This is a genomic window from Pseudogemmobacter sp. TB195 (genome assembly GCF_058313095.1).
The window spans coordinates 1-41328 of the sequence record NZ_JBZEGG010000037.1 but is presented as its reverse complement, the minus strand read 5'-3'; the positions used below and the strand labels follow the sequence as shown (position 1 = coordinate 41328).

At 60.6% G+C, this 41328-nt stretch carries 30 protein-coding genes; 6 read left to right on the top strand and 24 right to left on the bottom strand.

Annotated features, from left to right (window positions below; genetic code table 11):
• The first annotated feature begins 182 nt into the window (after nucleotides 1-182).
• Nucleotides 183-1553: a hypothetical protein gene (locus tag AC4FS3_RS26180; RefSeq protein ID WP_491022952.1), complete on the top strand. Its 1371-nt coding sequence runs from the start codon at nucleotides 183-185 to the stop codon at nucleotides 1551-1553.
• A gap of 51 nt (nucleotides 1554-1604) precedes the next feature.
• Here the strand turns inward: AC4FS3_RS26180 and AC4FS3_RS26175 are convergent, their stop codons facing one another.
• From AC4FS3_RS26175 to AC4FS3_RS26145, 7 genes are all read right to left on the bottom strand, one after another.
• A complete protein-coding gene (locus AC4FS3_RS26175) occupies nucleotides 1605-3485 on the bottom strand; it encodes a relaxase/mobilization nuclease domain-containing protein (RefSeq protein WP_491022951.1) in 1881 nt (626 codons plus the stop codon).
• Nucleotides 3472-4059, bottom strand: a complete 588-nt coding sequence (locus tag AC4FS3_RS26170; protein ID WP_491022950.1) for a helix-turn-helix domain-containing protein — start codon at nucleotides 4057-4059, stop codon at nucleotides 3472-3474. The genes AC4FS3_RS26175 and AC4FS3_RS26170 overlap by 14 nt, the downstream gene beginning before the upstream one ends.
• A 618-nt stretch (nucleotides 4060-4677) precedes the next feature.
• Nucleotides 4678-6591, bottom strand: a complete 1914-nt coding sequence (cysN, locus tag AC4FS3_RS26165; protein ID WP_491022949.1) for a sulfate adenylyltransferase subunit CysN — start codon at nucleotides 6589-6591, stop codon at nucleotides 4678-4680.
• Nucleotides 6591-7499 carry a sulfate adenylyltransferase subunit CysD gene (gene cysD, locus AC4FS3_RS26160; RefSeq protein WP_283180221.1) on the bottom strand — a complete coding sequence of 303 codons (909 nt, stop codon included), beginning with the start codon at nucleotides 7497-7499 and terminating at the stop codon, nucleotides 6591-6593. Before cysD ends, cysN begins: the two co-directional genes overlap by 1 nt.
• A gap of 282 nt (nucleotides 7500-7781) precedes the next feature.
• Nucleotides 7782-8948 carry a nucleotide sugar dehydrogenase gene (locus tag AC4FS3_RS26155; RefSeq protein ID WP_283180220.1) on the bottom strand — a complete coding sequence of 389 codons (1167 nt, stop codon included), beginning with the start codon at nucleotides 8946-8948 and terminating at the stop codon, nucleotides 7782-7784.
• 322 nt (nucleotides 8949-9270) lie between these two features.
• Entirely contained in the window at nucleotides 9271-10395 is a 1125-nt protein-coding gene (locus AC4FS3_RS26150; protein ID WP_491022948.1) for a ParB/RepB/Spo0J family partition protein, read from the bottom strand.
• A gap of 44 nt (nucleotides 10396-10439) precedes the next feature.
• Nucleotides 10440-11840, bottom strand: coding sequence for an AAA family ATPase (locus AC4FS3_RS26145; protein ID WP_491022947.1), 1401 nt, complete (start codon nucleotides 11838-11840; stop codon nucleotides 10440-10442).
• 544 nt (nucleotides 11841-12384) lie between these two features.
• Here AC4FS3_RS26145 and AC4FS3_RS26140 point away from each other — a divergent pair.
• Both AC4FS3_RS26140 and AC4FS3_RS26135 read left to right on the top strand, forming a co-directional pair.
• Nucleotides 12385-13425, top strand: a complete 1041-nt coding sequence (locus tag AC4FS3_RS26140; protein ID WP_491022946.1) for a replication initiator protein A — start codon at nucleotides 12385-12387, stop codon at nucleotides 13423-13425.
• 471 nt (nucleotides 13426-13896) lie between these two features.
• Nucleotides 13897-14442, top strand: coding sequence for a WcaF family extracellular polysaccharide biosynthesis acetyltransferase (locus AC4FS3_RS26135; RefSeq protein WP_491022945.1), 546 nt, complete (start codon nucleotides 13897-13899; stop codon nucleotides 14440-14442).
• A gap of 6 nt (nucleotides 14443-14448) precedes the next feature.
• Here AC4FS3_RS26135 and AC4FS3_RS26130 read toward each other — a convergent pair whose 3' ends face one another.
• From AC4FS3_RS26130 to AC4FS3_RS26060, 15 genes are all read right to left on the bottom strand, one after another.
• The gene (locus AC4FS3_RS26130) at nucleotides 14449-15639 is read right to left on the bottom strand and encodes a glycosyltransferase family protein (RefSeq protein ID WP_491022944.1); all 1191 of its coding nucleotides are present in this window, start codon (nucleotides 15637-15639) and stop codon (nucleotides 14449-14451) included.
• Entirely contained in the window at nucleotides 15639-16718 is a 1080-nt protein-coding gene (locus tag AC4FS3_RS26125) for a glycosyltransferase (protein WP_491022943.1), read from the bottom strand. The genes AC4FS3_RS26130 and AC4FS3_RS26125 overlap by 1 nt, the downstream gene beginning before the upstream one ends.
• A 483-nt stretch (nucleotides 16719-17201) precedes the next feature.
• Entirely contained in the window at nucleotides 17202-18467 is a 1266-nt protein-coding gene (locus tag AC4FS3_RS26120) for a hypothetical protein (RefSeq protein ID WP_491022941.1), read from the bottom strand.
• Nucleotides 18464-19792, bottom strand: coding sequence for a lipopolysaccharide biosynthesis protein (locus tag AC4FS3_RS26115; protein WP_491022940.1), 1329 nt, complete (start codon nucleotides 19790-19792; stop codon nucleotides 18464-18466). Before AC4FS3_RS26115 ends, AC4FS3_RS26120 begins: the two co-directional genes overlap by 4 nt.
• Nucleotides 19789-20751 (bottom strand): aldo/keto reductase, encoded by a 963-nt coding sequence (locus tag AC4FS3_RS26110; RefSeq protein WP_491022939.1) that lies wholly within the window; start codon nucleotides 20749-20751, stop codon nucleotides 19789-19791. The genes AC4FS3_RS26115 and AC4FS3_RS26110 overlap by 4 nt, the downstream gene beginning before the upstream one ends.
• Nucleotides 20735-22354, bottom strand: a complete 1620-nt coding sequence (locus tag AC4FS3_RS26105) for a GMC oxidoreductase (RefSeq protein WP_491022938.1) — start codon at nucleotides 22352-22354, stop codon at nucleotides 20735-20737. Before AC4FS3_RS26105 ends, AC4FS3_RS26110 begins: the two co-directional genes overlap by 17 nt.
• Nucleotides 22354-23295 (bottom strand): GDP-L-fucose synthase, encoded by a 942-nt coding sequence (fcl, locus tag AC4FS3_RS26100; RefSeq protein WP_491022937.1) that lies wholly within the window; start codon nucleotides 23293-23295, stop codon nucleotides 22354-22356. The genes AC4FS3_RS26105 and fcl overlap by 1 nt, the downstream gene beginning before the upstream one ends.
• Nucleotides 23296-23328: 33 nt before the next feature.
• A complete protein-coding gene (gene gmd, locus AC4FS3_RS26095) occupies nucleotides 23329-24447 on the bottom strand; it encodes a GDP-mannose 4,6-dehydratase (RefSeq protein ID WP_491022936.1) in 1119 nt (372 codons plus the stop codon).
• Nucleotides 24444-25742 carry a WcaI family glycosyltransferase gene (locus tag AC4FS3_RS26090; RefSeq protein WP_491022935.1) on the bottom strand — a complete coding sequence of 433 codons (1299 nt, stop codon included), beginning with the start codon at nucleotides 25740-25742 and terminating at the stop codon, nucleotides 24444-24446. Before AC4FS3_RS26090 ends, gmd begins: the two co-directional genes overlap by 4 nt.
• A gap of 105 nt (nucleotides 25743-25847) precedes the next feature.
• Nucleotides 25848-26048 carry a hypothetical protein gene (locus AC4FS3_RS26085; protein ID WP_283180208.1) on the bottom strand — a complete coding sequence of 67 codons (201 nt, stop codon included), beginning with the start codon at nucleotides 26046-26048 and terminating at the stop codon, nucleotides 25848-25850.
• A gap of 13 nt (nucleotides 26049-26061) precedes the next feature.
• Nucleotides 26062-26739, bottom strand: coding sequence for a sugar transferase (locus tag AC4FS3_RS26080; protein WP_491022934.1), 678 nt, complete (start codon nucleotides 26737-26739; stop codon nucleotides 26062-26064).
• A 298-nt stretch (nucleotides 26740-27037) separates the two neighbouring features.
• Complete coding sequence (locus AC4FS3_RS26075) at nucleotides 27038-28396, bottom strand: polysaccharide biosynthesis/export family protein (protein ID WP_491022933.1); 1359 nt, start codon at nucleotides 28394-28396, stop codon at nucleotides 27038-27040.
• A gap of 33 nt (nucleotides 28397-28429) precedes the next feature.
• On the bottom strand, nucleotides 28430-29059 hold the full coding sequence (locus AC4FS3_RS26070; RefSeq protein ID WP_491022932.1) for a YjbF family lipoprotein: 630 nt from the start codon (nucleotides 29057-29059) through the stop codon (nucleotides 28430-28432).
• An 8-nt stretch (nucleotides 29060-29067) separates the two neighbouring features.
• Entirely contained in the window at nucleotides 29068-31197 is a 2130-nt protein-coding gene (locus tag AC4FS3_RS26065; protein WP_491022931.1) for a YjbH domain-containing protein, read from the bottom strand.
• A 193-nt stretch (nucleotides 31198-31390) separates the two neighbouring features.
• The gene (locus AC4FS3_RS26060) at nucleotides 31391-33535 is read right to left on the bottom strand and encodes a GumC family protein (protein ID WP_491022930.1); all 2145 of its coding nucleotides are present in this window, start codon (nucleotides 33533-33535) and stop codon (nucleotides 31391-31393) included.
• 540 nt (nucleotides 33536-34075) lie between these two features.
• On the opposite strand from AC4FS3_RS26060, the gene AC4FS3_RS26055 reads away from it, so the two are divergent.
• Nucleotides 34076-36064, top strand: a complete 1989-nt coding sequence (locus AC4FS3_RS26055) for an SGNH/GDSL hydrolase family protein (RefSeq protein WP_491022929.1) — start codon at nucleotides 34076-34078, stop codon at nucleotides 36062-36064.
• Nucleotides 36065-36183: 119 nt separating this feature from the next.
• Nucleotides 36184-37395 carry an acyltransferase family protein gene (locus AC4FS3_RS26050; protein WP_491022928.1) on the top strand — a complete coding sequence of 404 codons (1212 nt, stop codon included), beginning with the start codon at nucleotides 36184-36186 and terminating at the stop codon, nucleotides 37393-37395.
• A gap of 79 nt (nucleotides 37396-37474) precedes the next feature.
• On the opposite strand, the gene AC4FS3_RS26045 is transcribed toward AC4FS3_RS26050, so the two are convergent.
• Both AC4FS3_RS26045 and AC4FS3_RS26040 read right to left on the bottom strand, forming a co-directional pair.
• Nucleotides 37475-38941, bottom strand: a complete 1467-nt coding sequence (locus tag AC4FS3_RS26045; RefSeq protein WP_491022927.1) for a mannose-1-phosphate guanylyltransferase/mannose-6-phosphate isomerase — start codon at nucleotides 38939-38941, stop codon at nucleotides 37475-37477.
• 148 nt (nucleotides 38942-39089) lie between these two features.
• Entirely contained in the window at nucleotides 39090-39413 is a 324-nt protein-coding gene (locus tag AC4FS3_RS26040; protein WP_491022926.1) for a hypothetical protein, read from the bottom strand.
• Nucleotides 39414-40764: 1351 nt separating this feature from the next.
• Here AC4FS3_RS26040 and AC4FS3_RS26035 point away from each other — a divergent pair.
• A partial coding sequence (locus AC4FS3_RS26035; RefSeq protein ID WP_491022925.1) for a hypothetical protein occupies nucleotides 40765-41328 on the top strand: 564 nt, incomplete at its 3' end.

The window sequence follows — 41328 nt, the reverse complement described above, 5'->3', positions numbered from 1 at the left end:
GCAGGGGCCTGACGCCAGCAATGAACTGGCGAGCGCTGTCATCTGCGCCGAGTTTGGCTGCACGGCGCAGAAAGCGCACCCACAGAAACCAGCGCGCCTCGGACCATGCGCGAAAGCGGGACTGATAGTTTTTCCAGGTGCGCAGCTAGCAGTCGAGCATTGTTTCGGCCGTAGTGGCACGGGTGGGCGGTGCGGCCCTTTATACCGATCTTGTCGAGGTGAACCCGCCGCTGAATTTCTACTTCACCCTGCCCGCCATCTGGCTTGCCGATCTGCTGTCGATCGGTGACGGGAATGGCCAGTATCTGCTGCTCTCGCTGCTCTTTTTTGCCAGCCTGCTCTGGTGCCGCGCCATCATCCGGGCCGGGTTTGCCCTTTCGCCCTGGCGCGGCCTCTTCCTGCTGCTGGCCCTGGCGGCGGCAATGACCTTGCCGGCGCTAAGAGAATTCGGCCAGCGCGAGCATCTCCTGATCCTGCTGGTCATGCCCTGGCTGCTTCTCCAGGCCGCAGAAAAGCCCGCAAGCCGCCGACAGGAGATCGCCGCAGCGGTGGTCGCAGGTCTCGGCATCTGCCTCAAGCCGCATTTTGTGCTGATCCCGCTTGCCATCACGCTGGTTCAGATGGGGCGGCAGCATGCGTTGCGCCCGGTTTTCTCGGCCGCGAACCTCACCTTCCTGACGGTGGGCCTCACCTATGTGTCCTTTGTCGCGGTGATACATCCCGCCTATCTGACCACGATCGTGCCGATGGCCCGCGATATTTACGGCAGCTATGGGGCGCCGCTGTCGACAATTCTCTCCCGCGCCGGAACAGCGATAGTGCTTTTGCTGATGCTCTGTGTCCTGACTGCCGCAACACGCTATGGCAGGACGGGCGGGCAAGGTGCAGCGGGCGCCAGTCTGTTCATCGCCGCTGCGGTGGCGGCGTTGGCGATCTATCTGCTGCAAGGCACGGGGTTTCGCTATCACCTGATCCCGCTGAAATCCTTTACACTCGCTGCGGCGGCCTTGCTTCTGGTCAGCGCCCGCAAGATCAATCCGGTCGTTATCGGGGTGCTTTTCATCTTTCTGAAACCCTGGACTGATGCAGTCAGGGAAGGCTTCTATGCCAATGGCGCAGCATCGCAACTCATCCATATGGCCAGGGATCTCGGGCCGACCGACAGCCTGATGGTCTTTACCCCGCATGTGTATCTGGGGCCCGGACCAGCTCTGGCTCTTGAGGCGCAATGGGTCAGCCATTATCCGGCAAACTGGCTGGTTCCCGGAGCTGTCAACCGGCTTTCCCACACCGATTGCGATGCGGAGCCTGCCCTTTGCGCGCGTCTCAACGGATATATCGCGCGAAACCGTGCCGACAATATCGCCGATATGCGTCGCGTGCCCCCCGATCTGATCGTTTTCGACCGGCAGTCAGGCTATTTTGACAAACTTGGCTTCTCCTGGCCCGATTTTATGGCGCAGGATCCGGCATGGGCAGAGATCATCGCAGACTACAGGCAGGTCAGGGTGACAGATCGCGCAATCTATCTGCGCCGGACGGCCAGCCCCTGACGGTCAAGCCTCCCATTGCAATGGGGGAATGGGAAGACAGCAGGTGAAGCTTTATCCATGGGTGACCCCCTTCTCGCCGTGGGAAAGGGAGTGCCTCAGATCCTCGCAATGGCGCTCTTCCACGATCCGGTGGAGCACCAGGTCCATGGCCGGATCATTGGCATGAACACCCCTGGCCTCCAGCCAGGCCCGGGCCAGCTGCAGCTGCTCAAGTGCATTGGGGGTGATCCGTTCCAGCACCTTCGCGTTGCCGCGATGCAGATCGCGGAGTTCGCCCGACGTCAGGCGGTCATTAACCTGCTCGACAAACCGCTGCCGCGCCGCATCAGAGGTCAGATCGACCTTGCCATCGGCCGCCTGTCGCAAGGCGGATGCAAGCTGGGGCGCTGTCACATCCAGATTGCGGCGTTCCCTTCGGCCCTCCACATTGTCAGTCGAAACCTGATGTGTGGAAGGCTCCGGGACGCGCGCGCCCTCTTCCCTTTCCGGCCCTTCCCTCTCCACATCCTCGACGGCGCGAATGACGCGGGCCTCGGTCAATATATCCCCCAACTTGCAATGGACGAACTCAAGTCGATCCATCGCCTGATCGCGCTGCGCCCTGTCTCGCAGATCAAGCTGTTCCTCCTTTGCAATGGCCCGAAGATCCTGCGCCAGCCATTGCTGCTCCAGCGCGGCATTGCTCGCGCCCTCGCGCATCCGCGCCAGAACCGCCTCGCTGTCGATGCCGGCTCCCCGCACAGCTTCAGAAATAAGCACTTTCAGGCCTGGATCATCGAGCTGATCCCGGCGCGCTTCCACCCGGTTCGGTGTGGCATAGATCCCGTCCCGGGATGCCGGTTCATGCAATGTGTCGGAGCGATCCCCGAGGGGGCGCAGATGCGAAACCTCGCGCAGCACATCGGTCAGCTTGCGCTCGATCACCGGGCGTTCGGTCGCAGAGGCATGCCCGATCAGCCCTTCGATCTGACGGATGTTCTGCGAGAACCGGTCGATCAGGGCATCAAAATCATGCACGTCTTCACTCATATACAACACTCCGTCTGACTCGATACGATCACCCCGGGCCAGAACTTCCCCTGCCCGGGTCAGGGCGTCCGCCACATCATGGAAATTCGAGCGTGAGGCCTCGGCTGCGAGACCGCGATAAATCGCGGCGTTTCGCGCGACCTCAACCACGGCACGATCAAGATCGGCCCCCGTGCGGGGCCGCTCGGCCGCCGCCCTGCCCTCTGCCTGCGCTTTGCGGATCTCGACATCGCTGGCGGCGCGGGTGAGCACGCCGCGGTCCAGCCGCCGCGTGGCCTCGAGGCGCAATCCGCGACGTTCGGCGGCCTCGACCATGGCTTCGCGGAAAACATCGTAACTGAAGTGATGATCCTTCCCGAGGAAGAACATCTCGCCATCCTTGCTGCGGCGGTTCAGCACGATATGGGCATGGGGATGCGCGCGGTCCTCATGGATCGCCGCGATGTAATCGAACTGCGCGCCGTCCCCCTCGAAGAAGCGCTCGCAGATCTCGCGGGTGATCTCCTGCGCCTCAGAGGAGCGGGTCCCGATGGGAAAGGCCATCAGGAGGTGCGCGGTATGGCCCAACTTCGGCACATGTCGCTCGTTCCACTGGTTCTCGAAGCGCCGCGCCACCCGCTCGATCTCGCCGGGCGAGAGCAGCCTTTTGCCGTCATGCGTGCCGCGAGAATCGAGGATGCAGCTCGATTTCGTGGTGAGATAGGACAGCTGGGCGCGCAGCTGCGCACCGGTATGGCAACCGCCCTGCCGGATCGCCTTGAAGATAGCTGGGGAATGGCCGCGCGCCGCGCGGATCATCTGTGCCCGTTCGCCCAGGCCCCCGGAGGCAGAGCCCGAGACCTTGCTCCAGCCGCGATCAAAAAGCGCCGGGTTCACCGCCCTCACGGCATCAGCGCGAGCCATTGCGCGCCTCCCGGATCAGGGGCGCCAGCGCCTTGTCTACCTCCAGCCTGAGGGCCGCCCGCCGGTTGCGGCTCATCTCCTGGACCTGATCGGCGATGGTGAATATCAGCCCGGCCAATGCCTTGATCTCAGCCTTCTCCGACCCGGTCAGGACCGCCTGCTCGCCCCGAACACGCCCCTCGTTCAGGCGCCGGGCGATCTGGTTGATGTTGTTGCCGACCCGGTTCATCGCCGCGCCAAAGCTGCGCAGTTCCTCTGTCATGTGCTCATCCGGGGCGAGGAAGCCACCTGCGGACATCACCAGAGAGCGCAAAGCGTCAGTGCGATGTACGATACCTCGCGCCGATAGCTCCGCATCGAACCTGCGCAGTTCAGACCCGCTGAGCCTCAGACCGATCACCCGCTCCCGCCTGCCGTTCGAAATGCCCCGTCCCCGGGCATGGTGCACCGCATTGTAGACCGCCTTCAGGCTGACCCCGAACTGCTGCGCCAGATCGGCCGCGGACACGCCTTCGGACCGCTCTCTGGCGATCCTCAGACGCTCCTCTTCGGTCATGCGGCGGGCCGGGGACATTTTGAAGTTAACGCTCCTATTTCTTGCCAGGATCGTACAAGCCCGCCGACTCCCAGCACAAGTGGAGTCGGACCTATGGGATTGTACTCATTATAAAAACCGCCCCATAGGGGCGGTTTCACGTTGTCTGCGCACTGCATCACGCTCTCTGCGTTCTGGATCCTGTTTTATGGAAGATGCACCCTGTCCAATGCGCTCTGCGTCACGTCTTCGGGCATCTGCATCACGCCCCATGCGACCTGTGGTCTGCGGAATGGAAAGTGCCGGAAGGGAAAAGGGATCTGTCATCTGTCCATTGCACCACTTCATCTGGAGGATGCAGGTTGCGCGCCGCTTTCTGCTTTACCGGTGACGTCCCCGGGTCAGTCGTTCCGCCAGGGTCATTCAAGGGCTGTGCATCTGGCCCTGGACCCGATGCTCACAGATCTGAGCGGTACAGATGCAGGGCTCCCGGCCGCGCGAAACCTTCGCCCGCCGGGCAGTCCGGGACCCGACGAACCCGATATTCTGGTGTAACGCGGCAAAGCCCTCGCACCTGCGTCAGCGCCAGCCGGGCGACCTCAGGCGCAGCGAAACCACGGTGCCACCGGGGGAGAGGCTCTCCCGGTGGCACAGGTTTCAGCGGGCCAGCAGGGCCTCAATCACGCGGTCAGCGGCCTCTTCAGCCGTGAGCGAGACAGTGTCGACCACCAGATGCGGCGCCTCGGGGGGCTCATAGGGGCTGTCGATGCCGGTGAAGTTCTTCAGCTGACCCGAGCGGGCCTTTTTATAAAGACCCTTCACATCGCGCGCCTCTGCGACATCCAGCGGCGTATTGACGAAGACCTCGATGAACTCGCCTTCCGCCATCAGGTCGCGCACCATCTGCCGCTCGGCCCGGAAGGGCGAGATGAAGGCCGTCAGCACGATCAGCCCGGCATCGGTCATCAGCTTTGCCACCTCCCCCACCCGGCGGATGTTTTCCACCCGGTCGGCATCGGTAAAGCCCAGATCGCGGTTCAGCCCGTGGCGGACATTGTCCCCATCCAGAAGGAAAGTATGATGTCCAAGCGTATGCAGCTTCTTCTCAACGAGGTTTGCGATGGTCGATTTCCCGGAGCCCGAAAGCCCGGTGAACCAGACGACGGCCGGGCGCTGCCCCTTGAGAGCGGCATGGGCCTCGCGGTTGATGTCGACGGCCTGCCAGTGGATGTTCTGGCTGCGGCGCAGCGCGAAATGGATCAGCCCGGCGGCCACGGTCGCATTGGTCATCCGGTCGATCAGGATGAACCCGCCGAGATCGGGGGTCTTCGCATAGGCCTCGAACGGGATCGCGCGGTCGGTCGAGATATTCACCACCCCGATCGCATTCAACGCCAGCGTTTTTGACGCCAGATGCTCCAGCGTATTGACGTTGACCTCATATTTCGGCTCGGTGACGGTCGCGGTGACGGTCTGGGTGCCGATCTTCAGAAGATAGGGGCGGCCCGGCAGCATTTCGGCCTCTGCCATCCAGATCAGCGTGGCCTCGAACTGGTCGGCGACCTCGCAGGGCTGGTCTGCCACTGTGATGACATCGCCGCGCGAGCAGTCGACCTCATCATTCAGCGTGAGCGTGACAGACTGGCCCGCAACGGCCCGGGGCAGGTCGCCGTCGAGCGTCACAATCGCCTTGACGGTCGAGGTGCGGCCCGATGGCAGGATCCGCACCGCATCGCCCGGCGCGATGCTGCCGGTCGCGATCTGGCCGGCAAAGCCGCGGAAATCGAGGTTCGGGCGGTTCACCCATTGCACCGGCAGGCGGAAGGGCGCGTCCTGCAGGCGGGTGTCGTTAAGCGGCGCGCTTTCCAGATGCCGGATCAGCGTCGGCCCCTGATACCAGGACATATGCGCAGATCTCGTGACGATATTATCGCCCATCAGCCCCGAAATCGGAATCGCGAGAAAATCCTCCATCCCGATCTGTTTCGCGAATTGCGAATATTCGCTGACGATCTGATCAAAGCGTTCGGCGCTGTAGCCGACCAGATCCATCTTATTGACCGCCAGCACGATGTTTTTGATGCCCAGCAGGTTCACCAGATAGGAATGGCGCCGCGTCTGGGTCAGAACGCCCTGGCGCGCATCGATCAGGATCACGGCGAGATCCGCGGTCGAGGCGCCGGTGACCATATTTCGGGTATATTGTTCATGGCCGGGCGTGTCCGCGACGATGAACTTGCGCTTTTCCGTGGCAAAGAAACGGTAGGCCACGTCAATCGTGATGCCCTGCTCGCGCTCAGCCGCCAGCCCATCGACCAGCAGAGCGAAATCAATCGCACCGCCTTGCGTGCCGACCGATTTGCTGTCCTGTTCAAGGCTGGCCAGCTGATCCTCAAAGATCATCTTGCTGTCGTAAAGCAACCGCCCGATCAGGGTCGATTTCCCGTCATCGACCGAGCCGCAGGTGATGAAACGCAGCATGGTCTTATGCTGATGCGCGATCAGATAGGCGTCGATATCCTCGGCGATCAGCCGGTCTGCCTCATAGGCGTGATCCTGCAGTTCCGACATCAGAAATAGCCCTCCTGCTTTTTCTTCTCCATCGAGGCGGCCTGGTCATGATCAATGGCGCGGCCCTGGCGTTCCGATGTGGTGGTCAGCAGCATTTCCTGGATCACCTGCGGCAGGGTTCTGGCCTCGGATTCCACCGCACCGGTCAGCGGGTAGCAGCCAAGGGTGCGGAAGCGCACGGATTTCAGTTCAGGCACTTCGCCGGGGTTCAGCCGGAAACGGTCATCATCAACCATGATCAGAAGGCCGTTCCGTTCCACCACCGGGCGCGGCTCTGAAAAGTAGAGCGGCACGATTTCAATGCCTTCAAGATGGATATATTGCCAGATGTCGAGCTCGGTCCAGTTCGAGATCGGGAAGGCGCGGATGCTTTCGCCCGGGGCTTTCCTGGTGTTGTAAAGCTTCCACAGCTCCGGGCGCTGGTTCTTCGGATCCCAGCGATGGCTGGCCGAGCGGAAGGAAAAGACCCGCTCTTTCGCACGCGATTTTTCCTCATCGCGCCGCGCGCCGCCAAAGGCCACGTCAAAGCCGAATTTGGTCAGCGCCTGTTTCAGACCATCGGTCTTCCACATATCGGTATGCAGGCCGCCGTGGTCGAAAGGATTGATGCCTTTCTCCAGGGCCTCGGGATTTTGATAGACGATCAGATCCATGCCCGCCGCTTTGGCCGCGCGGTCGCGCAGCTCATACATGGCGCGGAATTTCCAGGTCGTATCGACATGCAGCAGCGGAAAAGGCGGCGGGGCCGGGTAAAAGGCTTTTTTCGCCAGATGCAGCATCACGGCGGAATCTTTCCCCACCGAATACAGCATAACCGGGCGGTCGGCATTCGCGACCACCTCGCGCATGATATGGATGCTTTCGGCCTCAAGCCGCTGAAGATGGGTCAGCGTGGTTTTTGCGGTCATTGCCCTGCCATAGCGCTCAGGAAAATTTTTCCCCTGATGCCATATCCACCGGGCAAAGCGAAGGCATGGGCGGGGCAAAGCCAGGGCGCGACTGCATTAAGGCCGGAAAATCCGGCGGGCGGCCAAATCCCGGAACGCAGTTTCATCAGCCCCCCCCGCGGCACGAAAACCCGCCCGCGGCGAGGGGGGAAGCCGGAATGGGATGTGTCGCACGCCCCAGAACCATTCCCCACAAGGCGTCTCTTTGCCCGGGAGATGCCTCAGGCAGAGAGAGGACTGCGCTCAGTCGGCGCCAAAAAGATCGCGGGTAAAGACCTTTTCTGCCACATCTTCCAGATCCGGGGTCTGGCGGTTGGTGACGATCATATCGGAGGCCGCTTTGAACGCCTCCAGATCGCGGATCACCTGACTGCCGAAGAACTGTTCATCGGCCAGGGCGGGCTCATAGACCACGACCTCGATCCCCTTGGCCTTGATCCGCTTCATGATGCCCTGGATCGAGCTTTGGCGGAAATTGTCTGACCCCGCCTTCATCACCAGCCGGTAGATGCCCACCACTCCGGGCCGTTTCGCAATGATCTGATCGGCCAGGAAATCCTTGCGCGTGCGATTGGCATCAACTACCGCGGCGATCAGGTTCTGCGGCACATTCGCGTAATTCGCCAGCAGCTGTTTGGTGTCTTTCGGCAGGCAATAGCCGCCATAGCCGAAAGAGGGGTTGTTGTAATGGCTTCCGATCCGCGGATCGAGACCGATCCCCTCTATCACCTGGCGGCTGTCCATCCCGCGCAGCATGGCATAGCTGTCGAGTTCGTTGAAGAAAGCCACCCGCAGGGCGAGGTAGGTATTGGCGAAAAGCTTGATCGCCTCAGCCTCATCGGGGTCCGTGAAAAGGACGGGCGCATCTTTCTCAATCGCCCCCTCGACCAGCAGCGCGGCAAAGCCCTCGGCCCGGGGCGACCGCTCGCCCACAATGATACGCGAGGGATGCAGGTTGTCATAAAGCGCCCGGCCCTCGCGCAGGAATTCGGGGCTGAAGATCACCTGCTTCGTCTCCAGCTCTTCGCGGATGCGGCGGATATAGCCCACCGGGATTGTCGATTTGACGACGATGGTGGCTGTGCTGTTCACCGCCATGACCGCGCGGATCACCGCCTCGATGCTGCTGGTGTCGAAACGGTCGGTTTGGGTATCGTAATTGGTGGGCGTGGCCACCACGACATAATCGGCCCCCTGGTAGGCCTCCGCCGCCTCCAGCGTGGCCGTCAGTGTCAGCGCGCGATTGGCGAGGAACTCTTCAATATCGGCATCGACGATGGGCGAACGGCCGGCATTCACCAGCGCCACACGTTCGGGCGAAATATCGACCGCGACAACCTCGTGATGCTGGGCCAGCAGCACCGCATTGGAGAGGCCCACATAGCCAAGCCCGGCAACGGCGATTTTCATAAAAAGTATCCTTTGGTGTTCACACGCCGGACAATCCTCCCGACCGGACAGAGGATCCGGCGGAAAAAGAAGGCGCGGCGGAGGTCATGCAGACATGTTCGGGTTCAATGCGGAAGGGGCAGGGCAAACAGCCTGAAACGGAAGCAAAGCACGTTACCCGGAGGTTTCGGGCAGGTTTCCGGCGCGGTCAAGGGGGTGCGCCCGGAGCCCTGGCCCTTCGCCAGGATGATCAGGGGTATGGCCCTGCCTGATGATGTTTTGATGACCCTTCTGCATATTCTCTGAGCGGGGGACATGAGCTGCCAAACTCTGCCGCCCTCCCTCAGCTGCCCCCGTTCAGAAGCCACTTCTCCAGCCGGTCGCGAAAGACCGGGTCGACGCCCGGCCCGGAAAGCGTCAGGGTCGGATGGGCGGGACCGCCTTTCACCGCAAGATAGACACCTGGACGCAGTTCCACCGCGGCTGACGACGGGGCGACGGGGGGCTCTTTCGGCGCACTTTTTGCCACGTCTTCCCCCTGACCCTTGGCAGGCGCCAAATGTTTCGCGCGCGAAACATTTGCCTCCACTTCGGCGACAAAGCTGTGCAACCGCAGGATCTCTTCGGCGGCATCAGGCGAGGGATCCCGGCGAAGATCCTGCAAAAACGTCTCTAACATGGCGGAATCATCCGCTTCTATCGCCTTTTCAAGCGCGAGGCCCAGCCGTTCCGGGATCGCCCGCGCAAAGCGCAGCACCGCATCCATTCGGTGCCAGATCACCAGGAAGGACCCGATCTTAGAGCGCCGGGCCCGGCTGGCATTGGCAAAAAGCCTTTGCAGAGCCTGTTTTTCCGTTTCGAACACCCCAAGTTCCACCGCACGCCCGGCAATCCGCGCCCGCTCGTAATAGGAAAGGCCGGCGCGGATCTCGTTTTCCTCGACCATCGCGATATAGGCATCGGCGGCGGTTTCAGGTTTGCGCACCAGCGCCAGCACATGGTCAAAACGGTCATTTCCGCTGGCACAGAGCCTTTTCAGCGCCGTCAGCCGCCGCCAGCCCGAGATCAGCCCATAGCGCCCGGGGGCGATCTCGCTGACCTCGACCGGGTTGCGCTGGCCATGTTCGGCAATCGACGAGATCAGGCCTTCCAGTTCCTCTTCATCAAGGTCGATCCGGTCGCGCACCAGATGATCCGCCTCGATCCCGGCCAGGGGCAGGCGCAACACAAGCCGTCCCTCGGCGCGGGCCCGGCTCATGGCTTCTGAAATCTCGCTCAGCGCCGCCTCGGCAGCCGATTCCGCCGCCACCCGCGCAATGGGAGGAGGCGCGCCAAAACTGCCTGCCCCCGGCGGCGGCAAGGCGGCCTTCACTTCGGGCGCCACGCCTTCAGAAACGTCACTGACATGGCTGTTTTCGTCTGTTTCCGGCGCAATTATTGCCGGGCCAAGCCGCTTGCGTCTGGCCATATCAGCCCCCTCTCAGCAAATGTTTCGCGCGCGAAACATATCCCTCATTCCCCGGCAGAAGCCGCCCGCTCATCGCGGCGCCAGATGCCATAAAGCAGCCGCTTGAATTCGGCCCAGGTGGTGTCAAAGGTCTCGCGGCCCCGGATATAGGTCTCACGGTTGAAGTCGCGGTAATCGGCTTCATAGATGCCATTGACCTGTTCGCCCGCCTGGCCGATCAGCGCGGTGAATTCCTGGCGCTGCGGGCTCATGGCGCCGCCAAGCCAGGTCTGCATGAAAGACGCCATCTCGGCCTGCTGCGCGCCGTCATAGCGGGTGATCACCGCACGCACCGCATCCCATTCAAAGGCCAGCTCCTCGCGCCCCAGGGCGCGGGCGGCGATGTTCTCCCCCTCCTCGATCGAGGCGAAGGTGGAATGGAGCATGTCGAAAAACCGCCCCGTGGAGTCGAATTCAAGAAAAGAGGCCCCGGTCGGCACCAAGAGCATATCCGCCGCCGCAAGGCCATTGATCGTCAGATAGCCAAGCGCCGGCGGCGTATCGAGGAAGATCAGATCATAGTCCTCCAGCAGCCCGCTTTCCGCGAATGTATCGGTCAGCGCATCCCAGAGCTTCCAGCCGCGCGACTGCATCCGCCAGACCGGGATCTGGAACTCGGCCCAGTAAAGATTCAGCTGGGCGCCGATCAGATCGATATTCGGCCAATGGGTCTTTTGCACCACGCTGCGCGGTTCGGTCTTCAGGGCTTCCGACAGGGTGGCATCCAGCGCCAGCGGCGCGTCACCGCGTTCGACCCGGGCCCGGTTGTCGTTTTGCAGATGACGGGCATAGTGGCGCGCGATCAGCGGAAAGGCGGTGCCCCATTCATCGGCAACCTTACCCCCGAAGATCGAGGTCATCGAGCCCTGGGCATCGAGATCGACCACCAGAACCTTGTAGCCATCCAGCGCCGCCGACATCGCAAGATGGGCGCAGGTCGAGGTCTTGCCGACGCCGCCCTTGAAATTTGCCACCGCGACAATCTTGGCCGGCAGACCCTGCGGGCGGTAGGGCTGATAGTCGCGGTTCTTCGCGCCTTCAGCCGCGAACCAGACGCGCAGCCGCAGCACCTCGTCCAGGGTGAACCATTTGGCACCGCCTTCGGTCTCGGAGCGGCCCTGGGGCAGATCGGGATTGCCCTTCAGCACCCGGCGGAAATGCCCCTGGGCCACGGGGATCAGATAGCGGGTAATTTCCCAGGTCGAGAAGAGGCGCAGGGACTTTCGCCCCTCCTCACCGAGGCCGCGCGTGGCCAGCTCATCGCGCCCGCGGGCCGCCAGACCTGCGATCCGCGACAGCTCGGCGGTGCCAACAGAGGGGCCAAGGCGCTGCAGCTCCTGATCGGGCGAGATGTTGAAATAGGGGGGCTGGGCGGGATCCGCCTCGCGGCTCGATTCGCGGGCCATTGCTGCCTCATGTGCGTGTTTTTTGGCAGCATACAGCAAAACATGCAACATGGAAGTAAAGAGCGCACATCTTCCGCATATCCCTATATTTCATAGTAAAATCAAATGGATACTTCGGTATCAGAGGTCTGGATCCTGGATGCGGCTCCAGACCCTGTCCGAATCTTTCTCAGTTAGTATCATGTTATTATAATAGTTAAGGCACGTGAGACTGATATTTATCTCATTGATATTGAATGAAATATCCGGATCTGAAAAGCTCCTGCCGACTCTGAAACCACGACAGGGTGACTCTGATCCCACGTTCAGGTGACTCTGATCCCACGATCCTGCCGGAGGTTTTTCCTCGCCAAACCCGAGGCCTGTGGATAAGTTAAGCGTCAATGAAACCACGAAGCGCGAAGCGGCCTCCAGAGGCCCCGGCAAAGGCTCTAGCGCTTCGCGGATAACCCATGTCAGCACCGCAAAGGGCGGCAGGCAGAGCGGGCGTCAGGCCCGCCATATGAGACCCCGGCAGCGGGGCTGAGGCGAGAGAGGCAGGCGGATGACAGGTCCGGGATATGGGGCGGGGGCTCTCCCCGTGCAGGGCGCCACATGGCTGCCTGACCGCCGCGCAGAGGCGGGTTTTTTCATTTGCGATCTGTTCGATGTGCTGCCCAAAGACGATATGGCCAGCATGGAACATCCGATCTTCTCGCTCTCGACGCGGCCCGACCGGCGCATCCTGAGCTATGAGAGGAACGGGTCAGAGATCACCGTGGTGCCCTCGGTCAAGGGGCTTGCGACGCTCTTTGACAAAGACATTCTGATCTATTGTATCAGCCAGCTGATGGCGGCGCTGAATGCCGGGCGCGAGATCAGCCGGCATTTGCGGCTGACCGCCCATGACCTGCTGGTCGCGACCAATCGCGAGACGAGCGGAGACGGCTATGCCCGGCTGCGTGAGGCTTTTGAGCGGCTGGCGGGCACCCGCATCACCACCAATATCGCGACCGGCGAGGGGCCGGAGGTCACCACCGGTTTCGGTCTGATCGAAACCTGGCAGATCGTGCGCGCGACCAAAGGCGGGCGCATGGTGCAGGTGGCGGTGACGCTGTCGGAATGGCTCTTCCGGGCGGTGTTGTCGAAATCGGTGCTGACGCTGTCGCGCGATTATTTCCGGCTCAGGAAACCGCTGGAACGGCGGATCTATGAGCTCTCGCGCAAGCATTGCGGGCGGCAGCCGGAATGGCGGGTCTCGATGGCGGTGCTGGCGCAGAAATCGGGCTCGGCCAGCCCGCTGAGGGTGTTTCGAAAGATGATGCGCGACATGATCGCGAGCGATCCTCTGCCCGATTACAGCCTCGCCGAGGAGGCGGGCGATATCCTGCTGGTGACGCGGCGCGACCTCGTGGTGCTGCCCGGGAGCGGGCCGGTCCTGAAAGAGGCCACGCTCAGCACGGCGCGGGCGCTGATGCCCGGCTGGGACATCTACGCGCTGGAGGCGGAATGGCGCGATATGTGGGCGCGCTCCGGCCGGCCGAGGCTGCGCTCGGCCGATGCGGCGTTTCTGGGCTGGCTGAAGAAGCGGTCGTCCCAAAACTAGCAGGCTTGATTGTTTTGACCTGCAAAATGAATGTGATGCAGGAATAGTGCTTGACTCCGTCTGCTTCCTTGAGTGTGTTTACCCAACCTCTGGCAAGCCGAAATGCCTGATCCATAAAATGAAATGCTATACCCAATTCAACGTATTCTCACGATCACAATGAAGAGAACCTAACCTGCATTATGCCGCCTTGACGGAAGCGGCCTAGTGTGGGTTTCCACTGTCTAGTGAGTATGCTCTGAAAATTATGGATGGATCTCGTTGGGGGATCACGAAGCGAGAAGCCAAAGGTATAGATACGATGATACGCGCGTGTGAACATCAAAGCCAAGAGACCTACGATATCCCACTTGAGCGTGACACCGTGGTGTTCAAAATTATGGTCGATATAGCCGTTCCGAAGCACATGTTCCCTTCATTTCATGAGGTCGGGGGTAGAGACTGCAACTTCGATATGTTTGGGTTGGACTGATGCCTCGCTGGCAGGATCTGTCCCTCTTTCAAGTTCCACCTGCGTTTCGTGGCCGTTCGGAATTTACTGTACAGATATGGTGGTTGGTGCAGGCGACGCTCGTACGGATGTCACCTCAGCCATTTTACGGCTGGCGGGTATTTTGGCTCCGGGCCTTCGGTGCCAAAATCGGAAAAAATGTGAAAATTCGACCTTCCGCTAGGATCACATACCCTTGGAAGGTCGAAATTGGTAGTAATAGCTGGCTTGGTGACCGAGCAGAACTCTATAGCCTCGATACTATCAAAATCGGGGAGAATGTCTGCATTTCTCAAGACTGCTATATTTGCACGGGTTCACACGACATGTTGTCGATCAATTTTAGATACAACTGTCTACCAATCATGATCGAAGATGAAGTTTGGATTGCTTCAGGATCGTTCATCATGCCCGGGGTGCAGATTGGAGCTGGATCGGTCGTTGCAGCACGTTCACTCGTGGTAAAATCCATTGGAAGCGCAGAGGTATATGCTGGACAACCTGCTCGAAAACTACGGGATAGGTGACAATCTTCAGTGCGTCCCGGTAGGGTTTAATCGGATGGGAAGGGTCTGGTACGCTAATAAGGCAAGCCACTGTTCACGTACACTTTCAAAAGAAAATTTCTTTTCTGCAAAGGCCATGCCATTTGCAGCTATCCCATTGCAAAAAACCTCATTTTCGATGAGCTGAGACAATCCAGTCATCAGCTCGCCTGATGTGAGTGCGATGATTGCTTCCTGTGAGCCAACATCAATACCTTCGAAGGCGACATTGGTTCCCACGCAAGCTAGGCCAAGCGCCATACACTGGATCGTGCGATTTTTTAATCCGGTTCCGATGCTGTCTAGCAGCACTCCGATGTCGAACTGAAGTGCAAAATCCCGGAAATCCTCCACCCAAGCTACATACTCGACGAAGCCACGCAAATCGTCAGGTAGAGCAAGACAGCGCTCGGTTCGGCCCAAGATCGTTATGTGGCAGCGATTCTGTAGAGGTTGTCCTCGTAGTCCCGCTATAAACTGCTCTAGTGCTGACACCATGTGTGGTTGACGTAGGTCTAATGGCACCAAGACTCGCGGTAGTCTGTTGTCTCGAGATCGCGGTGCGGTTACCCCGTCTATGAAGCCCTTGGGCAAGGTGACGGGTACGGAGGCTAGGTCTCTGAAACCATTCTGTTTGAGATAGTGCTTGTCGCTGGTCGAGACTACGTTCACGCAATGCCCCGAGCGCCGGATACCAGACTCGAGATGGCGTGCCATGGCGATCTTTAACTTTACGCCGAATTGTACGCCATTGCCTGATGAAAGCATCCTTTGACTGCGAAGGGATTGAGGATCGACCAAATTGATAAGCGCAGGTCGAGTCAGCCGCAAACCGAGTGCCGCAGCGAATGCTCCCTCGCAATAGACCGCATCCCAGGTCGGCGAGTCTGCCTCTGCAATGGCACGAGATGCTCCCCGAAAGGTGCGGTAGAGCGGTGTGGTAGCAAGGAATCCAGCTGCTAGGGTGGGCAGTGGCATGCGGATGATTTTGACGGGAGCTGCAGGGCCTACAATATCGCGCAGCTGAATCTCAGACACGCTGCTCGGATCTTTGCAGAACACTGTCACCGCGAGCTCGCACCCGCCCGACCGCAACATCTGCAGTAGTTCAATAGATTGGGCGTGTAATCCCTCGCGTGCAGGCAAAGTAATATCAGAGAAGATTGCGCAAACTTGCATCAATCGTGTCCTCTCAATGCTGTGGCTATCCCTGCCGCCATCGCTTCACAACTGTAGCTATTTCGACAGATCTCGACAATCTCCGGCCCACGATGCTGCCATTCAGTTTGCTCCGTGCTTATCCGAGAGAGGACTCTTGCCAGATCCACGGCATCGTCGGTCCGGAAGAAGACAGAATTAAAACCGTCGTGGGCAGCCTCGATCTCGGGGCTGTGGGGCTCGTCCCGTGATATTACCATAGGCACACCGAAGGAGTGGCTTTGAATAATAGATAGTCCGACAAAGCCAGGAGAGACGCTACACAATGCACGGGCATACGATGCGCGGATATAATCAAGATCTGTGATGTGACCGGAGAAGTAAACCCTAGCCTCGAGTCCGAGGTCCCTTACTCTCTGCTCAAGCGTAGCACGATTTGGCCCATCACCAATGATATGGAGAAATACCCCTGATTGCATACGGGAAAGTAACGCGAATCCCTCAAGCAGAATGTTAGGTTTTTTTGTATCTACCAGCCTGCCGACATAGAGAATGTCAGTGCGTGCACTTGTCGGGTCAAAGATCATCTCGGCAGCTGGAATCAGTGCATTTGGCGCAACAAATAGTTGTTTCTCAGGGTGAATTTTTCGGAGTTCGGCCAAATCTGTGCCGGTATAGCAGAGCAGGCCGTCAGCGAGGCTACGCATCATGTGACGCAGCTTTTCAGATCTCGACGTTCGGCCTCCGCGTGAAAAAGCATGTCCCCAAAGCACTGTGCGTCGTCCTAAAAGTCGGCGCAGCAGCAATAGCCCCCAAACATGTAATACCCGTGGATTGAGGTCGAGGATCAGGTTTTCACAACGAAGCAGCCGGGCAAATGGAGCAGACTGATACAGGATGTCCTTGGGTAGATAATGGTTTTTAACCGTTGAAAACTCAAGATCCGCTGGGCTCAATACCCGAATGCTGGGGTCATATGGTTTAGTTCCTGCAAGCAGATCAAGCTCTTGACCGAGCAACTTTCGTAACGCTATCATCGTATTAAGTCGGTAATCTCCTAGTGAGGCCAGCAGCATAGTGTATTTGACGGGGGTTAGCATCTACTCACCGCTTGTTGAAGGTATGAAGTCCGCGACCTTTGGTACGTTTGCGAATTCGAAAGTGTAGCCAAATCGAATTGGTGGCAATAGTCAAAAAGTATATTGTGGTAAATTGAAGCGCTGGATTAATTATAGTAGAGTCTTCAAGGGTTGATCGCAATGAATAATCCCATAGTGGATGAGCGCGGCACTATTTTGACAATAGATCGGAATAATTTCGAGAAGATCATTGGGTAGAAAAAAGAGTGCAATGAGCCAAAATAAGCCTAAGTTATACAATGGATATCCGAATAAATTAGATTTAGTGGCGCCATCATTTGTCGTATTATCTGCATATATTCCTATACATCTGGCTAAACTTTCGATTTTTCTGGCCACTTCGGTATGGTTGTTCACTGAAACGATTGTGCTCTGTGCACACGTGGTATAATCCTGCGAGGTTAAAGATTATTCTTACCTATCTTGATGGTTGCTTGCGATTATTTATGGGTTGCCATGGGGCAATAATCCATGCGTGTGGATCTGTTTGTCGGATCCACTCGTGCCGTGCGCAGACTGCGTTCTGGTCGAGCGAAACAATACAACGAATAGGAAAAGAGAATAGAGTGAAAATGGATTACCGATCGCGATCAGGTATCGATTAAAGAATGATTGTACTAGGGCGAACAATAATAGCCGACCGATCACCAAGCTGTCGCTTCTGGTTCTTTCACCCTGGCGCACCTGTTGGAGAGCTCCGGCAATCAATACGATGATCAGAAGTACTGAAAGCAGCAAGCCACATTCCAGAACGATGGTGATATATGAACTTTCTGTAGAAAAACCGATGTCTTCGGCAGTGGCGCTGCGTAGCCCGGTGCCAAAGAGGATTGTCGCCAAATCGCGTCCGGCGATCAGGTCAAACCCTTGACCCCAGAGGTTTGTGCGCCCAGTTCCTCCCGATTGAAGTCCTCGGGTTGCTGAGTTCAGATCGAGGATGCGTTCGGCATAGCCAATCACTTGGGTTCCAAGTCCGGTCCCAAATCCTAGAGCGATTATCATGATCGATACCACTCCCAGTACTCTGGCTCGCCTGAGTGTCAGTGGAAACATTCCGATGCTCCAGCCAATGCAGAGGCTAGCCATGAGTGCCAACAACCCTGCACGCGACGAAGCGGCCAGCACAAGGGATATGGAAAGCCCTGCCTGCACCCGATATATCATCCGCTGCCAGCCAGCGAGTTGTGAGCCTCTCGCCCAGAGGATGATAGCGCCCGCACCGAAGATATAGCCGGTCAGGTTTGGATGCAGCCCGAATGGAGTAAAACGCAGAAGCCCGCGTCCCTCCACATGCTGCGCGGAAATTCCGATGATGAAGCCCTGTAGATCTGATATGATGCCTGTGGGCACCATCACCGCATAACAAAAGGCTAGGGTGGCGAAAATCTGTCGGAATGGCAGCGCCCTAGTGATCACCATTGCAGGGACAACTGCCATAGCGAACATGAGCGCGAACATCATCGAATAGGTCACGCCGGACAAAAGTGCGGCAAGACAGGAGATAGAGGTGATCGAGAGCAATATAATTTCCATCGCTCCCAATGGTAGAGTCCGCACTTTGCGCTGTCCCAGTAGAATGAGCGCTAGGAGGGATAGCACTACAAGACTGCCGATTTGTGCTAGCAGTCCTATCCCTCCAGGCAGTACCGAAAGAAATGGTAGTGTGAACCCCAGAAACAACATGCAATTAGAGAGATTGTAGCGGCTCATGTCTTTGACCGCTGGCGCCGGAGCCAGATCAATTGCGCAACCATAATTGCTTCGGCAATTACCTGCGCAATCGCCGCAATGATCATATCTGCGGATAGAAAAGTCACGATAACCACCGCTGCAGATAGCACTAGGTAAAGCCATGCATAGCCAGCCTGCAGGTTCATTGCGATCAACCCTGCGGCCTGAGCGTTCCAGATCGCAAACATCACCGCAGCCAGCGACAGGAAGAAAAAGAGCATTTTCGGTGCAGAAAGATTGCCGTGCGAAATCCAGCCCAGAAGCCAAGGGCCAGCAAAGCACAGCACCAGCCCGAAGGGTGCTGTTGCCAGCACTGCCATACCGAGGTTCAGTCTGTTGAGCTGGCCTTCCAGTTTATGGTCTCCTGCGGTGATCGCATGGGTTAACTCGGGGATTGAAGGGCGCAGGAACAGACCAGAAAATTGTAATGGTATGCGGCTCAGTGTCCGCGCTGGACCAAAAGCGGCCACTACTGCGGGCCCTGAAGCCGCTCCAAGTGCTGTCACCATGCCCTGCAGCATCAATGCCCCGGCCATGGTCTGGGCCAAGGCTGCCAGAGAGGGCCGGGCAAGCCTTGCGACGGTCGTGCTATCCGCATGGCGTAGGCCGAACTCGATCCAAGGCTCGCGTCGTTTCAGGCAGATCACGAACAATCCGAAAGAGCATGACCGCATGATGGCCATGATCGCCAGAACCACAACGATCTCTTGGCCGCTCAGTACCAGCGTAACCATTACGGCTCCCTCAATCAGGATCATCGTGCCGTAAAAGCTCATCGACCAAGCAAAGGCATGGGTGGCGCGATAGGCGATGTTAACTACGCTCATCAGGCTGACGATCATGGAATAAATGGTGACTAGCACAACAGCCTTGGCTAGATCGCCAGCGGACAGCCCTGAAGTGCCCTCGCTATCGCTCAGCCCATAGCATATCGCGCCCGAAATCACCAAAAGGGCTACCAGAGAAACCCCCCCGCCGATAAAGGCGATGGTGCTTTGAAACACCCGGAGCCCCTCGCTGTAATCTTTCTGTGCGACACTGGCCGTAAGTGCTGCCCCCGCTGCCGTTCCAAAGCCAAAATCTGATAGCGCAATATAGGTAGGAATCGTCATCAGCATCAGCCAGAGCCCATAGCCTTCGGCGCCCCAAGCGTGAGTCATCACGGGAATCGACAGCAGCTGGACAAAAGTGATAGAACATTTGTCGTAGATGTTCGACAATACGCCGCGCATCATGCGACCGCGGGGTGTTGTGGACCGCAAGTCCCGCCAGAGTGCGACCACAGAAATGCGCCGTATCTTCATTTATCGTCCGCAAAAGGCAAGGCGTCGGACCAGTTGCGCAGACCTGTAAGCAGCCGTCGGCCCAATTCGGGGGTCGCCGGGTCAAGTCCCATAGCTACATTGCCGCGCGTGCGCCCAATCGCATGCGAGGCAACCAGTGTGATTCCTCCCACATTTTCTGCCATTGCGGCGCCGAGAAGAGCCTGCGCCAGCACGGCAGGATCTCTCAGATCAGCATCGCAAGCCGTGGCGAGATGGGCCCGCGCCGCTGCATCGGTTGCCAACCAGCGCCGCATTGGTTCCAGACCACGTTTCAGCGCCCGATGCGTAATGCGGAATGGCTCTGCGGCCCCTTCTGCCAATGGAGCGTCCAGTGCTGACCAACTGTATTGTACCACCGTGAAAATTTTCGGCCTAGCCGCGAGAATACGCGCCGTCTCGACGCGTGTGGTGGCAAGGCCGAGTGCGCCGAACTTGCCGGCCACACGCGCACTCTCCAGCGCAATCAGCAATTCATCGGTCAGATCTTCAAGCCGCAACTCATGCAAGGCCAGCACATCGATGCGCGATCTGCGCAAGTAACGCAGGCTATTTTCTAGTGAGGCCAGGATATGGGCAGGTGTGAAATCTCTGCGTCGGTTCGGCGGCTCGGCTGTCGGTGCAGTAGCACCGCGCAGCCGACGGCGCAGAGGGCCCAACACCGCTCGAGCCACAAGCTTCATCGCAGGTGCGCGCCGGCCCGGAAGTCCGGCCTTGGTTGTTATGGTGACGGAATCACCTTGCCCTTTCAACGCTCGGCCAAGAACCTCTTCCGAGGTGCCCATCCCATACAGTGGCGCAGTATCGAAATGGCGTGCGCCCGCATCAAGAGCGGCATGGATCAGTCGCTGATCATGGCGAATCGGGCTGCCTGCGGTCAACCAAGCACATCCAATCCCAATCGCGGTAGTGTTTAGCGGGCTTTCAGGCAGTTGTGGCATGGTGTCCCCCTATATCACCCGCTTCGGCGCGGTGGCGGATGATTAGATGTTCTGCCAGCCGCTGGCCGAGCGCGATCGCGGTGAAAGTGGGATTTGCAAAACCCGATGTGGGGTAGACGGCCTGCCCGGCAACATGCAGGTTGTCGGTGCCGAAAACCTTGCAATCACGGTCAACCACTCCCTCCTCGGGTCTTTCTGCCATTCTGGCACCACCCATATGGTGATTGGCATCATCTGCCCCGGCGAGATAGGCCGGATCCCGGGCAAGCAACTCTTCGCTCAGTGTGACTTTTGCCAGTCCCTGATCTTGAAGATAATCCTTCAGCAACAATGCAAAGCGCGCCATTGTTTCGATATCTTCCGGAGCGATCCGCCAATCAACATCGACCTCCGCCAACCCAAGCGGATCAACGCGCCCGCTGAGTGTGATTCGGCTTTCGTTCATTGGACGTTGTTCGGCCGTCATCCGCAGTTGAATGCCTCGGTCGGCGATATTCATGACTCTGCGATAGCGCAGATAGCGCAGGGCCATGGGCCCAACAAAACGCAAGGTTTTCAGTAGCGTCAGCGGATTATTCAGCGCTCCGCCCCGCAACCGCCCGCGCAAGAGCCCCTTTACTAGGATTTTCAGGTTGGCGAGATTTTCCGAAATCGAACTAGAATAGACGAAGTGTGATGAGATATCGAGAAGTGCTTCGGACTTTTGTGTTTGTGCGGATAGCCGTAACTTGGGAGCATATTTGACCCCACGCAGTACCGCATTGTCAAAGACTTGACCAAAGCGCTTGTGATCAATCGGTTCGATTGTGCCCGCCCACGTATCGACGTGATCCATAAAGCCGCGGCCAACCCAAGCGTTGTTCGCCCAAGGCACTGAGCTATTAGCTTTGGCTGCCAGCAGAAGCAGGCGCGAAATCTCGATCGTGCCATTCGCCAGAACGATCTGGCGCCCACGCAATACAGGCTTTGTGCCATCGGGCATATGCAACTCGACAGCATCGATCTGCATAGGTTGTGCCATCCGCAGCGCGCCCACCTGTGCTCCGGTGATGACATCCAGTTGCGCGAGCCCGCGCAGATCCTCGCGGAAGGCTATTGTGAAATTCGGCTCGCGCGCCCAGCGGGTAAAAAAAGGTTCGATCCCGCCTGTAGCTGGTGGTGGCGTGATGCCAAGGGCGTTCCAAACTTCCGCATCTTGGCGCACTACGTCGCCCATGCCGATTATCTCGAATGTTGCATCGAACCAAGGCGATACTTCAGAGGCGGAAATAGGCCAGTCCGCAGGTGCAACCCAGGGCCGGTGTTCGAAAACCACGGGATCAAATGGGACCAACTGGCCACCCCAGAAAGCAGTGGTGCCACCCAAGTTGCGAAAGCGGCCGAGATGCAGCCCCGGCAAGCTATGGCCGATGGCGCGGGCGCGGGCAAAAAAGCTTTGCGACTTCTGGTCCGGTCCGTCCGGTCCGGCCTCGATCAGCGAAACCCGAAGCCCTGCCCGCGCCAGCCGCACTGCCAGCGGGATGCCAACAGCGCCAGCGCCTACAACCACGACGTCAAAAAACGGGGCGGCTGCAAAATCATACTCGCTGGCTTGGAACAGCATCAGACCGCCTCGACAGTTTCGAGCCAGTAGGCATAGGTCTGAGAAATACCCTTCTCCAGGCTGCGCACCTGGTTCCAGCCCATTGCCTGCAGGCGTGAGCTGTCCATCAGCTTGCGCGGCGTGCCGTCGGGCTTGGTCGCGTCGAATACCAGTTCCGCCTCATAGCCTACCACTTTCGCGATGGTCTCGGCCAGTTCGCGGATCGTCACCTCGATGCCGGAGCCGACGTTGACATGCTCAAACCCGGAATAGGTTTTCAGCAGGAAGATCAGCGCATCGGCCAGATCGTCGCAATGCATGAACTCGCGCAGGGGCGTGCCCGAACCCCAGACCGTCACCGTCTCTGCACCTGAGACCTTGGCCTCATGGAATTTGCGTAGCAGCGCGGGCAGGACGTGAGAAGAGTTCAGGTCGTAATTGTCGCCCGGCCCGTAAAGGTTGGTCGGCATCGCCGAGATCCAGTCACGCCCATGCTGCTGGCGATAGGCCTGGGTCAGGCGGATCCCGGCTATCTTGGCAATGGCATACCATTCATTGGTCTGCTCAAGCGGGCCGGTCAGCATGCTGTCTTCCGGGATCGGCTGCGGCGCCAGTTTCGGATAGATGCAGGAGGAGCCGAGGAACAGCACCCGTTCGACATCATTCTCATGCGCGGCGTTCAGGATATTCGCCTCGATCATCAGGTTCTGATAGAGGAAGTCGACCGGGAAGTCATTATTGGCCTTGATGCCACCGACCTTTGCGGCGGCCAGCACGATGGCATCGGGTTTGGTCCTGGCCATCCAGGCTTTGACCTGCGCCTGGTCGACGAGGTCGACGACATCGCGCCCGGCGGTGATGACCTCGCAGCCTTCATCAGCCAGCCTGCGTACGACCGCTCCGCCAACCATGCCGCGATGGCCTGCAACCCAGATGCGTTTATTGGATAGATCGTAGCTCATGTGAGGCTCACCCGATGTCGCTGGCTGCATCCCTTATCCCTCCACACTCACCGGCACGTCATGCCCATGCTCCTTAAGCAGCGCGTGGCGTTGGGCGACGCGGAGGTCGGCGGATACCATCTCGGAGCACATTTCCTGCACGGTGATCTCCGGCACCCAGCCGAGGCGCTCTTGGGCTTTGGTGGGGTCGCCGAGCAGGGTTTCCACCTCGGCGGGGCGGAAGTAGCGCGGATCGATCCGCATGATGATATCGCCCGGCTTCACGGCCGGAGCTTTGTCGCCCGAGACCGAGACCACGGTTGCGATCTCGCTCACGCCCTCGCCGGTGAAGGCCAGTTCGATCCCCAGCTCCTGCGCCGACCAGGTGATGAACTGGCGCACCGAATATTGCACGCCGGTGGCGATGACGAAATCCTCGGCCACATCCTGTTGCAGCATCATCCATTGCATGCGGACATAGTCTTTGGCATGGCCCCAGTCGCGAAGGCTGTCGATATTGCCCATATACAGACAGGATTCCAGCCCCTGGGCGATATTCGCCAGCCCGCGGGTGATCTTGCGGGTGACGAAGGTCTCGCCGCGGCGCGGGCTCTCATGGTTGAAGAGGATGCCGTTGCAGGCATACATGCCGTAAGCCTCGCGGTAATTCACCGTGATCCAATAGGCATAGAGCTTGGCCACAGCGTAAGGAGACCGGGGCCAGAAAGGCGTGGTCTCGCGCTGCGGGACTTCCTGCACGAGGCCATAAAGTTCAGAAGTCGAGGCCTGGTAGAAGCGGGTCTTCTGCTCCAGCCCTAGGAAGCGGATCGCTTCCAAAAGGCGCAAAGTGCCGATCCCGTCGACATCGGCGGTATATTCTGGGGCCTCGAAAGACACGGCGACATGGCTTTGTGCGCCGAGGTTATAGACCTCGTCGGGCTGGACCTCCTGCAAGATGCGGGTCAGGTTGGAACTGTCGGTCAGATCGCCGTAATGCAGCCGGAAATGCGCATTCGAGACATGCGGATCCTGGTAGATGTGATCGACGCGCTGCGTGTTGAAAGACGAAGCGCGGCGCTTGATCCCATGCACTTCATAGCCCTTTTCGAGCAGGAATTCGGCCAGGTAAGAGCCGTCCTGGCCGGTGATGCCAGTGATAAGGGCCTTTTTCATGTCTGTCTCGTTCTGTTGATCAGGGGGGATTCCGTCGCTTTGGCGACAGGATGTGCAATGGGTTGGGGCTGGCCGGTCAGTTCATGGGCGGCAAGACGGAAGCGTTCCAAGATGCGCCTGTTGTCCCAATGTTCCAGAGCGCGGGCCCGGGCGGCATGCCCGCAGGCCTCGCGCTGTTCGGGGTTGTCGAGCATTGCGGAAATCGCCTCTGCCAGCGCGGCCGCATCGCCGGGCGGTGTGACACTGCCGCACTCTGCGATCTCATCGGCCAAAGCGGTGCCCGGCTCGGCAGTGGCCAGAACCGGGCGACCCGAGGCCAGCATATTCGTGAGCTTCGAGGGCAGCACCGACTCTGAGACGCCCGCGATCTGGGGCAGGAGATGCAGGCTCGCAAGGCCAAGCAGATCCCCCAGCCGCTCCAGCGGCTGCAGCGGGAAGAAGGAGATATTGTCGAGACCAGAGGAAAGCGCCTTCAGCTCATCGAGGAAAGGCCCCTGGCCGCAGATCACAAAGCGCAGATCCTTGCGATGCGCCAGCCGGCGCGCCACATCGGGAAGGATCTCAAGCCCCTGCTTATTCGCGATATTGCCAGAGTAAAGCAGCACATGCTCTTCGGTGATGCCGAATTCTTCCCGGTAGGGCGAAGGGCCGGTCAGGGGTGTGACATCATCCAGCCTGGCCCAGTTGCGCAGCTCAAAAATGCGGCCGGGCGGCAGGCCTTTCTCCGACAGTTTGCGCAGCATCGGGCCCGAGATCGTGCTGACCCTGTCAAAGCGGCGATGGATCCAGCGGTCGAATTTCCGGGCAAGGCGGCCGGCAAGGCTGGCCGGTTTCAGAAGACCGGTGGCAAAGGCGGCTTCGACCTCGAAATCCTGGACATGCAGCCAGCATTTCGCCCCGGAAAGCCGCGCCAGCGCCCAGGCGAAGGGGGCAGGCAGCAGCGCAGGTGCGATCACCAGCACCATATCGGGGCGCCCGATAAGGGCTTTCCAGGCCAGAACCGGAAAGGAGGTCAGCGCGAAGCTGGCATGGTGCAGAATACGCCGCGCGCCGGTGGGCTTTGCCGGCACGTAATGCGGACAGCGGATATAGCTGACCCCCGAAGGCAGTTCGCCCCGGCTCCAGAAAAAGCGCGAATGGCCGGGAAACACTTTCCAGGCCGGAAAATAGGGCTGGGCGGTGACCACGCTGACCTGATCGCCAGCCTCTGCCATCGCCTCGGCAAGGCCGGTTGTATAGAGCCCCGTCGAAATCATTTCGGGGGCAAAGTTTATACCAAGTATCAGCAGTTTCATGATTTTATCCCAGGCAGCAAGCCGAAAGATGTTCTGGCCGCTTGCCGGCTGCCTGGCTCATAGACGATTCCCGTCCCCGCATACAGGCCATCCTGACAGGGTCTCTCAGGTGCGCGTCACAAGCTGGAGCGAGGTGAAAACCACAAAGGTGACAGGCCATATCGTGCAAAGGGCAAAGCCCATCATGCGAAACAGGGGCGAAGAGATACCGTTGCGCCTTTGCTCGCGATAGGTCAGCGCGAGCGCAATCAGCGAAATCAGCAGATAGAGCACAACCGCCCCCTGGAACATCATTGTCTCTGTCATGCCATGTCCTCGCTTATTTCCCGGTCGCGCGCAGCACGACCCTGATGGTTTTCAGGATAAGGCCGCAGTCACCCCGAAAACTCAGGTGATGCTCGTAGTCTTCGTCAAATTGCGCCCTTGCCCGGAAAGAGACCGCATTGCGGTCCGAGACCTGCCAGGGGCCGGTCAGGCCGGGACGCAGCCGGTAATAGGCCTGGCCCGGATAGAGATCTTTCTGATCCAGCATCATCGGGCGCGGGCCGACAATGCTCATATCGCCACGCAGCACATTCCAGAGCTGTGGCAATTCATCAAACGAGGTCTTGCGGATCAGGCGGCCGATCCGGGTGATGCGGGGGTCCTGATCCAGCTTCTGATTGAGATCCCATTCGCGCCGGAGTTTCGGATCCCCGGCGAGACAGGCGGCAAGGGCCGCATCCGCATCACGCACCATCGAGCGCAGCTTCCACATGCGGAAGGTCCGGCCGTCTTTGCCAATTCTGGTCTGGCTGTAGAAAGGTGACCTGCCGATAAGCAGCGCAAGCACAACCAGCACCGGCACCACAACAGGCACGAGAATCAGGGCCAGAAAAAAATCCAGAAAGCGTTTGCCGTAAGAACGGTAAAAGCCCTTCCTGGTGGCGCCTGCGAATGGAATCGGGGTCCGTTCAGCGGTGGTCTTACAGGATGTCGACAAGGATCCGTCGGCCATGGGAAGTCCTAAACAAGTTGTTTTTCGAATTTTGCAAAAAAAAACTTGCTTACCAAAGCGCAGAACAGGAAAGAGCCCGGGTGATCCGGGATCAGCGCACAGCTTTTAATCGTTCCCGATTATTTATCAACGCCCATTTTTGTCACAGATTATGACGCCGGTACCAGCCAATGCCGCAATCCACATCATATTACAACCATTTTTAAACCATTAATATGACAGGGCCCTTGCGCGCGCCGCGCCAGAGAGGGCTGGCGGTATCTTTGTGCAAAAAGCCGGGCCTCTGCCCGGCTTTTGTTCAGTTTTCGGTCAGATTGTTCAGCGGAACCGTGATCAGGCTGGGCGTGATCTGCGAGATGACTCGGTCCCATTTGGTGATCGGCTGCTGCGCGATATAAACCACGTCATTCGGGCGCATCTCGAAGCGTGTCGCCAGCATCAGGCCCGCTGCGGCACCGGCATCAAGATGCCAGGCGGTCAGCGCGCCGAATTCACGCGGATCCGCCGAGCCGCGCAGCACGTAGATCTGTCTTGGATTGCCGGTCTTGGCCGCGATGCCGCCCTGATCGAACAGGGCATCGGCAAGGCTTGCGCTCTGGTCATAGGGCAGAGCCCAGCGACCCTGTTTGCCGACCTCGCCGGTCAGATAGACATAGTCCCGCTTCTCGGCCCCAAGCTCGAGCCTTGTGTTGAAATTCGCTCGCTGCTCTTCCAGCTCAGAGCGGCGGATGCCCACTTCCTGGCTGAGTGCGGTGATGGCCGAAGAGCGCGCGCCCTGCAGCGCGAGCTGTTCGGAGAAATAGGCCTCGGCGCGGGTCAGATCATAATCGCTGTCGACAAAGACCGTATCGCCGTCGATGAGGCGGGTTTTCTGATAGCTCTGGTTGCGCAGGAATTCGGTGACCGGGATCTCGTAAAGCGACCCGGCGCGGTAAATGCGGATCACTGCGGAGGAGCGGTCAGGCGCGGCGATGCCGCCCACCGCTGCCAGCGCCGTGTCCAGCGTCAGCGGTGTCAGCGTGACCGGCGCCACACCCGGCTTTGCCACCGCGCCACCGATCGGCACTTTGCGGGCGTTGAATTCGGCCACTTCGAGGCTGAAGCTCGGATCCATCTGGCGCTCAACGAGACGCTGGAACACCGCCGCTTCGGCATCCTCCAGCGTCATACCCGCGATGCGGACCCGGCCGACATCGGGAATGGCGATCGCACCGTCATCCTGGACGGTATAGCCTTGGCGGTTATTTTGCGCGGCCAGGAGGCCCGACAGCTCGGCCACCGAATTGGCGGGCGCCTTGGTCGCGAGCAAAACCACATCCCCGACCCCCACCTGATAGGGGGTCGCCGCGACGGCAGGCGGCAATCTGGTCGCGGGCACGCCCTGGCGTTGTTCGGGCTGGTTGGCGGGCGCGGGCAGGCCGCGCGCCATTGTGCCATGGGTGCCGGCGGTCGCGCTGAAGGCCGCGGGCAGCGCCCGCGGGCTATAGGCCTGCTGATTGGCGGCCAGTGTGGTTTCGGGCGTCAGGCCGATCACCCTGACCTTGGTGCCGTCCACCACGCCTTCGCGGATACTGGTGCTTTGATAGGCAACGCCGCAGCCTGCCAGCGACAGCGCAAGCCCGGCCATGAACGTGGCAAGCAAAGGAGGGTTACGCATCGGAGGCCTCACAGAAGGGGATAACGGGCTGGATCATGGCAGGAAGAGGATATCGACCGGACCCAAGCCCGGATCAAAGGTCTGAATGCTTTGCAGGATGCGGCCCTCCTTCACCCAATGGGTGCCGGAAAGCGCGCCACGCGGGCCATGGCAGGTCTCGTTGACTCGGAGCGCCGTGGTCCATTCCGCCTCGCCGATACGGACCTGTTCCGCCTGTGCGGGGAGAATGTCACAGATGTAAGAGCGGATCTCCAGCCGGTCCTCGCCGTCAAGCAGGCGGTAGATGCGCGGCACCTGTGCGCTGCGCGCCTCGCGGATCAGCGCTGCCGCGGCACCGGTATCGGCGCTCATCAGATCAGTGCCGATACCCCGGGTGCCGATGATCATGCCATCGCGCGTATAGATCTGCACATTATCCGAAGCCTGCCAGCGCCGCACGCCATCGCGCGCGCCCGCTTCATGCAAAAGCGCCGATTGCCCCGCTTTCGGGATCCGCACGATCAGGCGCGCAGCGCCTGCGGGCGCGGCGGTGACCGCCTCGCCGGGGGTGCTGCCGGCATAGCGGGCCAGCAACGCGTCGCGGGTCTGGCCCGAGCAGCTGCTCAGGACCAGGGCTGTCAGCATAAGGGCCAGCGGCATCTTCAAAGGGGTCATCGCCGTCATGCGCTGTCTCATCGCCAGAACCGCCCCCAGCCGATGCCCCGGGCCGCATCCGTCTCATCCCGGGTCAGCCCGTAAAGCCGGTTGCGGACACTGAGCCTTGCGCCGCCATCGCGCTGGATCGGGCGGATCACCTGACCCAGCCTTTGCTGCGTCGGCTGGCCCGTGACCCAGGACAAGGGCAGGCTGATGGTGATCCCCTTGTCAAACGAGCCCTCGCCGAAATCATCAAAGCTGATATCGGTAAGGGTGAAGAAGGCACCCACTTCGAACCCGTTCCCGAAGCGCCGCGTCAGGGTCAGGGTCGAGCCGAGATCGCCCGCGAGATAGCGGCCCGCATCAATCCGGGCAAGATAACCGCCCCCGAAATCGTAATAAAGCGAGGCGTGACCAGTCAGCACATCATAATCGAGAAAACCGAGCCCGCCGTCATAATCGCGCTGTTTCACATAGTTCAGCTCAACCCCAAGCGCATAGCGCCGCTCGACCGGCGCCCAGAGGAGTTCGCCCGAGACCCCGCCGAACATCTTCTCGAACATGCCGGCGCTGACGCGGCCATAGAGGTCCGGGCCGGGGCGGCTGAACCATTCGGCGGTGGCGAAGGCCAGTTTCGGGCCGGTGCTCTTGGCATAAAGCGGCGCATCCGAGCGCACATGCTGCTGGATCGAATCCGAGACGCGGGTCGAGGTGTCGATATTGCCCACCAGCTTTTGCCGGATCGCGCCCGAGAAATAGAGCCCGTTCCCCGGCGACCATTCGCCCAGGAGCTCGGCGCCGAAATCCATCCGCAGCGGATTATCAGGGTCAAAGATCGCGGTCTCGGTATAGGGCAAGAGCCGCAGCGAGGCCTGGCTTTCCAGATCCAGCCGCGGATCGGGCAGCGCGCCCTCGTCTGCCGAACTCAGCGAGTAAGCATCGCGGATATCGGCGCGGGCATAGATCTGCCAGGCACCGTCAGGGGCGAATTCCAGCTCTTCCAGATCCTGGCGCGTCAGGATGACATCCCTCACGGCCATGCCGTGCTCCATGCTGCGGATGCGGAACCGGGTGATCTCAGCCGGCAATACCGCGCTGAGGACGCGCGCGGTACGCCCCCAGGCCTGGGCCGTATTGGGCCATTGCCGGTTGCTGATCGCCACCGTCGCGGTGCCACCCTCGAAACTCAGCCCGTCAAGGCGGATGCCCTGATCCGAAAGCGTCTGCTCAAGCGCCGCGCGCCCTGCGCTGCCCGAGATATCGCCCCAGCTGGCCACGGTGGCAGCGCTGCCGCGCGAGATAGCGGGGGGCGCGCTTTCGTGTCCCGAAGGCGCGGAGGGGCGGGTCGGGTCCAGCACCAGCGTATAGCTCAGCGCGGCCTCGGAGCCATGCAGCACCGAAAGCCCGAGGATACCGCCATTGTCGAAGCGGTATTCCATCCCGAGATTGACCGGCGTGCGGTGGCGGTAGCCCAGGCGGGCAATCTCCTGATCCATCGCATCCGAAGAATATTCAAGGCTCAGCTGCAGCCGATCTGTTGCCTGCCAGTCCACCGCGAGAAAGAAAGCCGCATCGCCGCGGAAAAACCGGTCAAATCCCACGCGCCCGGTATCTGCGATGCCGGTGAAGCGGCCGCGATCATCGAAGCGGTCAGAGAGGATCGAAAGCGGATTTCGGACGCTGCCATAAGAGCCGAACCGGCCCCAGCCGATCCCGCCCGAGGCGCTGACCGTCTCACTGAGGGTTTTCGAGGCCACCAGATATTCGGCCGAAAAGATGCCGGTACCGCCAAAATCCTGCAACCCCACCGAAAGCGCCGGACGCCAGCCATCGGGATTTTCCGTCAGGATCTGATAGCGCAGGTCGAAGCTGCGGTCATAGAGCGAGCTGCCATCAGAGAAGTAATTGTCGAGATAGGAATACCGAAACACCCCGGTCACACGCGGGCTGATCTGGAAGGCCATGGTGGCGCGGCGGATATCGCGGCCAAACTGGTTCAGAGTAAAAGCAAAACTGCCATCGGGCATTGCCCAGGCCGAAGGCATGTCGATATGGCCCGGCACCCCATAGGAGGACAGACCCGGCATCCGCCGGTCATCGGCCTCCTGCGCTGCCACAGGAGCGGCGAGGGGGGCCGTGAATAAGGCGAAAGAGGCAAGAATCATCGCCCCCTTTTTCGGTGCGGATCTCGCGTTTCTCTCGTCCGAAAAGGGATCCGCTGGCAGGCGTCGCATCTTTTCCGTTTCCAACCATCCGCGTCACGACCGGAAAGGCCTGGGTGTCGCAGTATTTCTGTTCTCAAAATCCCCCAAAGCCCCATGGCCCGATTGCAGGCCCGCGGGTGGTCAGGCTCTTGCGCTATGAGATCTGTTTGCCTTCACCCGTATAATAATTTTTGCCGTAGCTGGCATAGGCACCATAGCTGTCGCCATAGCCGTAGCGCCGCATCCCCTGCGGGTCGACCAGCGTCAGCACAAAGCCCGCCGGCGTCACATTGACCAGCTCGAGCTGGTGCATTGCCGCCCGGACCTGATCGGTCGAGGTGCGGTCCCAATGCACGGCGAAAATCACCGCATCAGCCTGTTGCGCGATGATCCTGGCATCAGGCACGACAAGGACCGGCGGCGTATCGATCAGGATCAGATCATAGAGCCCGCGCGCCTGGGCGATCAGGTCAGCGAAGCGCTCGGAAGAAAAGAGATCCGCCGCATTGATCGTGATTTTCGATTCAGACAGCAGATCCCCGACTCCGGCAATCGACTGTACCGCCTCCGACAGCGGGATCTTCCCCTCGATCACCTCGGCCACGCCGGGTTTCCCCTTGCCGATCCCGTCGAAATACTCGCTGAGCGGCGAGAGGCGCATATCGCCCTCGATCACCAGCACCTTGCGACCCAGCATGGTCATATTCTGCGCCAGCGCCAGCGTCGTGGTGGTCTTGCCCTCACCGGGAACCGAAGAGGTGATCATGATGACCTGCGGCGCCTTTTCTGCCGAAGACAGCAGGATCGAGACCCTGAGATTGCGGATCGCCTCGGCGGCGGCCGAAGCCGGGTTGCGCGCCAGATATCCCAGAACGCCCTTGCGGCTGCGCTCATCAATCTTCGGCACCTGGGCAAAAACCGAGCGGCCGGTCAGCGCCTCAAGCTCTTGCGGCGTGCGGATCCGGTTGACCATCATTTCGCGCATCAGCACGATCCCGGTGCCGATCATCGTGCCAAGCACCAGCGTCATCGCAAGGATCAGGCTTTTGCGCGGGGCGGAAGGAGCACCAGGCATCACCGCCTGTGACAGGATCCGGCTGTCGGGGCGCTGAATCCCCTGCTGGGCGAGGGTTTCTTTCAGCTGGGTCTGGAACTGATCATAAAGCAGGCGATTGGCCTCGGCCTCGCGCAGCAGTTGCTCAAGCGTCACCAGGTCGCGTGACTGGCTCTCGAAATCAGCGGCAAGCTTCTGCTCCGCTTCGCGCAGCGAACCGTCCTGGGCTTCGACCCGCGCCAGATCCTGGCGGGCGAGCGCCGTCACCCGGGCAAGGGCCGCATTGAAGTTGCGCAGAGCCTCTGCAGGATCTGCCTGTGCGGATCCGGTCGTATCGGCTTCCGGCTGATCCGTCTGAAGCCTGTCAGCCAGACGGATCAGGGCCTCATCCCCGCTGGAAATCGCCTTTGCCATCGGATCAGTGGCGCTTTCGATACGCTCAAGACGCAACCTCAGATCCGCCGCCTGCCCGGTCTGCAATTCGATCCGGCGCCGGGTTTCCTTGAGCTGCCGGTCCAGCGCGCCAAGCGTCTCCAGATCAACCACGCTGGTGGTGGCCCGGAACTCGCGCACCGCCGCCTCGGAAACGTCGATATTTTTCTTCAGAACGATCACCTGCTCCGACAGCCAGGTGATTGCGGTCTCGGTCGCCTCGAAGCGGACCCGCATCTGATCATCAATATAGAGACGCGCGATCGTATCGGCGATCTTCGCGGATTTCGCAGCGGATTCCGTGGTGACGGCAATCTGGAACACAAGACTGTTGGGTACGTTGGAGATTGTCACCTGATCCAGCAGCGCAGTGGTCGCGGATGCACGCTCCTGCGCGGCTTGTTCTTCAGGCGGCAAGACCACCGGATCAGAACCAAGGCCGATGCTGCGACGCAGCGTCGTCGTCAGACCTTCGGGCTGCAAGGCGCCGTTGAACTCGGGATCTGCGGTCAGATCCAGCTCATCCACCACCCGTCCGATCAGAGTGCGCCCGCGCAGAACCTGCACTTCGGTGTTCACAGTCGAACTGTCGGTCGAAAGCCCGCCGAGGATCGCACTCAGCCCCATGCCGGAATTTTCGCGCGCGTCCAGCATCACGACGGCATTTGCTGAATAAAGTGGCACAGCCACACGCCAGGCATAAATACCGCCCAGGATCATGCAGCAAAGGGCAGCCCCAAGCACCACCAGCCTGCCGCGCCAGAGGGTCCGCAGCAGGGCCAGAAGATCGATCGTATCATCAGAGTCAGACATGGCACCCGCAGCTGTCGGCGAAGGGGAAGTGTTCACGTGGGGCCATTCTCACATAAAACATCATATATAAAGCCCGTTCAGCCATTTCAGATCAGGACCGCGCACCCACCCCCGGGAAACAAAACCTGCCACGCGGCCCAGGCCATCAGAAACGGCGTCATCGGGCAGGGCGACCCTAAACGAGCCACCCTGGCGAGACAACCCCTGCATGTAGCGAGGGCCCTGTAAATCCGGTATGTTCCGCCAGTCTGGCGATGGGCTTCGCTGTTGTTTTTCTGTGACCTTTCCGGCCGTTTCACAGCGTCTGGCGGCAGATGTCCCGCGCGGCTCCCTCTGCTCATCCGCACCGGGCCATTCACCCTGAACGGGACAGACAATGGCCGCAGCGGCCTGCGGATGCGGGGCAGCGTACGCTCTGCCAGGAAGAGATTTACCCCGCCCCGACAGGATCGCGGGCCAGAGCCGGATCCTGCCGCCTATCGGGATCCGGCAAGGGCGCCTTTCCCTGCGCCCCTGTTGCAACCGAGCCCGGAGCCCGCAATGCCCCTGACCAGCAGCCTGATCACCGGTCGCATCCCCCTGCCAACAGGCGAGGATTTTGCCGGGGTGAAACTGATCTTCACCCTCTCGGCCTGGGATCGCGAGGGCGAGGACATCCTGCTGCCGGCGGCGCTGACCGTCTCGCTTGATGACGCAGGTGTCCTGCCCGCGGGCTTCCGGCTCTGGCGCAACAGCGAAGGGCTGCATGGCACCCATTACACGGTCACGGCCCGCTGGGACGAACAGGACCGCGCGCGCGGTTCGGTCCCGCGGGAGGCATCGCTGGGCACGATCCAGGTCGGCGCTGCGCCGCAGCATGTGCTGGGAGATCTTCTGGGCAACGCTGTGCCGGCCGCCCCTTCAAGTTTCTGGGTCCAGGCCTCGCAGGCCGAGGTCGCAACGATTCTGGAGACTGCCGAAGCGCTCACGGGGTTCACCGCACCGGGCTATCTGGCAGCCGTGGGAAGCGCGCGCGATCTCGCCCAGACCGGGGCCGCCCAGGCCGCCAGTGAGGCCGCCCGCGCCGAGGCCGCCCGGATCGCAACCCAGACCGCCGCCCAGGCCGCCCAAGCCTCTGCCCGCACAGTTGTCAGCTGGAGCGCGCTCGCGGCGCTTCCCACCGCCGGGCTGACCTCCGGCACCGGTGCCGAAGTGCTCGACAGCGATACCGGCAGCCATACCGATCCCGTGGCCGGCGGCACGGTGGCCAATGCCGGGCGCTACAGCTGGCAGGCCAGCCCCGCAGGCTGGCAGCGGATCGGCGAGACCGGCCTCTCGGCCAGGGTGGCGGCCTCGGGCAGCAGCCTGACCGATCTCTTCACCCTCGCCGAATGTTCCCCCGGCTATCTCGCGATCGGCAATGGCGGCGTGGTCAATGACGGCTCGGGCAACTGGGAGATGAGCCAGCTGATGCGGATGGAGGCGGGCGTCAGCCTTGCCTTCGACATCTCGGCCCATAATGCCGTGGCCCATATCGCCTGCTATACCGCCAGCGGCGCCTTCATCGCGGGCCAGACCGGCACCACCGGCAATCCCACCCCACGCCAGGGCAGCTTTATCACACCCGCAGGCACCGGCCTGATCCGCATCTGCCGCGCCAGCGCCACCCATCCCGTGGTCGCCGCCCGCACCTACCCGAACAGCGCGCACGGCCCGGTGCCGGTCACCCGCTATGCGCTGGCCGCGCCCGCAGGCCTTGCCGGCAGCACCGACCGATCCTGCCGCAAGATCCGCCGCCGCCCGGTGCTGAACGCCGCCTCTAAAATCATCCTTTACGGCGACAGCCGCTTTTCGACCGATTACAGTTTTGCGAAAGACGCTTTCGAGGCCCAGACCGGCGCCTCGGTCTATAATGGGGGCTATTCCGGCCAGACCGCGGCCCAGACTGCGCTGAATGCGCGGCTGTCGCGGATCTGGGCCTATGAGCCCAATGTCATCATATATCAGCCCGGCGGAAATGATGACGGAGCGCCAGGCAGCGTTGGCACCTTCGACGGCTCCGTCTCCGGCGAAAGCCTCGTCACCCAGACGAATATCGCCAGTGACTATACCGGCACCCGGTTCATCCAGGCGGTTGATCATACGGTGCGGAAAATTCAGGATTACTATTACAATATCCGCAGCCGCGCCGCTCTGACCGGGGCCGAGACCGAGGCGGAAAAGACCGCAAAGATCGACGCGGTGAAAAAGCCGCTCCTCGTGCTTTGCACCGATCTGCCGCAAAAGCGCAGCACGGGCAGCTACTGGTCGCTGGAGGGGTCCTGGAGGCGCAAACGCGACGCCATTGCCGAGGTCGGGCGCAGGAACAACGTCCATACCGTTGATCTGCTTGAGGATCTGGCCTGGAATATGGCAGCGGAGCCCGCCTGGACCAGCCCGACCAATATGGTCACGAATAACGGGGTCTATACGATGGACGGGCTGCATCCGAACAAATACGGCCATCAGCAGATCGCTCAGCTGATCTGCGGCGATGCGGGCCTCCTGTGACCTGCCCGCCCCATCATGGCGGGATCCGGCAGGGGATATATCCGGGCGGTATCCTTTAGCACTTCATTAACCACGCCGCCCCATGCTGCCCGGAACGCCTCAGCGGTCCGGGAATGCCCATGCCCTTTTCTTCCGCCAGATCCGTTTTCTCCGGCCCGCTCGCCCGAGCTCTGCCCGGCGTTCTCCCCGGTGCCCGCTCCGAAGAGGCCGATATTCTGCGCGGGATGCTGATCCTCCTCGTGTTGTTCGGCCATGCGTTGCAATTCATCAGCCATGGCGGGCGCGACACCTTCTGGGAAGATCCGCTGTTTCTCGGCATTTACATGTTCCATATGCCGCTTTTCATGGTGCTGGCCGGCTATTTCTCGCCGCGCGCCGGGACAGGATCAGACCTGATGGCGCCCGACCCGCTGGGCTGGCGCCCGGTGCTGCGGCGCGGGTTGCGGCTGATCGGGCCGATGCTGCCCTGGGCCTTGCTGGCGGCGCTGCTGAAAGCCGCAAGCAAAGGCAGCTGGGCCGGGATCCCGTCCATGACCTGGGGCGGGTTCCTCAATCTCTACTGGTTTCTCTGGGCGCTTTTTCTCGCGCTGATCCTTGTCGCAATCGGCCACAGGCTCGGGCGCGGCGCGGGTCTGCTTTATGCGCTGGTCTTTGCCGCCCTCCTCAGCCCGGCCGCCGCCGGGATCTGGCTGGTGCTGCCGCTTTTTGCCTTCACGCTGCCCTTCTTTCTGGCCGGACGGCTTTTGCGCGGACTGGAGTTGCAGGCCCGGGCGCGCCGCAAAAACCGTGTCTGGCACAGGCGGCGGCGGCCGCGCAGCGCCCTCGCGCCCTGGGGACCGGCGCTGACCGCCCTGCCGGTGGCCCTGCTGTGCTTCCTGTTCTGGGACCGCCAGACCTATGCCTATAATAATGGCGCCAGCCTGCTGGCAGATCCGGTGCGGGTCTCGCTGATGTTTCTCGGGGCGGCCAGCGCGACGACCCTGGCAGGCAGCCTGCTCTGGAGGCTGGCACGGGCTTTGACGGGCAGTCCTGTCGGCCAGGGTCTGGCCGAATACGGGCGGATCACCCTGCAGATCTATCTGATCCAGGATCTGGCCTTTGCCTGCCTGCGCGCCGGTCTGCCCTTGATCCCCGGGGCCGGCAGTGAAGATCGCGCCATACAGATCCTGCTGGCCCTGCTGATCGCAGGCCTGATGGCCGCCACAATCTCTGTCAGCTTGCGGATGATGCCGCCCTTAAACCAGCTTTCGGTCCTGCTCTGGCGCAGATCAGGACCGGGGTCGGACAGGCCGGGCCTGATCGGATCAGACGCCCCCTCACACAAAGCATGACCGCCCTGCCCCGATCCCGCAAAGAGCGGTTGACCGGGGCGCAGCCAGGCCCGTCATGTGCGGCCCCTCAGGCGCAGGGTCAGCCTTTGGCGCCCTGCCCCCGGGCATAGACATCCTCATAGCGGATGATGTCATCTTCGCCGAAATAGCTGCCGGTCTGCACCTCGATCAGTACCATCGGCAGCTTGCCGGGATTTTCCATCCGGTGGACGGCGCCAAGCGGGATATAGACCGACTGGTTCTCGGTCACGAGCTTTACCTGATCATCGACGGTGACACGCGCGGTGCCCTCGACCACGATCCAGTGTTCCGAGCGGTGGTGATGCGATTGCAGGCTCAGCGCCGCCCCGGGATGGACATGGATGCGCTTGACCTGGAAACGCTGGCCGATCACCAGGCTCTCATACCAGCCCCAGGGCCGGTAATCGCGCGGCAGGGTCTCGGCCTGGCGGGCGCCTTTCGCCTTCAGGGCCGCGACCGCCTTTTTCACATCCTGGGCGCGGGAGGCATCGGCCACCAGAACCGCATCCTGCATCGCGACCGCGATCACATTCTTCAGCCCGATCCCCACCAGCTCCACCGCCGCGGATTCCGAGCGCAACAGGCTGTTTTCGCAGTCAATCGCCGTGGCATGATCCGAGGTGACCACGCCTTTCGCATCCGGCCCGCCTTCCAGCCAGACCGCATCCCAGCCGCCCAGATCCGACCAGCCGGCGGAGAAGGGCACCACCGAGAGATTGTCGGCCTTTTCCATCACCGCGTAATCGATCGAGACATCCTCGATCCCGTTCCAGACGGCCTCTTCCAGCCGCAGGAAGCCCAGATCGGTGCGGCCCTGGCCAAGCGCGTCGCGCACCTGGGCCACCATCGCCGGCACATGCGCCTCGCAGGCCGCGATCAGATCAGCGGCCCGGAACAGGAAGATCCCGGCGTTCCAGAGGAAATCACCAGCGGCCAGCATCTCGGCCGCGCGGGTGGCATCGGGCTTTTCGACGAAGCGTTTCAGATCGACCGGATCCTCGCCCGCCGCCGCCGCCAGTTCGAGATAGCCATATCCCGTCTCGGGCCGGTCAGGGGTGATGCCGAAGGTCACCAGCCGCGCCGACTCCAGCGCGGAAAGGCCGCGCGCGACCGTCGCGCGGAAGGCCTGCTCATCCGGGATCGCATGATCTGACGGCGCCACCAGCATGATGGCATCGGGGTCGCGCTCCTGCAGATAAAGCGCTGCCGCGAGGATCGCAGGCGCGGTATTGCGCGGCGAGGGCTCGATCAGGATGGGCCCCGGGTCAATGCCGATCGCGGCCAGCTGCTCGGTCACGATGAAACGGAAATCCGAGCCGGTCACCGTCACCGGCGCGGCGAAGCGGAACCCCGCCCCGCTGCCGCTGTGACCCTCGCCGGAAAGCCGCTCGGCCGAGGCCTGGAAGAGCGTCCGCCCCCCGATCTCAAGCGCGAATTGTTTCGGATAACTCTTGCGCGAAAGCGGCCAAAGGCGGGTGCCCGAGCCCCCGCAAAGAAGAACCGGCACAATGGTCTGCAGCGTCATATTCGCCTCTGTTTATTCAGAAAAGCCCATTTGTTCAGGGCAAGGTCGGCCCCGCAGCGCCGCAAGGCACTGCCAGGTCTGCCGGAACCGGGTCTTGTGCTGGGGTCTCAGCCCCGCACAAGAACGACCGTGTTCAGGGGACCAGAGTTCAGTTCGTGGTCGAAGTCGTCGATGTGGTGCCGTCGGTGCCACCATTGCCGCCAACGCCAACCGCCACTGCCAGGCCGGCCGCCACCGCAGCAGCAGCACCGGCAGCGCTCAGACCGCCTGCAACTGGTATGAAGCCGGTGGTCGCAGCACCAGGCGCTGCAACAGCCGTAGTAGCCGTGGTGGTACCAGCACCACCTCCGGCGGATGCAGAAGAGCTGACAGGTTCACCGGCAGGTTGTGGCGCTGTCTCCTGTGCGACCGCGGGCAGGGTCATAACGCTCATAAGCACTGCAACTGTCAGTCCGGTTTTCAGATTCGTCATCTGGGCTCTCCAAATTTCTGACGGGGGATAATATTCAGCATAGCTGACAAAAGCTACAGGATCGCAACCAAATACCCGTCCCCCATATGCCAGCAGCGCATGAAATACCAGTCATCCCTGCGCGATCACGATGCCTGCCTAAAAAAGCGCATCCCGGGCGGGCAGCCGCCTCTCTTCCCGTCAGCCGGCGAACACGGCACGGGAAAGCCGGTAAGCGCGCCGCAAGCGGATCGGGCCCCCGCACCGCTTGCCGGGAAGGGCGTCACCACCGGATGGGGCACTCGCTTGGATCGCCAAATACCGTGACGGCCCTGGCCTTATGGGGCGCGCGCCGGATACGGGGCTGAAACAGATCTACACATGCCCGACCCATGGCGACCACGCGCAAGAGTAAGGACCGTAAGCGGAAGCCGCGCCAGACAGGGTTGAGCGGCCCGAAATCACCCGTCACCGAAAGCATCCTCTTGACCATCAGATTCAGGCCCATGCTGCAGCTTATCCAGGACAGGATCAGGATGCGTTCCCGCGGACTGGCAAGGCGGATCAGGTCGGCGGCCAGAACTGCACAGGCCCCCCGATGAATGACAGGTCGTAATCATAATTGCAGGGGTAAATGGCCAAAGTCGCCATCAGGGGTATTCCCGGCACGTATCGCGTGTTCCAAGCCCGCAGCGCGGGATAGCCGATCACCCCGACCACGGCCAGAGCTGTGCCCCCCTGGGCGAGGAACGCCGCTTGGGATGACAGGACCACCCTATGGGCAAATGCATAAACCGAGGTCATCCGGTGCAGCGGAAATATCCTGCCGGTCGTCGGTGTCCCGATCACATGGTGGCTGTGCAGGTCTGTGAGATCATGATCTTACCCATAGAATGACGGCGGTATGGCTGGATGTTTCAGAGTGAAACCGCCGCGCATGTCACTTCATAGAAACATCCCATAATGTTGCATTATCGGTCTATTATTCGCCATAACAAAAAATTCATTTAAAAACAAATCCTTAAAAAGCATCTCACCGCAATGGTGCCTCTGGTGGCTGGATTCCTCAGCGGGACGGCCTCGACCTTCTTCCCGGCGTCCTTTCCATGCCTTCTGCGTGAGGGCGCCCTGATGCGTATCTCACGCGATCCCATCTGCAATTGGGGCCCCGTCAGGTTCGCTGAGCGCCCCCCTTGAAGTCCTCTCAGATTATCGGGACGCACTCTGGCGGCTGTTTTGAATACCAGCGTGAGGCCGTTATCGACTATCAGAAAACGCCCATGCCCTGGGCCATTCAGCTTCTCGCTGACATGTTCTGGGTCGCCCCCCGGAAAGTCCGCGCCGATCTGATCAAAATGGCGCAGGTATCCTGATGGCCGTCGGTCTTGAGACCGCAATTCCCGTTGTTGGCCAGCTTCTTGGCGAGCTTTTCGGTAAGAAGAAAGGCCCATCCACCTATCAGCAGACGCAAGAGGCTATGGGGGCGCTAGCCAAGTATGCTCGTGAATATGGCGAGCAATACGGCTTCAACCCCCTGACCCTTCTCGGCGCTTCATCGCCCGTAGCTCGCGGCCAGATCATGGATAACCCCATGGAGCAGGCTATCGCAGATGCGAGCATGATTCTCGGTGATGCCTGGACAAAACGGACAGACGCCCAGAAGCTTCAACGCTCGCAAGTGCGGCTCAACGAGCTTCAGGCGAAACTTGATCACCAAACCCTCCGGCCTAAGATCGGTGGGGTCTATGCGCAGCGCGAAGCATCGCCTACCTGCTGTGACCGTCCCGTCTGGGCCAGCACGCTGTGCGGCAAAGACGAGGAGTGGTCTTGCGTATCGCCATCGCCGCCCGGCTGTCTGGCTCCGCCCTGTCGATGTGCTGGCTCATCACATAAGGCGTCCCGGATAACCAGGGGTGGCCGGCATAAGTTCTCTGAT

What these genes read in the sequence shown, in the direction of transcription:
- AC4FS3_RS26175 (WP_491022951.1), bottom strand. Translation starts at nt 3,485, where the DNA reads ATGGCTCGCGCTGATGCCGTGAGGGCGGTGAACCCGGCGCTTTTTGAT.
- AC4FS3_RS26170 (WP_491022950.1), bottom strand. Translation starts at nt 4,059, where the DNA reads ATGTCCCCGGCCCGCCGCATGACCGAAGAGGAGCGTCTGAGGATCGCC.
- cysN (WP_491022949.1), bottom strand. Translation starts at nt 6,591, where the DNA reads ATGTCGGAACTGCAGGATCACGCCTATGAGGCAGACCGGCTGATCGCC.
- cysD (WP_283180221.1), bottom strand. Translation starts at nt 7,499, where the DNA reads ATGACCGCAAAAACCACGCTGACCCATCTTCAGCGGCTTGAGGCCGAA.
- AC4FS3_RS26155 (WP_283180220.1), bottom strand. Translation starts at nt 8,948, where the DNA reads ATGAAAATCGCCGTTGCCGGGCTTGGCTATGTGGGCCTCTCCAATGCG.
- AC4FS3_RS26150 (WP_491022948.1), bottom strand. Translation starts at nt 10,395, where the DNA reads ATGGCCAGACGCAAGCGGCTTGGCCCGGCAATAATTGCGCCGGAAACA.
- AC4FS3_RS26145 (WP_491022947.1), bottom strand. Translation starts at nt 11,840, where the DNA reads ATGGCCCGCGAATCGAGCCGCGAGGCGGATCCCGCCCAGCCCCCCTAT.
- AC4FS3_RS26140 (WP_491022946.1), top strand. Translation starts at nt 12,385, where the DNA reads ATGACAGGTCCGGGATATGGGGCGGGGGCTCTCCCCGTGCAGGGCGCC.
- AC4FS3_RS26135 (WP_491022945.1), top strand. Translation starts at nt 13,897, where the DNA reads ATGCCTCGCTGGCAGGATCTGTCCCTCTTTCAAGTTCCACCTGCGTTT.
- AC4FS3_RS26130 (WP_491022944.1), bottom strand. Translation starts at nt 15,639, where the DNA reads ATGCAAGTTTGCGCAATCTTCTCTGATATTACTTTGCCTGCACGCGAG.
- AC4FS3_RS26125 (WP_491022943.1), bottom strand. Translation starts at nt 16,718, where the DNA reads ATGCTAACCCCCGTCAAATACACTATGCTGCTGGCCTCACTAGGAGAT.
- AC4FS3_RS26120 (WP_491022941.1), bottom strand. Translation starts at nt 18,467, where the DNA reads ATGAGCCGCTACAATCTCTCTAATTGCATGTTGTTTCTGGGGTTCACA.
- AC4FS3_RS26115 (WP_491022940.1), bottom strand. Translation starts at nt 19,792, where the DNA reads ATGAAGATACGGCGCATTTCTGTGGTCGCACTCTGGCGGGACTTGCGG.
- AC4FS3_RS26110 (WP_491022939.1), bottom strand. Translation starts at nt 20,751, where the DNA reads ATGCCACAACTGCCTGAAAGCCCGCTAAACACTACCGCGATTGGGATT.
- AC4FS3_RS26105 (WP_491022938.1), bottom strand. Translation starts at nt 22,354, where the DNA reads ATGCTGTTCCAAGCCAGCGAGTATGATTTTGCAGCCGCCCCGTTTTTT.
- fcl (WP_491022937.1), bottom strand. Translation starts at nt 23,295, where the DNA reads ATGAGCTACGATCTATCCAATAAACGCATCTGGGTTGCAGGCCATCGC.
- gmd (WP_491022936.1), bottom strand. Translation starts at nt 24,447, where the DNA reads ATGAAAAAGGCCCTTATCACTGGCATCACCGGCCAGGACGGCTCTTAC.
- AC4FS3_RS26090 (WP_491022935.1), bottom strand. Translation starts at nt 25,742, where the DNA reads ATGAAACTGCTGATACTTGGTATAAACTTTGCCCCCGAAATGATTTCG.
- AC4FS3_RS26085 (WP_283180208.1), bottom strand. Translation starts at nt 26,048, where the DNA reads ATGACAGAGACAATGATGTTCCAGGGGGCGGTTGTGCTCTATCTGCTG.
- AC4FS3_RS26080 (WP_491022934.1), bottom strand. Translation starts at nt 26,739, where the DNA reads ATGGCCGACGGATCCTTGTCGACATCCTGTAAGACCACCGCTGAACGG.
- AC4FS3_RS26075 (WP_491022933.1), bottom strand. Translation starts at nt 28,396, where the DNA reads ATGCGTAACCCTCCTTTGCTTGCCACGTTCATGGCCGGGCTTGCGCTG.
- AC4FS3_RS26070 (WP_491022932.1), bottom strand. Translation starts at nt 29,059, where the DNA reads ATGACGGCGATGACCCCTTTGAAGATGCCGCTGGCCCTTATGCTGACA.
- AC4FS3_RS26065 (WP_491022931.1), bottom strand. Translation starts at nt 31,197, where the DNA reads ATGATTCTTGCCTCTTTCGCCTTATTCACGGCCCCCCTCGCCGCTCCT.
- AC4FS3_RS26060 (WP_491022930.1), bottom strand. Translation starts at nt 33,535, where the DNA reads ATGTCTGACTCTGATGATACGATCGATCTTCTGGCCCTGCTGCGGACC.
- AC4FS3_RS26055 (WP_491022929.1), top strand. Translation starts at nt 34,076, where the DNA reads ATGCCCCTGACCAGCAGCCTGATCACCGGTCGCATCCCCCTGCCAACA.
- AC4FS3_RS26050 (WP_491022928.1), top strand. Translation starts at nt 36,184, where the DNA reads ATGCCCTTTTCTTCCGCCAGATCCGTTTTCTCCGGCCCGCTCGCCCGA.
- AC4FS3_RS26045 (WP_491022927.1), bottom strand. Translation starts at nt 38,941, where the DNA reads ATGACGCTGCAGACCATTGTGCCGGTTCTTCTTTGCGGGGGCTCGGGC.
- AC4FS3_RS26040 (WP_491022926.1), bottom strand. Translation starts at nt 39,413, where the DNA reads ATGACGAATCTGAAAACCGGACTGACAGTTGCAGTGCTTATGAGCGTT.